The 41875-nt window shown below is 43.1% G+C and carries 31 protein-coding genes, 1 tRNA gene and 2 pseudogenes (1 of these 34 only partly in view); 24 read left to right on the forward strand and 10 right to left on the reverse strand.

The window, feature by feature from the left end:
- The 12 genes and pseudogenes from MMG03_RS06500 to MMG03_RS06555 form a co-directional block, all read left to right on the forward strand.
- Positions 1 to 196 carry the final stretch of a restriction endonuclease gene (locus MMG03_RS06500; RefSeq protein ID WP_249505920.1) on the forward strand. It extends 677 nt beyond the left edge of the window, so 196 of the gene's 873 nt are visible here — the last part of the coding sequence; the start codon falls outside the window, past its left edge; it ends in the stop codon at positions 194 to 196.
- 24 nt (positions 197 to 220) lie between these two features.
- Positions 221 to 1525: a DNA cytosine methyltransferase gene (locus tag MMG03_RS06505; protein WP_249505921.1), complete on the forward strand. Its 1305-nt coding sequence runs from the start codon at positions 221 to 223 to the stop codon at positions 1523 to 1525.
- Positions 1525 to 3570, forward strand: a complete 2046-nt coding sequence (locus MMG03_RS06510) for an AAA family ATPase (protein WP_249505922.1) — start codon at positions 1525 to 1527, stop codon at positions 3568 to 3570. The genes MMG03_RS06505 and MMG03_RS06510 overlap by 1 nt, the downstream gene beginning before the upstream one ends.
- Position 3571: 1 nt before the next feature.
- Positions 3572 to 5770, forward strand: a complete 2199-nt coding sequence (locus tag MMG03_RS06515; RefSeq protein WP_249505923.1) for a hypothetical protein — start codon at positions 3572 to 3574, stop codon at positions 5768 to 5770.
- A 173-nt stretch (positions 5771 to 5943) separates the two neighbouring features.
- Positions 5944 to 7983, forward strand: a complete 2040-nt coding sequence (locus MMG03_RS06520; RefSeq protein WP_073285947.1) for a hypothetical protein — start codon at positions 5944 to 5946, stop codon at positions 7981 to 7983.
- Between the two features lie 291 nt (positions 7984 to 8274).
- Entirely contained in the window at positions 8275 to 9624 is a 1350-nt protein-coding gene (locus tag MMG03_RS06525) for a hypothetical protein (RefSeq protein WP_073285941.1), read from the forward strand.
- Positions 9625 to 9886: 262 nt separating this feature from the next.
- Positions 9887 to 10429 carry a hypothetical protein gene (locus tag MMG03_RS06530; protein WP_073285938.1) on the forward strand — a complete coding sequence of 181 codons (543 nt, stop codon included), beginning with the start codon at positions 9887 to 9889 and terminating at the stop codon, positions 10427 to 10429.
- Positions 10426 to 11031 (forward strand): hypothetical protein, encoded by a 606-nt coding sequence (locus MMG03_RS06535; protein ID WP_073285935.1) that lies wholly within the window; start codon positions 10426 to 10428, stop codon positions 11029 to 11031. The genes MMG03_RS06530 and MMG03_RS06535 overlap by 4 nt, the downstream gene beginning before the upstream one ends.
- The gene (locus tag MMG03_RS06540) at positions 11013 to 11396 is read left to right on the forward strand and encodes a hypothetical protein (RefSeq protein ID WP_073285932.1); all 384 of its coding nucleotides are present in this window, start codon (positions 11013 to 11015) and stop codon (positions 11394 to 11396) included. Before MMG03_RS06535 ends, MMG03_RS06540 begins: the two co-directional genes overlap by 19 nt.
- 265 nt (positions 11397 to 11661) lie before the next feature.
- Positions 11662 to 12033: pseudogene (locus MMG03_RS06545) on the forward strand (DUF1016 N-terminal domain-containing protein); the annotation flags it as partial.
- 57 nt (positions 12034 to 12090) lie between these two features.
- Positions 12091 to 12636, forward strand: a complete 546-nt coding sequence (locus tag MMG03_RS06550) for a DUF1016 domain-containing protein (RefSeq protein ID WP_263859286.1) — start codon at positions 12091 to 12093, stop codon at positions 12634 to 12636.
- 12 nt (positions 12637 to 12648) lie between these two features.
- Positions 12649 to 14589, forward strand: a complete 1941-nt coding sequence (locus tag MMG03_RS06555) for an LlaJI family restriction endonuclease (RefSeq protein ID WP_083539757.1) — start codon at positions 12649 to 12651, stop codon at positions 14587 to 14589.
- Between the two features lie 156 nt (positions 14590 to 14745).
- Here MMG03_RS06555 and MMG03_RS06560 read toward each other — a convergent pair whose 3' ends face one another.
- Positions 14746 to 14892, reverse strand: coding sequence for a hypothetical protein (locus tag MMG03_RS06560; RefSeq protein WP_170932357.1), 147 nt, complete (start codon positions 14890 to 14892; stop codon positions 14746 to 14748).
- 155 nt (positions 14893 to 15047) lie between these two features.
- The gene (locus MMG03_RS06565; RefSeq protein ID WP_073285924.1) at positions 15048 to 16472 is read right to left on the reverse strand and encodes a hypothetical protein; all 1425 of its coding nucleotides are present in this window, start codon (positions 16470 to 16472) and stop codon (positions 15048 to 15050) included.
- A gap of 219 nt (positions 16473 to 16691) precedes the next feature.
- Here MMG03_RS06565 and MMG03_RS06570 point away from each other — a divergent pair, with 219 nt between their 5' ends.
- Positions 16692 to 18290, forward strand: coding sequence for an ATP-binding protein (locus MMG03_RS06570; protein ID WP_073285921.1), 1599 nt, complete (start codon positions 16692 to 16694; stop codon positions 18288 to 18290).
- A gap of 113 nt (positions 18291 to 18403) precedes the next feature.
- Complete coding sequence (locus MMG03_RS06575; protein WP_073285917.1) at positions 18404 to 19432, forward strand: exonuclease domain-containing protein; 1029 nt, start codon at positions 18404 to 18406, stop codon at positions 19430 to 19432.
- Positions 19433 to 19542: 110 nt separating this feature from the next.
- On the opposite strand, the gene MMG03_RS06580 is transcribed toward MMG03_RS06575, so the two are convergent.
- Complete coding sequence (locus MMG03_RS06580) at positions 19543 to 19863, reverse strand: helix-turn-helix domain-containing protein (protein ID WP_073285914.1); 321 nt, start codon at positions 19861 to 19863, stop codon at positions 19543 to 19545.
- Between the two features lie 876 nt (positions 19864 to 20739).
- Here MMG03_RS06580 and MMG03_RS06585 point away from each other — a divergent pair.
- Together MMG03_RS06585 and MMG03_RS06590 are read left to right on the forward strand one after the other, a co-directional pair.
- The gene (locus MMG03_RS06585) at positions 20740 to 21777 is read left to right on the forward strand and encodes a YhcG family protein (RefSeq protein WP_249505924.1); all 1038 of its coding nucleotides are present in this window, start codon (positions 20740 to 20742) and stop codon (positions 21775 to 21777) included.
- 144 nt (positions 21778 to 21921) lie between these two features.
- Positions 21922 to 22930 (forward strand): annotated as a pseudogene (locus MMG03_RS06590) (virulence RhuM family protein).
- Between the two features lie 108 nt (positions 22931 to 23038).
- On the opposite strand, the gene MMG03_RS06595 reads toward MMG03_RS06590, so the two are convergent.
- Complete coding sequence (locus MMG03_RS06595) at positions 23039 to 23446, reverse strand: hypothetical protein (RefSeq protein ID WP_249505925.1); 408 nt, start codon at positions 23444 to 23446, stop codon at positions 23039 to 23041.
- Complete coding sequence (locus MMG03_RS06600) at positions 23439 to 23618, reverse strand: hypothetical protein (protein ID WP_073159481.1); 180 nt, start codon at positions 23616 to 23618, stop codon at positions 23439 to 23441. The genes MMG03_RS06595 and MMG03_RS06600 overlap by 8 nt, the downstream gene beginning before the upstream one ends.
- A 207-nt stretch (positions 23619 to 23825) precedes the next feature.
- Between MMG03_RS06600 and MMG03_RS06605 the strand changes: the two genes are divergently transcribed.
- Positions 23826 to 24962 (forward strand): YhcG family protein, encoded by a 1137-nt coding sequence (locus tag MMG03_RS06605; protein WP_249505926.1) that lies wholly within the window; start codon positions 23826 to 23828, stop codon positions 24960 to 24962.
- Between the two features lie 504 nt (positions 24963 to 25466).
- On the opposite strand, the gene MMG03_RS06610 is transcribed toward MMG03_RS06605, so the two are convergent.
- Positions 25467 to 25539 (reverse strand) — tRNA-Gly (locus tag MMG03_RS06610).
- A 58-nt stretch (positions 25540 to 25597) separates the two neighbouring features.
- Between MMG03_RS06610 and MMG03_RS06615 the strand changes: the two genes are divergently transcribed.
- The 4 genes from MMG03_RS06615 to MMG03_RS06630 all read left to right on the forward strand — a co-directional run bounded on the left by MMG03_RS06615 (position 25598) and on the right by MMG03_RS06630 (position 30139).
- Positions 25598 to 26098 (forward strand): hypothetical protein, encoded by a 501-nt coding sequence (locus tag MMG03_RS06615; RefSeq protein ID WP_249505927.1) that lies wholly within the window; start codon positions 25598 to 25600, stop codon positions 26096 to 26098.
- Between the two features lie 14 nt (positions 26099 to 26112).
- Positions 26113 to 26820, forward strand: coding sequence for a DNA/RNA nuclease SfsA (sfsA, locus tag MMG03_RS06620; protein WP_073286091.1), 708 nt, complete (start codon positions 26113 to 26115; stop codon positions 26818 to 26820).
- 10 nt (positions 26821 to 26830) lie between these two features.
- On the forward strand, positions 26831 to 27268 hold the full coding sequence (locus MMG03_RS06625; protein ID WP_073159491.1) for a nucleoside deaminase: 438 nt from the start codon (positions 26831 to 26833) through the stop codon (positions 27266 to 27268).
- Between the two features lie 72 nt (positions 27269 to 27340).
- Positions 27341 to 30139 (forward strand): ATP-binding protein, encoded by a 2799-nt coding sequence (locus MMG03_RS06630; protein ID WP_249505928.1) that lies wholly within the window; start codon positions 27341 to 27343, stop codon positions 30137 to 30139.
- Positions 30140 to 30204: 65 nt separating this feature from the next.
- On the opposite strand, the gene nudC is transcribed toward MMG03_RS06630, so the two are convergent.
- The 4 genes from nudC to MMG03_RS06650 form a co-directional block, all read right to left on the reverse strand.
- Positions 30205 to 31020 carry an NAD(+) diphosphatase gene (gene nudC, locus MMG03_RS06635; RefSeq protein WP_073159495.1) on the reverse strand — a complete coding sequence of 272 codons (816 nt, stop codon included), beginning with the start codon at positions 31018 to 31020 and terminating at the stop codon, positions 30205 to 30207.
- A gap of 1 nt (position 31021) precedes the next feature.
- Positions 31022 to 32095 (reverse strand): GGDEF domain-containing protein, encoded by a 1074-nt coding sequence (locus tag MMG03_RS06640; protein WP_073286096.1) that lies wholly within the window; start codon positions 32093 to 32095, stop codon positions 31022 to 31024.
- A 96-nt stretch (positions 32096 to 32191) separates the two neighbouring features.
- Positions 32192 to 34090: a biosynthetic arginine decarboxylase gene (gene speA, locus MMG03_RS06645; protein WP_073159499.1), complete on the reverse strand. Its 1899-nt coding sequence runs from the start codon at positions 34088 to 34090 to the stop codon at positions 32192 to 32194.
- Positions 34091 to 34254: 164 nt separating this feature from the next.
- Positions 34255 to 35529, reverse strand: coding sequence for a saccharopine dehydrogenase family protein (locus tag MMG03_RS06650; protein ID WP_073159501.1), 1275 nt, complete (start codon positions 35527 to 35529; stop codon positions 34255 to 34257).
- Between the two features lie 257 nt (positions 35530 to 35786).
- Here MMG03_RS06650 and MMG03_RS06655 point away from each other — a divergent pair, with 257 nt between their 5' ends.
- From MMG03_RS06655 to cas12a, 3 genes are all read left to right on the forward strand, one after another.
- The gene (locus tag MMG03_RS06655; protein WP_088665897.1) at positions 35787 to 37085 is read left to right on the forward strand and encodes an ATP-binding protein; all 1299 of its coding nucleotides are present in this window, start codon (positions 35787 to 35789) and stop codon (positions 37083 to 37085) included.
- A 291-nt stretch (positions 37086 to 37376) separates the two neighbouring features.
- The gene (locus MMG03_RS06660) at positions 37377 to 38309 is read left to right on the forward strand and encodes an Rpn family recombination-promoting nuclease/putative transposase (protein WP_112132722.1); all 933 of its coding nucleotides are present in this window, start codon (positions 37377 to 37379) and stop codon (positions 38307 to 38309) included.
- Between the two features lie 158 nt (positions 38310 to 38467).
- A complete protein-coding gene (gene cas12a, locus MMG03_RS06665; RefSeq protein ID WP_249505929.1) occupies positions 38468 to 41734 on the forward strand; it encodes a type V CRISPR-associated protein Cas12a/Cpf1 in 3267 nt (1088 codons plus the stop codon).
- Positions 41735 to 41875 lie beyond the last annotated feature (141 nt).

The raw sequence follows: 41875 nt of genomic DNA on the forward strand, positions 1-41875 counted from the left end.
AGCTTCCAAGGGTGTTTTTATCACGACTAGCAATTATAGCAAGGATGCTCGTGAATATGTGGACAAGCTCAGTAAGAAGATTGTCCTTATCAATGGTCGTGAACTGTCCCGTTACATGATTGACTGTAATGTTGGTGTGAGCGTAAAGAAAGTGTACGAAGTCAAGAGAATTGACTCCGATTATTTTGAAGAGTAGAAAATAGGTGGTGGATTATTTTATATGACAGTGGTTCAAAAAGACATTCAAGCAACAAATAAAAAAATTTCAACCGTAAAGAAATTGATAAAAAAACGTGTTGCTTCTTTGGAAGATAAAGATATTCTTCAAACTCCTCTTTCCACTGGAACTAGTTGGAAAAATCTTGAATTCTCAAATCCTGAAAATACGATTCGTATTGGAACAATGTTTAGTGGCATTGGTGCCATTGAGCATGCTTTTCAGCGTCTTGGATTAAAGCATAAGATCGCTTTTGCCGGTGATATTGAACCAAAGTGCAAGACAAGTTATTTTGCCAATTACGAAATTGCCGAAGAAGATTGGTTTACCGATATTCGTGATTTTGATGCAAAGCCTTATGCTGGAAAGGTTGATTTCATTATAGGCGGCGCTCCGTGCCAAGCATTTTCCATGGTTGGTAAAAGGCTTGGCTTTGAAGATGCTCGTGGAACTTTGTTCTATGAATTTGCTCGAGTTGTAAAAGAAACGTCCCCAAAAGTTTTTCTTTTTGAAAATGTCAAAGGTTTGCTTAGTCATGATAATGGCAGGACTTGGCATGTCATGCATGATATCTTTGAAGAACTTGGCTATACCGTTTATTTTAGGGTGTTGAATAGTAAGGACTATGGGATTCCTCAGCATCGTGAACGAGTATATTGTTTGGGCTTTAAAAACAAAAAGACGAAGTTCGAGTTTCCTGCACCGATTTCTCTTGAATATACGATGTACGATTTTTTGGAAGACTACATTGACTCTAAGTATTTCTTGAAGGAAAAGGGAATTAAGTTTGTCACTAGCCATAAAAACCGTGAAAAGTCATACACTCAAATAAATGGTGATGTGGCTTTATGCCAAAAGAGAAATCAACAGTTTAATTGGCATGGAGATTTTGTTTACCATCCTGATTCTGAAAGCACTCCGACGGATGAAGCTTTTGATGAATTTATCTTCGATGTGAAAGATGTTGAAGAGAAGTATTATCTTTCTGAAAAGGTTGCTAAGTATGTTTTAGCCGGAGGCACCAAAAACTTCAAAACTTCAACAAAAACAGATTTAGAGGTGGCTCGTCCTCTATTACATTCAATGCACAAAATGCATCGTGCCGGTGTGGACAATTATGTTACGCATAAAGGTCGCATACGAAAATTAACCCCGCGAGAATGTTTGCGATTAATGGGTTTTAAAGATTCTTTTAAGATTGTTGTTTCTGATACTGCGGCATATCAGCAGGCTGGCAACAGCATCGTTGTTGATGTTTTGATAGCGTTGTTGAAGCAAATGGATGTTACAAAATATGGGGTAAAATAATGGATCCTTTTTGCAGAGTTGTTACACCTAGTATATCCGAAATATGCAAAATAAATTGCATTTTCCCTCAAAAGATCACTGTAGCGGCTGACGCTGTTTCGAAAATAAATGAAATGTGGAACTCAAAATCCTGGAATCCACGATTTTCAAACTATAAAAATTTTTTTGAGTCGAGTTATCAACCGTACGCACAATTAGCGTTGTATTGGATGGACGAAGAGAAATTCTATCCTCGTTTTGGAAAACGTCTTGAATATCATGAAATCTCAGACTATTTGAAAAAATGGTTTACTAAATATTATTCGCCGAATCCGTATTCTAAAGCGCCGGCTGGTTTTGTCGGAACACCATATATTTTGAATAATTACATAAATAATTTTATTATTACAGAGAACGGAAATGGTAATGTGGCATCTTTTCAAACATGTTTTCATAATATGTTTGGGGATGATATTGGCAATCTTGATATTTTGAAAAATATAATAAATGAATTTTCCGATTACCTTGTTGAAGATAATGGTGTCATACGCTTTAAAGACGAAGCGAATGCCCATGAATTGATTGATGATTCGCTTGTTAGATTGCCGGAAAATGTTGATTGTAATGACAAATCTTTTTTCTTCCATAACTTTGATACATGTTATCAACCCGTTGATTTTAATGATTTCACTAGTGGGCATATGAAATTTTCAAGGCAACAAATCTTCTTCGGTGCCCCTGGCACTGGTAAGTCTCATGAAATAAAGAAGCAAACTGCTGACCAAAGTGTTGTTCGTACTACTTTCCATCCAGATAGTGACTACTCTACTTTTGTTGGGGCTTACAAGCCGACTACAATCGATGTGCCTTTGCGAGATGTTTCTGGTCATGTTGTAGTTGAAAATGGCAATCCGGTTATTGAATCCAAGATTGTTTATGAGTTTGTGGAGCAGGCTTTCTTGAAGGCTTATGTAAATGCTTGGACTTTGCTTGCCGAAAATAAGCCGCAGTTCTTGATTGTAGAAGAAATCAATCGCGGTAACTGTGCCCAAATTTTTGGAGACCTGTTCCAGCTTTTGGATCGAAATGATTTTGGTTTCTCTGATTACCCGATTACCGCAGATAAGGATCTGCAAAAACATTTGAAAAAGGCTTTTGAAAACCTAAATATTTCGGGTACAGACATTGAGGGCGAATACGAAGAATCGAATGATTCTATTGCCACCAAGGTAAAGTCTGGCGAAGTTTTGTTGTTGCCAAAGAATCTTTATATCTGGGCAACAATGAATACCAGCGACCAGTCTCTGTTCCCCATTGATTCTGCATTTAAGCGCCGTTGGGATTGGAAGTATATTCCCATTGACACCAAGAAAGAGAATTGGTCCATTAAGGTTAATGGTTCCGCTTATAGCTGGAGCGATTTCCTTGAAAAGGTCAATGAAAAGATTGGCTCAACAACAAGTAGCGAAGATAAAAAACTAGGTTTCTATTTCTGCAAGGCTTGTAAAAATGAAATCTCTGCAGACCGTTTTGTAAGCAAGGTTCTATTCTACATCTATAACGATGTTTTCAAGGATTACGGCTACGAAGATCCAATGTTCAAGAACGAAGGTAAGGTTATGCCTTTCCAGAGTTTCTATAACACGGATGGTTCTGTAAACGAAACCGTTGTAAAAATCATTCTTGATAATCTAGATGTTGTCCGTGATTTAGAGGTTGATTTACCAGAGGATGATTTCCAAAAAATGGACTCATCTAAGTTTAATGAGGTTGTTTTTTCAGATGGGACCATTATAAAAGGCAAAACCCAGTTTGAAACTTATCAAAATACCTTAGAGAAAATAGGAATTGAAAAAGTTGCGGAAATTGTTGCTGAAAAGGGCTGGCATCGAAAGTCATCGTTGGTTGTAGATTCTGTACAACATGATGACATTGTGAATAGTAAGGATTTCTCGTATGTTCAGATAGACCATTATTATGTTATTAAGGGCGTTAACACTAAAAGTATGATGGGCTATCTAAAGGTTATAAATGAAAAACTGGGCCTAGGATTGAAAGTTCAGTAATATGCGCATCCTTATCGAAGAATATCAGTATCCAGCGGATTCTGTCAAGAACATTCTTGACGGAATTTCTACGCTGCGTGATGTTAAGGATAAGGTGAGCGTAAATTACGTCGGCTACTACTACAATCCTTCTTTAAAGGATTGCGTGTTTATTTTGCCAAAGGTCCTCATCGATGCAAACGAGATGGTCTTTGGACATTGTAAGCCTGAAGATATAATCCATTTGGAAAGTTCTGGCAATTTGCTTTCTCAAGAAGAGCGAGATTTCATTTATGAACTGGCGGTTTGGATTTATAGGGCGATTGTTGTTTTTAACGATACAGTTGAAAACACGATAGTTCGTCGTCAGTATGTTTCGCAAATGAGCAAGGGGAGGTTGCGCCAAAGTAATACATTCCTTGATATTCTGCTTGCTCTCCAAAAGTTTAATCGCGACAATCAGCAGTTCTTCTTCTTTATTTTAAAGAATATTCATTCTGGTTTTAATAAAATCAATTGGAATAAGACTATCAGTAAAAACGACGCCATTGTGCAAAATGGTACGCCCATTTACACTCAGGTAGTAAATAAAAAACGCCAGATAAATTTTGACGAAGAACTTTTGATTATCTTCTTCTCGATCCTGAATTATATGCATGAGGAATATGGTTTCCCCGTGCAGATTACATTGGGATTTGAGCTGATAAAAGGAAATAAGTTCCGCCAATACATGAATGGACTTGGCTTGGTTCGCTTGCATCAAATCAAATACAAGTATTTTAGTGATAAGGCCCTGTACCTGTGGGAACTTTGCTATGCGTTCTTTGACCAGAGCAAAAAAATCAATGTGGAAACTACGGAACAGGAATATCTCCTGGTTACGAATTTTAACATTGTTTTTGAGTCCATTATCGATGAACTTATTGGCGACCCTCGCGACAAGATTCCAAGTGGTTTGAAGGATCAAGATGACGGAAAACGAGTTGACCATTTATTCCGTTATAAGAACTTGACCAATGATGATCGAGAAGACTCTGTTTATTACATTGGCGACTCGAAGTACTACAAGCAAAAAACGCCTCTGGGTGCGGAATCGGTTTATAAGCAGTTCACCTATGCTCGGAATTTGATTCAGTGGAATCTTGACCTATTTAATAATTCGGGGGATGCTCAGGGACTCTTGAAATTGCGCGATGATGTTACGGAAGGGTACAATGTGGTGCCGAACTTCTTTATCAGTGCGCAGCAGAATGATTTGAAACAAGTCGATGATATTAGCTCTGCTAAAGTTGAACCTTATGTTAACAAGCAGTTTGAAAATCGTCTTTTTGATCGCGATACCTTAATTGTTGCACATTACAATGTCAACTTCTTGTTCATCATCGCACTTTACGGTCGAAATAATCCTGCACAAAAAGATGGATGGAAAAATAAAGTTCGCGAAATGTTCCGAAAGGAAATCCGGAAGGTTCTGGAAGACAAATTCCAGTTCTATGTAATGACGGCTCATGCTGATGTTGTTGCAGATGAATATTTGCGCGAAAATTTCCAGATGGTTTTGGGCAAGGTATTTACACCTTTCAAGGATAAGGATTATTACTCCGTTGCCTTAGACCGTGATGAAAAATTCCGTGAAGAAAATGAAGCCTTGCTTGACTTGCTGAAGCAGAATTTTGAGGTAAAGGAATGTTCTATTGGAGTAGATCCAAGTTCTGTTTTGGAAAAGATTCCTCGCAAGTTGCATGTGGCTCCTGCTGCTCGATTCCTTACGCAGCATTGGCTTGAAAACTACATGGATGCCAACATTGTTGTCGGCTGTTATAAGAGTCAAGAACATCTTGATTGGATTCTTGGAAATAACGATAAGGGAACGTTGCTGTACAACGTCCGCTTAGACAAGAATCGTGCGGGTGCGCAGTTGATTACGCAAACCCGCGAAAGAAAAGTCTCGTTTGTAGTCTTGTATGACATTGAGGATGTGGCAAAGGAACCGCAAGTATTTAGAGTTCATCACACAGCTGTTATGGATGAAGCTAGAATGCGCTTGGCTCAATATCCGAATCCACAAGGCCGTTATTTCTGCTACGTCTTTGACGAAGAAGTTTCCTTAGGAAAGTTGGATGTGGCCAAATTCATAGAAGAGCGAAGTACAAAAGAAGACTACATCAAAGGTGCGCCGATTTATGTGAAAGGCGCAGAAATGATAAAGTATAGAGGATAAAACCTATTTTATATAGTCCTCATAACTTATTATATTTTGTTTTCCCACGATTTCTTCTAGATATTTTTTAAAAGCTAGGCTTAAAGGTATTGTTATAAAAATAATCAAATTTCTTTTTGCTCTAGAACAACAAACGTAAAACAGAAAAATGGGTGTCCTATAGGAATTTTTTTATGAAATCCTTCCTCGGTATCTTTAATACAGACCTCGTCAATAAATACAAGCAAAGAATTCCTTTAAGGGAGTTGGCAAGTTCTTTTATTGACTGTCCATCCGGTTTGCCGCAGTGCTTGGGGCATGACATGCATCGCCCTGCAGGTTGGGCCGAATTGTTAGGATTGCATTTTGAGAAAAATATATGCTCGCTTATAGGCGTGTCCAATGCTTATGAAAATGATGACGAAGCCAAGTTGATTTGCCAAAAACATAAAATTGCTCTTCAAGAATATGTAGATGAAATGACCCGAGATTCAAGAAAACCTTTCCTTGAATCTTTAAAAAATCTTGGGGCCGATTCTCCTAAAATTACGTATGCGGAATGTTGTATCGCTTTAGAGGAAAATATTGCGGTAAATGCCTTTCCTGAACTATTTGAAAAATGTGATAAGGATGGGTTGATATCTATTTCTGATATATTGACAGATTTTACTTATAACGGTGATGGTATCTTTTGTTCAAAAAACAGCGATTACGCAGTTCTCGCCCATCAATTTTTCCGCAAAAGACTTTCGATACACAATAGTTGCTGCAACCTTTTTTTAAATGAGCTGATTCAATCCAATAACCCTGATTGGAATGCAAAAATCCGGATTGATAAAAACATGTTAGGGTGGAAACATGGCGTAAAAAGGTCTATTGAACTTGAATATTGGTATGGGCCTAAATTTAATGGTGATGTCTCTAAAATACAAAAAGGAGTTGCCAGACATAAATCATCCGAGGATGAAGCTCTCTATAGCTTGATAGATTCAACAGATTTTTCGTGGTATTACGATAATCAATCGCATACGTTTGAATGCGAAGAGATTACAACGCAGCCGTCCGTCGGTGTGTCAGATGAACATTATGGGTTCCGTTATATTCATTCAATATACGAACATGGTAAGCAAGCAATTGTGCATTTTGATGCAGCCATAAAATTGTATAATGAGGAAGAATATGTAAAACGTTTGGATCAGTCCCTAGATAAAGTGGATAAAAATATTCCATATACTAAACTTTTTAGAATAGACGGGCAACTTGCGGTTTCAGACTGGAAAAGGCTATGCGTTCTCTTTATGCAGGGCAATCCACTGATATCAGAGTATTTCGGAGTTAAGCAATTTCCTGAAAAAAATGATGAAGTAAAAAAAGTCGCTTATGGGGAAAGGTTGTCGAACAGCCTTTATAAAAATGAGTATGGTGTCAGAGCCTTTTTGTCCTGTGTGGACGGAACCATTGAATCAGATTCTATTGCTGAGTTTGATGTCCTTAACGATGGAGAAAATCAATATTCTGTAGTTGATTCCGATGTTATTGAGTTTGTCAAGGAGTCAAAAAAGAATGGATTGGATTTGCATATACCAGAATCGGTTATGCGAATGGACATTAATGATTCCTATATAAACATCCCGACGATAAAAATTTCTAGTAATGAAAACTTTGAAAAGAAGGTGCATTTAGTTATCCAGTCTTTGAGTTCAACTTTGAAACTGTACAATGAACACTATTCCCAAAAGAATATTGTTTTTACGTTGGCTTGGCCTTTTTTGAAACGGATTGCAAAACTTTCTTTTATAGGCGGAATCCAGGATGTTATAGATTGTATTGCGGAAATTAATAGGCTTCCAAAAACAAAGGAAGAATTTCTGGACTTTGTCGAAGAATTGCAAAAGAATATCAACCTGCACATTGCAACAGAAAATACCTTCGATAAGCTCAGCCCAATAGGTTTGAATGGCAACATGAGATTGCATAGAAGACCAATTCAATACGCTTCATGCAAAATCAACCATGAGGATGGCAAACTTTTCATTGAATTGTCTAAAGACGCTTCTGAAATTGTCCAAGGGTATAGGATTTGCCCCGTCATTGCGTTTAATGCAAAGTCTTCATCATGCTCAATTTGTGGGAAAGAGTATTGGGATTGCAAACACCAGAAATTTGTAGATGAAAAATGCTATGAAAAAATAGAAGATGTCAATATAATAGGATGCTTTTGGTCGGTAGAGTAGTGAAATATTTTCGCATTTAGTGAAAAAAATAGAGCAGTCCGCACTGCTCCGCGAACTTTTTTATCTGGTAGAGGTAATCGTAGTTGTTTTCATTTTCGGCGGGCAGTATTTCGGCAAGCCTTGGGGCGGAGACTTGCGGGCGGTTTTGTCTGCGGTTACTTCGAGCAAGGCTCCGTTTCATGAGGGGCGGGGCGAGGCAGCGAAGGATCCGGCCCCATGAAATAGAGCGCGACGGCACGGTCGTGCCGGGCCGCCCGTATAAAGCGAGGGGGCATCGATTGGCGGCGCACGATGCGCAAACTGCCGATTCTGCAGGGGGATTCCGGTTCGGGGGCGGGGTTGGCGATTGGCGGGCCCGGGATGCAAACTCCCGTCTATATGGAGCTGGTGAACAAGAAGAAGGTTTTCGATCTGGACGACCGTCTGATTGTGCTGTATTTCTCGGCGATGAACTACATAGGCGAAGTTTTCGGCTTCAGGATGCCGAGGTCGGAATTCTATGCGCCCATGCGCGTGAACGATTTCCGGCGTTTGCTCGGGCACCGCGGTTTGGTGGAGCTGCGCCGCATCAAGCACAAGTACTTTGCGGACAAGTTCCTGCGCCTCTACAACATCATGAAGGCGTTCTTCGAATGGGGCGGCAAGTTCAGCGCATGCAGTTTCGAAAGCGAGTATTTGCTCACGAGCAAGTACAACAACGTTTTCGAGGCGATGATCGACAAACTGGTCGGCGACGATCTCCCGGCAAATATGGAATATCTCAAGAGCCAAAAAGACGGCAAGGAGGTCGACCATCTTTACGAGGACCGTCAATTGATTTTTGCCGACGACGCGCAAAAGATTTGGTTCATTGGCGACAGCAAGTACTACAGCGACAAGAACGATATTGTGGGCGAATCGGTGTACAAGCAGTTCACCTACGCCAGGAATATCATCCAGTACAACATCAACGATTTGCTCGATTTCTCGAAGGGCGGGAATTCCGAGAATTATGACGGGTTCCGCTACCGCGACCCTCTCACGGAAGGCTATTCCGTGACGCCGAACTTCTTTGTCCGCGGCGAAGTCCCCGACCGGAGTCCGTGCGATATTCCGGATGTCGAAAATTCCATCCGCAAGGACGATGCCGACATGTGGCAACACCGCAACCGTCATTTCGAGAACCGCCTGTTCGACCGCGACACGCTTTTGCTGCAAGTTTACGACGTGAACTTCTTGTATGTGCTCAAGGCATTCACCGCCAAAAGCTCCGGCATGCGCGAAGAATTCAAGCGCACCGCCCGCGAAACGTTCAGGAAGAATTTCATTGATCTGTTGAACAAGCGCTTTTATTTCTGGATTCTCTGGGTCAGGGAGCCGCAATCGTGCGCACCATACACCAATAAAATTGAATGGTTCGCAAACAAGTATTATCGCGCCCTGCAGGGCAAAATGTTCCGCCAAAGGGCGGATGCCGATTACCTGATTTTGGCGCTTGAACAAGATTTTGTGGAAAGTTCCGCCACCGAAAAGGAATTTTTCAAAATCCGCGACGAAATCAAAGGCGATTGCGAAGTGTTCCTCACCGATGCAAAAGACATCTTCGACGAAGGTGAATTCCAGGACGAAAGCAAACGCGAAAAGGAACTTGGTCGGCCGTAATGATTTGTCTAGAAGAGAAACCAATAGCAAAGAGCTATCTTGAGTAAAAGAGGAATGGATGACAGAAAAGGACTTGCGTAATCTTGAAAAGAGAGGAAGAGTACAATAAATAAAACCCTTGTAGTTATGGCAATCCATAAATGCTGAAAAGTATTTTTCCCTTCAAAAGCATGATTTGTAAGGCAAATATGGTAAAATTTGGTATAATACGGATGATAAGCCTATTGTTTATGTTTTAATATTTAGATATATTGTTATCGTAATGAATGAACAAGAACTCAATGAAGCGATTGAAAAATTTCCTAGCGTCTTGAAGAAAGCCTTACAAGACAAAATTGTTAGTTTTGACACTTTTGATCCTCAAAAAGCGTTTGCTCCAAAACAGTTATATAGGGGACTTCGTTGTAAACCTAAAGACGGAAACATTGAATTGTATGATTCAGACTTTCTGTCTCAAGCAGAACTTTTTCATTGGGTTAAAAAATTAGAATCTGCGGGGAATGAGGATGTTGTAAAGGCTGAAATGCCACCTGACTTGCTCGCGCAAGTAAATTTTTTTCGTTCAAGTAACGGGCGAAAGAATTTTAAAAATGATGATATGGGATTATACAGTTGTTCTTTTTCTGTTTCCCGCGAGAAATTGGAAAGTCTTTTTGCAAAACCGTCTAAGGGTAAATACATTGCACAGGGAATTGTAGAAGATTCACAAGGAATAATAAGTGATAAAAATGGAAATCCGTGGCACGTTCATTGCTTTTTATATAATGGTATAAACATAAAAGAGAAATTTCAGGTTTGTAAATGATTTTCCCTAACTTCATAATTGATGAAAAACATCTGACACCAAAGCAGGTATTGTTCTTTTATGAAATACCCGTTCTTTTTGTGTGTAACAATGATATAGGTGAGTTCTTTTTGGCGTATTGTGCTGACATTGATGAATTGCAATATTCCATTGCAAAAGTTGAAAAACAATCGTTAATTCAAATGTTGGACAATGAAATATCTATGGATTCGTTGTTCAAAAAAGCTTCAAAAAAATGGAATGCAAACGTTATTTTATTTGATCAAGCTTGCACTGCAGAGTCAATTGAATGTTTTGAAGAGGATAATTTGCCCAAGAAAGGGGCTATATATGGATCCCTTGATCCTGAGGTGGAGAAATTTTTGCATCAAATAAAATTCAACAATTCTTTTGAAGTGAAACACATTTTGAATGCACAATTTATTTTGAACGCCACATGCCAAAGAATTCAAAGAAAAAATTTTCGTTTCAATAATGATAGTGATATTGTCGAGTATTCTATTTACTATCGTAAGGAAAATATTCGAAGTAAAGAGAAATCAACGATGACTACAAAACTATCCTATAAAAAGGAGGATCTCATATGTGCGGCGTTGTGCTAAAAAAATGGCGAATCAATAGTCTGCATTTAGATGTAGAGAATATTGACAAGGGCGAAAATGAATTGCAATTGAGTCTTTCCTTTTCTAGCATTGTCTCAAAAGATGATAAAGTAAAAGACGGACGTGTTCAAGTTGAGTTTAACGCAAAATCAAAAGATGATAAAGTTTTTGTAAAGGTTATTCTTGATGCTGTTTTTGATTTTTCTTCTGATGAGCTGACAATAGAAAAAAAAGAATCTTTATTGCGTGATGAGGGAAGTCCTATTGCGTATGAAAAATTACGTCTTTTTATAAAAGATTTTATGGAACAGTCTCGGATTAAACCACTTGTTTTGCCTGATTTTTCGGAATTTGGCAATCTTTAAATGTAAATTTCATTCCCATAAGTAATGTACTATTACATACTGATTGAAAGATTGAACTAGTGATTCTGATTCAACCTTTTAAAAATTAGTTTATTTACACTTTTCTGCACGAGTGTTCTGACACGGTTTCTCTTTTTTACTCGTCGATTCAAAAAATTTCGTGTCGTTTTATCTTTGAAATTCATCAATTTTTGAAAAAAAATGTTAGCATCCAAAGTTCGGCTTTAGTGAATGAGATTGAAAATGAGCGCCGCGATGCGCTTGAATGTATGCCCGCGCCGGGTATGGCAAGCATGTCATTCAGTTGGCATCGGAGTCGTTGACAGAAAAATTTGGGAAGGGATTTTCGGTTGCGACAATAAAAAGCTTTCGGAAATTTTACCTTAATTTCAAAAGTCTCCAGATTCTTCGCGCCTTACCAGCGAATTTTAGGAACACACTTGCCCCAAAAGGGCAACCATTGGTTGCCCTTTTTAACGAGTCGGATAACGGATCCCCCATGCTTCCTTAGCTATCCTGGATGCACTATGAGAACTTAATGCGAGTCGCCGACGAAAAGGCCCGCCTGTGGTACATGCAGGAAGCCGCGTCGGAACAATGGGATTACCGCACCTTGAAGCGCAATATCGCTTCGCAGTATTATTATCGATTGGTGCAGACTCCTAAGAATAAGAAAGCCGCTGTAATTAAAGAAATGAAAGCCCTTACTGCGGATTACCAAAAGGAAAAATCTCAGTTTATCAAGAACCCCATGATTGTCGAGTTTCTTGGCTTGAATCAGGAGGCCGCATTTACGGAATCGACTCTTGAAAACGCCATTCTAAACCACCTGCAAAAATTTCTCATGGAAATGGGCAAGGGCTACGCTCTTGTAAATCGTCAGCAACACATCCACACCGAAGACGATGACTATTATATCGATCTCGTTTTCTACAACTATATGCTCAAGTGCTTTGTGCTTGTGGATCTTAAGACCCGTAAAATTTCGTACGAGGATGTGGGCCAAATGGATATGTACTTGAAACTGTACGACTCCTACAAACGTACCGAAGGGGACAATCCTACAATCGGCATAATCCTTTGCTCTGATACGAATGCAGACGTAGCGAAATTTTCAACGCTCGCCACGAACAAAAGAATGTACGCAGCCAAATACTTGACTTACATGCCGTCCAAAGAGGTGCTTGCCCGCGAAATAGAAATGCAAAAGGAAATCTTTGAAAAGAAGGCAAAGTCCTAGAATTAAACTGATATGCCAAAGATACCGAAATCAGCCTATTTCAGAGAAATGCACCCCTACTCCCTGGAGGAGTTTAAGGATATTCTTGGCTTGGATATAGATTCTGGCAAGAAGGTGATATTTGCTCTTAAGCGTTCCGGTGTTGCTAAGGCTGTTAATAGAAAAAATTTTGATCTGGACCGACTTACTGAAGAAAGCGAAGTCATTGCCGAAGAAATTTCTGAAAATTCCGATATCGCCTATGTAATGAATTATGTGGGTGTGGTCTATACAGAAAATTGTGTTCTGAAATGCTACCCCAAGTATATTGATAATTTTCCCGACGATCCGAAGGATGAATCAGGGTTAGTAAAAGAATTAAGGTCTGTCCTTAAGGCAATCCAAAAGCATAATGATAAAGTGCAGTCCATCCATTTGTATAATGGCGAGGAACGTAGCACCTTCAATATGCTTGGCTTGGTTCTCCATATTCTCCATGATTATTACGAGAATGGAATTTACACCAACTATCAGGAAGTTATAGAGACTAATGGCGAAGGCGAGATTGATTGGGACAGAACCATCAATGAAACTTTTGCATACCTCAAGAATAATCGTCCGTATTATTTGGAACTGAAGACGATTGCAAACCAAACGGATGATTTCGACTATTTCAAGCGACTCCATGAATGCATTGTTACGGAATGTTCCAAGTATCTAGAAGATCTTGGCTTGACGGAATTGTTTGATGATGTTCCGTTTGTTCAGTTGACCGAAGCGGCTCTTAATGATTTTGGAGATACAGACTACATCAAGTATCGTCTAGAACGAGAAATTGCCTCGCAGTTCGTGACTCGCAAGCAAATGCTTCTCAAGACTCTCTACACTTATGTGGCCGAAAAGAAAACGGACGAACAGGAAGATTCCTTCAGCCTCTGGGGAACGAATTCCCTGAACCTCGTCTGGGAATATGCATGCGGGGAAGTGTTTAAGAACGAATACGAGTCCTTTAAAAAGTATATCGATTGCCTTGAATGGAAATTTGAAGATAATGAAGATCCTATTTCCAAGGAAACATTGATTCCCGATATTGTTTGCAAGGCTTCGGATAATACATTCTGTATTCTTGATGGAAAATACTATTTGCCTAAATGGACAAAGAAAGTTCTTTCAAATAATCCCGGTGTACAAGATGTTGTAAAACAGTTTGTTTATCACAAGGCGTTTCTTGAGTATTTGATAAAGAATGGAATTCAAAATGTGTTTAACGCATTTTTATTCCCGATGCAGTCATCAAAGAAAACAACTGACTTTATCAAGGCTTTTGGAACGGTGGATATGAAACCCCTTATGGAATGGGGCTTGAATCGTTTGCCGCCTATTCATTTGGCTTATGTGAATCCAGATGAATTGTGGAAATCTTACGTAGGTGGTAGAAATCGTAAGACTGAATTAGAACTATGTGTGGCTGAAATTCAGAAGTCAAAAGACTATAGCTATGATGCCATAATTCCTAGTTTGTTGCAGGTTGCTGAAGTTAGGGCAGGTTACTCCGCACAGCAATTAACCATGGTCGGTTACTTGAAACCTGATTATGTGGAGTTTTTGCATCGCGGCTATTCTAAAATGATATTCTATTTCTACCATACAAGAAACGGATTTGTGTATCCGGTACATCCGCATTTGATCAATTGCAAAACCTTTGCCGGCTACACGGATGGCGAAGGCGTTATTGTTGGCAACGTAGTTGGGAAACTGCAGATTTGCAATGCAAGTGCTCTTGCTGAAAAGCTTGCTGGATGCGGCATTGAAAAGAGCAATTTTTCTGCACAGTCTTATTATGTGATTGAAATTGAAGATGTAAGAACTATTGCCGGAAGAAATAAATCCTATTACCAAGATGCCATAAATGCATATCCGGGTAATGACATTACCCATGAATATTCACCGAAAGTGGTGAATGATATAAAGTAAAACGGTTGTGTAAAATAGGACGAAGCCTATGAAAGGCTCCGCCCCATCATTGAGGGATGCTGCGAGATTTTTTATTTACCTCCACCAGGCGGGTTGTTTCCGCGACCGCCACCTGATTTTTTGCCTGTTGTAGAAGGTCCGTTTTCGAGATTCATATTACTTTCCTCCCTTAGGCGGCTGGTAACGCCAATTATTGGGATTCAACTGATTGGAATGATTGTTCATGCGGTCCTGATAAGCTTGGTTATTAGGATTCATCTGGTTTGCATGATGGTCGAGATTTGCTTGAGTTTTGTTAGGCATGTTTTACTCCTATAAAGCATGTTGTATGTTTTAATTGCCAAAGCTTTGCGCAAGGAGTAATGTAGATTAAGAAAACCCCATCTTCTAGGGAAGATGGGTTTCAAATCAGAACCAATTTTGTGGTCGTTAACAAAATAGCAAAGATTTTGTGGTCGTTACTTTTTTAGCGCCCAATTGATGAATTCCGGAACATCCAGGTTGATTTTTGATACTTCTACAAAATCACCATAAGTTAGGAATCTAAAATACATGAGTCTGTCCATTAACGTAGGGAACATCCATCTTTCCGAATTCATATTAGTGAACTTTGCCTTGTTCGTTTGCAGAAATTCCCTTACGTCTTGGAAATTTTCTGTAAGGGTGTTATACAAAAAATTATACACTTCCTCACGATTTGCATTTTCTAATGAAATCTGATTTTCTATAAAGGAACGTTGCTCAGAGATGTAGCTCAAAAATTGTAAGATTTTGGGCATCTTTACAAGTGACAAAATATTTTTTTCCTCATCATTCTGGTCGTTTTTTAGGGGAGTTCCTTTTAAACGCATGGAATACGTTGATCTAGATCTCTTGATGAACTTATTTGTATCGAGGAGGGAATTATTGCGGTAGCTCAAATGGGACAATTCCAGCTTTGCCATGACTGCGTCAGGATAAGAGGACTCGTCATCCACCAAGTCAATGTAGGGTGTCGCAATTATTCCGTAAAAACGTGCTCTAAATAATAGTTCCTTAAACAGCGTAGATAGTTTTGTCTTAAAGCCCTTTCGCTCGTGAAATATTTTCTTCTTCTGGTTCCAGGCTGGCAAGAACACCTTTGCTATACATTCTTGGAAAATATGGCTTCGCTCGCATTTCGTAAAGTTGCTTGCCAACTTACGAGTAAATAATAAATTTAACTGGGCATCTATTCCGAGATGGTCAAAAGATTTTTCCTGTATTATGGGGAAGAAAAAATCAATAATCAGTGGAGTGTTTGCTTCATTCACTGCAAATGGTACATTCTTGAACCGATTGGACGATTGCTCGGGATCCTTTGAAAAGCTGATGCTTCCAAGAAGGTCAAAATCGATGCGAGATTCGTCGCAATACCGAATAAAAACAGATGCTGCATAAATGAACTGAAATATCCTTTTGAATATGTTGTCGGACTCCGCGTCGCCAAAAATGTCTAGGGGATTTTTGATATCCGGCCATTCCCCTTTTCGAAACTCCTGCACATATTCTCTACGGCGACGATCCGTCATTTGTTCTGTATTGAACTCAGGAATGCAGCCTTCAAAACCCATATACAGGCTTCTGCGATTTACTTCGTCAGCAGCTTTCTCTTTGAATTTTTGATAATAAAATGGGAAGACGAATACCTTTTGGTAACGCTTTAGGCTCGGCAAGACATCTGGTGATTGTAAGTATTCAAAAAAGTCATTGAAAAATACAGGAATTTCCAATTCCGGAAAAACGGAAACCTTATCGAAAGTCCAAAAGAATTTCTTGGCTTTTACCTTGAATTCTTCCGGCAAATCACGTGTCTTATCGGCAGAGCAATCAAACAGTCCGCTAAAATCGTATGATAATCGCATTACAACCCTTTCACCTACATAATCAAATACACTTAAAAGTTACACTTTTTTACGAGTGTTTACGCCCCATTTGTGTTGGATTACATAAAAAAGTGTTATCTTTTCTCCCAAGTTAGGAAACATTTTTGGGGGATTTTAAATTCAATTAAAATTTCTGAATTTGTTTTGAAACGGATTGAACGATCCGGTGTTTGGGATATGTAAAAAAAGGAGACTAAAATGAGGTTGAAAACTGTCTACATTGAAAATTTTCGAGGCTATAAAAACAGGGTCTCCATTGATGTTTCAGATTTGACAGCGCTTGTTGGTAAAAATGACATTGGTAAATCAACAATTATGGAAGCCTTGGACATATTTTTTAATGATGGCAAAGGCGTGATAAAGATTGATAAAACGGATGTGAATGTTGAAAATTTACAAAACGGCGATACAGATGTTAAAATAGGGGCGATCTTTACTGAATTGCCGGAAACAGTTGTTTTGGACGGAACCTTTGAAACAAAACTTAGTGAAGAATATTTATTGGACGAAGATGGTAATTTAGATGTATTGAAAGTGTTCAAGAATGGGGATTCAAAGGCGACTTCAATCAAAGTCTTTATAAATGCGAATCATCCAAGTAATCCAGAATGCCGTGACTTATTACAACGAAAAAATGAGGGTTTAAAGAAAATAATTGAAAAATTGGGTATTGAATGCAATAAGTCTATAAATGCGGAAATGCGTGCCGCTATTTGGACCTATTATGCAAATGATTTAAGATGTCAATATACTCCAATTGATGTTTCGTCTAAAGATGGTGATATAAAGGGTGTCTGGGACAGATTGCATGATTATTTGCCTTTATACTCTTTGTTCCAATCAGATAGAAAAAATAGTGACAGTGACGATGAAGTTCAGGATCCATTAAAAGCTGCAATTCGTGAAATTTTTAGAGAACCTTCTATTCAAAATGCGTTAGCTGAAATTGACGAAAGAGTCCGTGCTAAAGTACAGAGTGTCGCAAATTTGACGTTGGCTAAACTGAGAGAAATGTCAGAAGAAATTTCTGAAAGCTTGCATCCTAAAATACCATCTGTAGATAGTTTGAAATGGACTGATGTGTATAAGGGATTGTCTATTTCTGGAGATAACGATATTTCTATTAATAAACGAGGAAGTGGGGTTAAAAGGTTAGTTCTTCTTAATTTCTTCAGAGCTGAAGCGGAACGAAGAAAAGTTGAGAATCATTATACTGATGTTATCTATGCAATAGAAGAACCAGAAACGTCTCAGCACAAAGAGCATCAAGTAATGCTTGTACAAGCTTTAAAACAGCTTGCGAATGAATCAAGGACTCAGGTGCTAATTACCACGCATAGTTCAGAAATTGTCAAAAACCTAGATTTTTCGAATTTAAGAATGATAGCGAAGGTTGAGGGAAATTTAGATGTTATTCCTTTTGTTTCCAATTGTCTTCCGACACCATCTTTGAATGAGGCGAACTATAACGCTTTTGGGGATATATCAACGGAATTTCATAATGAACTTTATGGATATCTGCAGGCGCAGGCAATGACGGAGGATGCTAAATATGAACAGGAGAAAAATTTTGAAGCGTGGTTAGAGAATAAAGGTTGCATCAAAAATAAGAATTGGATTCGAATTTATAGGGGTAATGTTCAACCTGCTTGTCCTGTGACATTGCAGACGTATGTTAGAAATTGCATACATCATCCAGAAAATAATTATAACATCCCTTTCACCAAAGAAGAACTTAAACAATCTTTGGATAAACTCGTTTCCATTGCTCGTGGTTTAGTAGTGACAACGATCTAGCGCCTCTGTAATGAATAATAAAAAGTAACTCTCATATAAGAGTTGCTTTTTATTTGAAATAATTGCAAACGATTCGCAATATCTATTTTTTGTACAGTTTAGGTTCTTTCCCCATGGCTCTTGAAAAACTTGTTTTCTTTGATATTGAATGTGCCAAGCGCACGCGCGATTATAGCGCCATTTGTTCTTTTGGTTATGTCATTACGGACTTAAAGTTCAATGTGTTGGAATCTAGGGACATTTTGATTAATCCAGAGGCCGGATTCAATAAAAAACTTTTTTGGGAAGATTCTGACTGCAGGTTGGGTTATTCGAAGAATGAGTTTAAAAGACAGCCTAATTTCCCCAAGCAGTACGAAATTATTAAGAAAATCCTTTTGACACCCAAAGCCCTGGTGGTTGGCTTTGCTGTAGCCCATGATATTGATTATCTGCTAAACACGTGTAAACGATATGATCTTGCTTCAATAAGGTTTGAAACTTTTGATATTCGTAGTTTTTTAAAAACTTATATGGGGATTTCTGCAAGCTTGGAAGGATCCCTATCTCAAATGGGTGTAGATGTTTCTGATCTCACATGGCATAAGAGCTGCGATGATGCCATGGCCACCATGCGACTGTTCAAGGCCTGTTTCGAAAAAACGCAGAAAAAGGCCAATTCTGCAGCAGGAATGCATGATTGTATTGAATCCGTAAAAACAGCCTGTTTTGAAAGAAGACTTCGAGTTTATCGGAAGCACGTGTTAGTTAAGATGTTGGATTATTATGGTAAAATCTGTGAACGCCCTAAATCCAATAAACTAGAGGGGTCCTTTCGTTTCATAATCAGTGCTGAATATGATATTGATCGGTGTTTTGCCTTGACAAAGCTATTCTACGAGAACGGAGCAAAACTTTGTTTGGAGAATGGTTCGGATGTAATCGTTGTTTATCCCGATGGCGAAACTTTTATTAATCCAGATGACGGTGCGCCACAACGAAAGAATGTTCATTTAAATGAGTTGTTGAAGGATCGGGGTTTAGACTCTTTCTCGCTGGAAAAACAAGGCCGCAATATTCCTGATATTGATACGAAAAAATTTATTGAGCCGAAATCATCTTCTTTAAGAGGAATAAAGGCTGAATTGGCTGCTCGTCATTAGGATTTCATCAGCCAAGGAATAAGCCTCGTAAAACTGTTTGCAAGCCCACCACGCGATCTTAGCGATAAGAGCGGACCACGGTGGGTCTTTTTTTCAACACTGTCGACATACTATCCGGCCATGGTTTTTAGGAGTTCTTTCTTGCTGGAACCCATTGAAAACAGCACACGTATCATCAGCTCTAGGGAGACGCTGGCGTTCGCTTTTTCCATTTTTGCCAAGCGCGATTGGCTTGTTCCTGATATCCTTGCCACTTCTTCTTGAGATAGACCGTTCTTCTTCCGTTTTTCTACCAGGGCCTTAGCAAGTGCAACTTTCATTTCGATAATGGCCATTTCAGCTTCGTTTAGGTCTAGAATTTCATCTATATCACCGACCTTCCAGCCTTTTTTTTCAAGTCTTTCTTTTTTCGCCTTTTCATATAGCCTCACTTTGCGTCGTATGCAGCAAGCCTCTTCTTGCAGAGATTTATCACGTCCTGTGGAGTTTTATTCGTTTTCTTGTAATTCTCGCCTTTTGTGACAATGGTGGAGATTTTGGCTGAACAATCAGCCATGCCAAAGGTTTATGTTTGGAACTCATTAAATATATGTCATTTTTGACATAATATCAAGTGCCCTACGTTGATCGCCAGGTCATGAACTAAGGCGACGACGTCAAGCAGAGAGTTTTACCTGCCCCACGCATGGGGATTACTCATTCACCCTAAAAGATACACAAAACTTTTTATCTGTGCAAGGTGTGTGTGTTTTTCTCTCAAAGAATTCATTTTCCATGTTGTTGCGTTCTCTTCCCGCATCGCGGCAACGATCGTGACCCCTTGGGGCGGAGACTCATCCGCCTTTTTTGCATTACTGGTATGCGGTAGGCGGGGAGGCTCCGTTTTATGAGGGCTATGTAATAGCCCCATAAAATAGAGCGTGACGGCGCTTTCTGCGCCGGGCCGCCCGAAGAAAGTTTTTTGACACTTTACTGTCAAAATCTTTAATTATATTTATTCCATGATTCATCACTCCTTGCGACAGTCGACATAGACTTGCAAAAGTCCGTACGTGCATTCGCGGCAAGGTTCATTAACCATCTGGTTGATGTTGTTGGATAGCTGGCAGGAGACGCAGCCTGCTCAAGAGCGTGAGATCGCCGAAATGTGCATCGCGCCAGGTAACGCCGGAGAATACCTCCGCCAACAATGTGGCTAGAACCTCCAATCTCTACGCAATGTAGGGAACATCTTTATAATCAAAAAGAATGCTATCGACCATTTTCCCGGCGTGGGGAAATGGTGGTTTAAACGTACGGAGAATATTATGACAAAAAAGATTGTTTTGCAGGTAGAATCTGAATATGGTGAAATTCTGCAACAGGCTGTTGCAGTAATTAAACAGGCTCGTGTAAACGTTGCTCGTCAACTAAATATTGGCGAAAATGCCGCTTATTGGGAAATCGGGAAAGTGCTGCATGAACGCAAACTCGATAGTAAACATGGAAATTCTGTTGTTCGTCGCCTTTCTGTAGATTTAAAGGGACATTTCCCGGATATGGGGGTGGCCCCGAGAAACCTTTGGAATATGAAAAAATTTTACGAACGTTTTTCTAAAAGCAATTCAAAAGTGCAACAGGCTGTTGCACTTTTGCCATGGGGACATATTTTGCAATTGATGCGGACTACAGATGACGACAACCAAATCCTTTTTTACGCCTCGGAGTGCGTTGCCAAGGGATGGACGCGTGATTTGCTGATAAACGCCGTGAAAATGCAAATGTATGAACGTGCTGCTCTTAACCGCCCTCAAAACAACTTCAAGGACACGTTGCCCGAAGGTCAGGCGGAATTTGCGAACGAAGCATTTCGCAGCACTTATAACCTGGGTTTCCTTGGAATTACAGAGCCGGTAATGGAGTTGGAACTGGAACGAAAACTTGTTGAAAAGGTTAGACAGTTCCTTTTGGAACTTGGAAAGGGCTTTGCCTTTATTGGAAATCAGCATGAGCTGGAATTCAACGGGAAAGCAAGCAGGGTAGATATGCTTTTCTTCCATAGGCAACTGAAATGTTTGGTGGCAATTGATTTGAAAGTGGGTGAATTTAAGCCGGAATATGTAGGTAAGATGAACTATTATCTTTCGTTGCTTGACCGCCTGGAGCGCGGGGAAGGTGAAAATCGTTCGGTCGGTATTATTCTTTGTGCAACAAAAGATAATGTTGAAGTTGAACTTTCGCTTGATGGTGTTGGCAAGCCTATTGGAGTTGCTGATTATCAATTACTGTTGCCCAAGGAAGAACTGCAGAAAGTTCTGGCTGACGAAATCAAGTCTTTCAAAGAAGTTAAACATTTAACGCATTAAGACCTTAGTTTTTTGATGGAGAGTAGATTCCCGGCAATCGTACCCACCACGCGATCTTAGCAATAAGAGCGGACCACGGTGGGTCTTTTTTATTTGTGCAGTAAACGTCCGTAGTTATACGCTTGTCTACGGAAAGGAGAAATGATGGCTAATAGTATTCAAAAACAGTTGCAGTTCCTTATGTACAGCACACCTGACGAAGATGTCAAGGTGAACGCCTTGGTGAAGGATGAAACTATTTGGCTTACGCAAAAGGCCATGGGGGAACTGTTCAACGTTAATGTTCCGGCAATTTCAAAGCATTTGAAAAACATCTTTGACGAAGGTGAACTTCAGGAAAATACAGTTATTTCCATTTTGGAAATAACTGCCGCAGATGGTAAAAACTATAATACCAAATTCTACAACCTCGATGCCATCATTTCTGTAGGTTATCGCATCAGTTCCGCCCGCGCAACGCAGTTCCGTATTTGGACGACGGGCGTTCTCAAGGAATATATCCGCAAGGGCTTTGTCTTGGATGATGAACGCCTGAAGCAGGGTGAAAACGCTTTTGGTGCAGACTATTTCCGTGAATTGCTGGAGCGGGTACGCTCGATCCGTGCAAGCGAACGTAGGATTTGGCAGCAGATTACCGATATTTTTGCTGAATGCAGTTTTGATTACAATAAGGATTCCGAGGTTACCCAGGAATTCTATGCGACTGTACAGAACAAGTTCCACTTTGCGATTACTGGGCAGACCGCTGCAGAAATTGTCGCTGCAAACGCCGATGCATCCAAGGAACATATGGGACTCCAGACATGGAAAAACTCACCTGACGGTCGCGTGTTGAAAAGCGATGTCGCTATAGCCAAGAACTATCTGACCGAAAAGGAGATCAGAAGGTTTGGAGCGTCTTGTGAGCGGCTTTTTTGATTATGTGGAAGATTTGATTGAAAGAGAAATCCCGTTTACCATGCAACAGTTTGCTGGTGCTGTAAATGAGTTCCTGGAGTTCCGTAAGTATCAGGTTCTCGAAGGTAAGGGAAAATTTTCTCTCGAGCAGGCGGAACACAAGGCCTTTGCTGAATATGATGTTTTCAACAAGACGCAAAAGATTGAATCGGACTTTGACAAACTCGTGAAGAAGACGAATAAAAGACTGCGATAAGAGCGGACCACGGTGGGTATTTTCCCAATTGCCTCCCTTTAAATAAGTCTGAAGGAAAATTGTCGAAAAAGATTTTGCTCGTAAAAACTCATTAATTTCGGATGATTTTCACATTCCAGAAATCTGCAGTTCCTTCGCAATACGAAAGTTCTTTCCCAGCTGCGCAGTGAGATACCCGCTGGCGCTATACTCCTTTGTATTTGCATTGTACTTGCTGACACGTTCAACCACCTTTCGAGCGGTTTTGCTAAGAACCTCGCTACGGAATGTGACTGGCTTTACGGCAAGAGCGAAATAGCCGACAAGATGTTTGTCGCCATCATAAACGCAATAGCTCACAGACAGTTTCTTTCGTGAAAAAGAAATGGAATTATTGAGCAAAAAGCGCTCTACATCTGCATTGGGACCACACGAAAATGAACCAAAATCCTTGTAGATTTGGTCATCCGGTAGAAGATTTTTGCCTTTTGCGTCTAGATATTGTTTGAGATTGATGACGGTGTAATTATTACCCATTATTTCCTTGCTTTGACATAAAAGCAAGGATTTCCTTGGGGTCCGTCACAAATCTTGCGATTTGGGGAATGGGTTTCTGAGCGTCGCGTTCGGCGGCTTCGAGCTGGTCAGCGAACCGCTGAGTGCTTTCTGCGTCAAACACGAAATTGTGCGTAATGCTAGAGGTTGCCATAATTACGTCATAAAAGATACACAAAATTTTTTGCCTGTGCAAGGGGTGGGCAATGATGATTGCGGCGGATCTTGATATTTTACGTATAAATTACAAAACGACCCTTGCCAGCGTTTTATAAATAGCTGACATTCTGCCTGACGTACGAAAAGTATCTCTATGACATCTGTGAAAAACAGGTGTTTTTTTTTATCCAAAGGAGATACTATGCCCAGAGAGAACTCGGCTTTGAAAAAGTTTGACGACAAGTTGTTCGTCAAGGATTTAGGAACCATCGTTTCCACCGCTCGCGACATGAGTTTCCGTGCGGCGAACCTTATGCAGGTGGCGTGCAACTGGCTTATCGGCTGGCGCATTGTGGAGCAGGAGCAGCAGGGAAAGGCCCGCGCGGGTTACGGCAAGCATGTGATTCAGTTGGCGTCGGAGTCGCTGACCGAAAAATTCGGGAAGGGGTATTCGGAAACCGTTATTCGCAATTTCAGGAAATTTTACCTGATGTTTCCGAATTTGCAAGTCCTTCAGATTCTGCCGAACAAATTTGTGGAAGTGGTGGACCAAATTCAGCAACCAATGGTTGCTAAATTGAACGACGAGGGAAGTGCTATACTCCCTCAATTATCGTGGATGCATTATGAAAACTTAATGCGTGTCGCCGACGAAAAGGCTCGTCACTGGTATATGCAGGAAGCAGCCTCAGAGCAGTGGGATTACCGCACTTTGAAACGAAATATCGCCTCGCAGTATTATTATCGTTTGGTGCAGACTCCTAAGAACAAAAAAGCCGTTGTGGTTAGGGAAATGAAATCCCTTACAGCGGATTACCAAAAAGAAAAATCTCAGTTCATTAAAAATCCCATGATCGTGGAATTTCTTGGTTTGAATCAAGATGCTGCATTTACAGAGACAACACTTGAGAATGCCATTTTGAACCATCTGCAAAAATTCCTCATGGAAATGGGCAAGGGCTACGCGCTGGTAAGTCGCCAGCAGCATATTCATACAGAAGAAGACGACTATTATATAGATCTGGTGTTTTATAACTACATGCTCAAATGCTTTGTGCTTGTAGATCTCAAGACCCGCAAGATTTGTTACGAAGATGTTGGGCAGATGGATATGTACTTGAAACTTTATGACACCCACAAGCGTTCCGAAGGTGACAACCCTACCATTGGCGTTATTCTTTGTTCCGAAACGAACGGGGATGTGGCGAAATTCTCCACATTGGCGACGAATAAAAGAATGTATGCCGCCAAGTACTTGACCTACATGCCGTCTAAAGAGGTCCTTGCCCGCGAAATAGAAATGCAAAAGGATATCTTTGAAAAATCGCAAAGATCCTAAAATAGAACTGATATGCCAAAGACGCCGAAATCAGCCTTCGGCTCTTAAGCGTTCCGGTGTTGCCTAGGCTGTCAATAGGAAAACTTTCGACTTGGATCAACTCACTGAAGAAAGCGAAGTTATTTCCGAAGATATTACCGAAAATTCCGATATAGCCTACGTAATAAAGTACGTGGGTGTGGTGTATACGAAAAATTGCGTTCTGAAATGCTATCCCAAGTATATCAACAATTGTTCCCTATTACGAGAATGGAATCTACACCAACTACCAAGAAGTTATAGAGACCAATGGTGAAGGCGAAATTGACTGGGACCGAACTATCAACGAGACTTTTGCATACCTCAAGGAAACGTTGATTCCTGATATTGTTTGCAAGGCTTCGGATAATACATTCTGTATTCTTGATGGGAAATACTATTTGAAGACTTATTGACGTTCTTAATACCAAATTCTACAACCATAAATCAAAAAGACCAGGAAAAATCCTGGTCCTTTTGATTTAGAGCGGAAAAAGGGTCTCGAACCCTCGACATCGACCTTGGGAAGGTCGCGCTCTACCAACTGAGCTACTTCCGCGTTGTTTTGTAATGTAGTAATTTTCTATCATTGTGTCATCTCGTATTGGGGATTATTTATGTCAAATCGTATTGTTGTCGGCGTTTTTGCGGGTGTTTTGTTCGTTGTGGGTTCTGCTTTCGCAGAAAAGTCCATGTGGGACAAGTTTAAGGATTTCTTTAGCCCTACGGAGTCTTTTGACTGCCAGGGGCCCATTTGCGACGAGATTCATGGTCTGGAGTCCAAGATCAGCAAGGTGGAGGGGAAGTATTCCCGCGAACGCCGTCCGGCGAACAGGGAACGGTACAAGAAGGAGCTGGTGGCCCTGAGCGCCTCCCGCGATTCCCTGATTGCGGTGTACAAGAGCCAGCCTGCGGCAAGCCCGAGTTCGTCTGCGGCGATTCCGACGCAGCTTGCGGCAACTCCGAAATCATCGGCGGCAGTTTTGAGTTCTTCTTCTGCGGATCAGGCCTGCAGGGCCGATACGGTCTATGTGCGCGACACGGTGGTGGTCCACGATACCTTGTATGTGGTGGTGACGAACAAGCCTGCGGTACCTGTTGCAGAACCCAATCCTTAGGTTGTATATAAAGTATGCGTTATTCCACCGTCGTCCCCGCCAAATTTATTAGCCGTCCTAACCGGTTTATTGCCCATGTAGAGTTGGGTGGGGTCGATACGGTTGTCCATGTCAAGAACACGGGGCGTTGCAAGGAGCTTCTGGTTCCCGGTTGCACCGTTTATCTTGAGAAGTCGGAGAATCCGGCCCGCAAGACTCCCTACGACTTGATCGCTGTCGAAAAGGGGGACCTGCTGATCAATATGGATAGCCAGGCGCCCAACAAGGTGGCTGCCGAGTGGATCCGCGCCCACGGAGAGATTTTCCCGGGTATCACCTTGCTCCGGCCGGAATTTACTTATGGCAAGTCCCGTTTCGATTTTTATGTGGAGTTCAGCGGCCGAAAGATGTTCGTGGAGGTGAAGGGCTGCACCCTGGAATCCGGGGGCCACGCCAAGTTCCCCGACGCCCCTACGGAACGGGGGGTAAAGCACTTGACGGAGCTGGCGGATATTCTTCGCCATGGGCATCGTGCCGAAGATGGTACCCCTTACGAATGTGGCATCCTGTTCTTGATTCAGATGAAGGGTTGCCGCAAGTTTTCGCCTAACGTAGAGACTCACCCTCAATTTGGAATAGCCTTGAAGGCCGCCCGGGATGCCGGCGTCAAGATTTTTGTGTATGATTGTAAGGTAACGCCGGATACTCTCGTACACGACGCTCCTGTGCCACTGGAAATCTAGGAGGTTCTCCATGAATCCGTTTATGAAAATCGCCATCGACGAGGCCCGCGTGGGTATCGAGCATAAGCATGGCGGCCCTTTCGGGGCTGTTGTTGTCAAGGATGGCAAGGTGGTGGGTGCCGGCCACAATCAGGTGCTCAAGAATGCCGACCCTACTTGCCATGGCGAGATGATGGCCATTCGCGACGCCTGCAAGAACCTGGGGACTTTCGACCTGACGGGTTGCGAGATTTATACCACGGGGTACCCTTGCCCTATGTGCATGGGGGCCATTCAGTGGTCTAACATGACCAAGTGCTATTATGCCTGCAACCTGGAAGATACCGAAAAGATCGGGTTCCGCGACGACCAATTCTACAATAATCCCCTGAAGCCCGAGGAGTGCGACCGCGCCGAGGGTCTGGTGCTTTACGAGGAATATGTCAAGAGTACGGATGTCCGTTACTAGGCTAAATTGGGGGCTTTTGTAGGCGGGGCGGTTTGACACCGCCTTTTTTTTTGACTATTGTTTTTTGATGTAATGAAAAAGTATGTTTTCTGTTTGGTTTTGTTGAGTTTCTGCCTTTCTGCGTTTGCAGAGAAGGTGGTGCGCGTGGGGTGTTTCGACTCCCGTTTTTGCCACAGGGATGAATTCGGGCGACTTTCCGGCTATGCGTATGAATTCCAGCGGGATATCGCCACTTACACGGGCTGGCGTTATGAGTATGTAGAGGATAGCTGGCCCAACTTGTTCCAGATGCTCAAGGAGGGCAAGATTGACCTTCTGTCGGATGTGTCCTTTACGGAGGACCGCACCCGCAGCATTCTTTTTTCGTCTTATGCCATGGGTGTAGAAAAGTACCTGCTTTATGCACCTCTGGCGGCGGGGGCCTCCTTTGCCGATGTAAGGAATCTTGAGGGCAAGATGGTGGGGGTCAACAAGGGGAGCGTGCAGGTCGGGATTTTCAAGAAGTGGGAATCCCAGATGGGAATCAAGGCAAAGATTGTGGAACTGGTCGATGACGAGTCGGTGCAGGCGGCCATGCTCAATAGCGGCAAGCTGGATGCCATTGTCAGTGGCGATGCCTATGAGACGGTTGAGCAGATGGTACCTCAGACGGAAATTGGTTCATCTGATATTTTCTTTGGCGTCAACAAGAAACGCCCTGACCTTTTAGAAGAACTGAACCGTGCCATGGCGGCGGTGTTCAGGACCAACGGCTATTACACCCAGGATCTTTACAAGAAGTATGTTGACAATCTCAGGAACAACAAGTTCCTGGACGCAAACGAGCTGGAATGGCTCAAGAAGCGTAGGACCATCAAGGTGGGCTACCGCGACAACTACATGGCCTTTTGCGCCAAGGATGAAAAGACGGGGGAGCTTAAGGGGGCGCTCAGCGATTATCTGAAGATGATGTCTTCGGTGTTCAAGAATGCCTCTATAAAGTTCGAACCGGTGGCTTTTGCTTCGACCCAGGCTTCGCTGGATGCCTTGAAGCGCGGCGACGTGGATTGCGTGTTCCCCATCAACCTGGATCCGTACGATTCCGAAAAGGCGGGGGTCCTTTCTACGAAGTCTTTTGCCGGTACCGACATGTATGCGATTGTCCACAAGGATAACTACAAGAATTTCTCTGTGGTGAACGAGAATGTGGTGGCGGTCAACAGGGATAATCCCAATTACGAAAGTTTCTTGCAGGTACACTTCCCCAAGTGGAAGCCGGTCATTGTGGCGACTACTGACGATGCCTTGAGGTATGTTTCCCAGAAGAAGGCCACGACGCTTCTGGTCAGCAACTTCCGCATCAAGCATCTTGAGCGCAAGCTGGACGAACTCAACTTGTTCGGGATCGCCACCAGCCATATCATGAAGCTTTCTTTTGCGGTTAGGAACGACGACCTGATCCTCTACTCTATTTTGAACCGCTGCATTTCGCTGATTCCCAGGGAGGAACTGGATGCGGCCCTTACCAGCAGCGCCCTGCAGGATTACAACACTTCGTTCCTCGACGTGATCAAGCAGAACTATCTGACTTTCATGATTGTGGGTGGTTCTGTTCTGTTTGTGATCGTGGTTCTTTTGGTTCGTACTTTCAGGTCTGAGATGAAGTACAAGAAGGCTAACCGTCAGCTAGAAAGTAGTTATGACCATCTGAAGATTGCGTTGGCCGCAGCCCAGGAAGCAAGCCGCGCGAAGACCACCTTCTTGAACAGCATGAGCCATGATATCCGTACGCCCATGAACGGCATTATCGGTATGACGGCCATTGCGACGGCCCACCTGGATGACCCTGAAAAGCTGAAGGATTGCCTCAAGAAGATTTCGGGGGCCAGCGACCACCTGCTTTCGCTGATCAACGACGTGCTGGATGTTTCTCGAATCGAGTCGGGCAGAACCACCTTGAACAGGGAAGAATTCGCTATCGACAAGATGTTCATCGACATTACCAATATGGCCCAGTCCCTGGCTAGCCAGAAGCATCACAACTTCGTGGTGGACTACAGCGGCCTGCGGAACATGAATGCCGTGGGCGATCCCCTTCGCCTGCGCCAGGTGATTCTGAATATTCTTTCTAATGCAATCAAGTATACACCCGAGGGCGGAACCATCAAGGCCACGCTTTCGGAACTCCCGTCTTCGACGATCGGCTTTGCAGATTACTTGTTTGTCTGTGAAGACAACGGCCTGGGCATGGATCCGAAGTATCTGGAAAAGATTTTCGAACCTTTCTCCCGCGACGAGCTCGACGAAAACAAGAGGGCTATCCAGGGGACCGGCCTGGGGATGTCTATTGCCCGAAGCCTTGCCCGCATGATGGATGGCGATATCAGGGTCGATAGCGTTCTGGGCAAGGGCTCCAGGATCGAAGTTCCCTTCAAGCTGATGGTCGGAAAGGAACAGTCCGCCGGCTCTGTCGACGACGTTTCGCTGGATCAGCTCCTGCAGAAGGATTTCTCGGACAAGCGAATTCTTATTGTAGAAGACAACGAACTGAACATGGAAATCGCCAAGGAATTCTTTGCGACGACGAAGATCAACTTCGAGACCGCCTGGAACGGCAAGGAAGCCTTCTCGATGTACGAGGAGCACGACGCGGGATATTACGACATGATCTTCATGGATATCCAGATGCCTATGATGGATGGACATCAGGCCACACGCGCTATCCGTAGTTCCGGAAAGCCTGATGCGACCACGATTCCTATTGTGGCCATGAGTGCCAATGCCTTTACCGAAGATATGGAAACTTCCAAGCGTTCGGGCATGAACGACCATATTGCAAAGCCCATCAACGTGTCCAGGTTGGTGATGCTGATGGAAAAGTACCTACGATAAAACCCCGATTTTCTCGGGGCTTTAGGTTTAAGCTTTTTAGGGCTGCGGCTCTAGGGGTTGTTGCTCTAGGGGTTGTTGCGGAAATCTTCGATGAGGCAACAGCTGATGCTTACGTCTGTCTCGTAAGGGGGGATGTCTTCTCTCTTGACCCACATGGCTTCTGAAAGTTCTTCGGCCTGCATGTGGATGGTATCGTCGCCATCTAGTTCTGCGGTCCAGCCGGCGATCAGCGAATCGCTGAAGGGCCAGGGCTGACTTCCAAAGTACTTCAGGTTCTTGATTTTGACGCCTGCCTCTTCCATGACTTCGCGGTGGGCGGCCTGCTCCAGGGATTCGCCGATTTCTACAAAGCCAGAGATCAGGAACAGTCTGGGGTTGGGATTGTCGATGTTGTGGGCCATCAACAGCTTGTCGCCGTTACGGACCGCAACGATAACCACCGGCGAGATTCGCGGGTAAACCGTGTTGCCGCACTTGGGGCAGATAATGCTGCGTTCCCTGTCGCCGCGGATGGTGACGTTGCCGCACTTGCCGCAGAACTTGTTCAGGGATTCCCAGTGGGCGATGTGGGCTGCCGTGGCGCCACCCATGCGTTCCAGGGGGCTCATGGTTCTAAAGCTGCGGTTGCCCATGAACTCGAAGCCTTCGGGGGCTTCGTAGTCTTCGGCCACCTGCTGCGTAAAGTAGGCGCGACCGTCGATGTTCAGCAGGTAATGTCCCTCGAAATCGGGAATCTCGCTGACGGTGGGAATGGCGTAGCCCGAGGCGGTCTTTTTCAGAAGGCTCTTGCTTCCGTTATAAAGTATGCAGTAATCGTCTGCTTTCGGATCCTGGATCTTAAACTGGTTGTCGAGAACGTGGGGGGCGATTTCGTGGATCATTCTAGTATTTACCGATAATCTGATTGCGTCCGTTAGACTTTGCCGTGTAGAGTCGTTCGTCTACGACGGTCAGTATCTTGTCGTAGTTGGTAAAGTTCGGGTTATAGCAGTCGATAAAGCCGCCGCTGATATTGATGCTTACGTTGGGCTGGTCTTCGAACTTTATGGCCGATACCCTCTTGCGGAAATCTTCGGCCTTGGCCATGGCGCTGGTGTAGTTGTCTTCGCAAATCAGCAAGATGAATTCTTCGCCGCCGTAGCGCACTGCCATTTCGCCTTCTCTGTTGCAAATGTTCTTGGCCAGCTGGCCGATGCTTTCGAGAACCTGGTCGCCGAACAGGTGGCCGTAAGTGTCGTTGATCTGCTTGAAGTAATCGATGTCGAACATGAGCAGATAATATCCGGCAGGGCTAGAGAGCACCTGGTTGCGGATGCGCTCGATAAAGATGCGTCGGTTGTAAAGCCCGGTAAGGGGGTCGTGGGTCGAAAGGTAATCCAGCTTGGCGATGACTTCGTCTTTCTTCTGGCGTTCCAGGTGGTACGCCTTCAGCAGGTAAGACACCGTGGTAAAAATCAGCAGGGCCATGAAAACGAAGGAGACCACCTGATCCAGGATGGTGTCGAAGGGTTCCAGGGGCGGCGAAAGTTCAGGATTGTACCAGTCGTAGAACAGTATGGACGTGTAGAGAATCAGGGAATAAATGGCCATGATTACACGGGTCCTGAAATTTGAAATCAGCGACGTGATCAGCAGACTGGTAATACAGTAAAAGGGCATGCCGCTGTTCAGGCCGCCGCAGATAAAGAACATGGGCGGCAGAATCAGGGTGTTCAGGGCGAAGCACATGGCCGAATAGCAGGCCTGGTGTTTCTTGGTCATCTGGGCCACGATGGCCAGGATCACGAAGTAGAAGGTGATGAAGGCTGTGTAGATGGCGGCGACTTTACCCAGGTCTTCCATGGCCGTAAAGATGGCTGAAGCGATGGAGGCCATAAAACAAAAAAACAGCACGCCCCAGAAGGTCACGCTTTCGAATGTCTCGTGGATAAAAGTCTTTTTGATGAACTGAAGCATCTACCCAAATATAAAAGTTTGGGACCCGAAAAAAAAGAAAGCCTCGTCACAAGACGGGGCTTCTTATAGTCTAACGTGGAACTATTTAACGGTTCACTATTCCAGGTAGGTGTAGCCGTAAAGGCCGGAACGGTAGATGTTCAGGAATTCCTTGCCTTCCTTCACAGAGATCTTGCCTTCCTTCACGGAACCGGTCACCCAGTTTTCCATGGTCTTCACCAGGGCCTTGTCGCTGAAGTTCACGTAGTCCAGCACATCTTCAACAGATTCGCCGTCGATGATCTTGTCGATCTCGTAGCCGCCCTTGTTGTCGCAGACAATGTGGACGGCGTTGGTGTCGCCGAAGAGGTTGTGCATGTCGCCGAGAATTTCCTGGTAGGCACCGACGAGGTAAACGGCGATGTAATAGGGATCGTCCTTCTTCAGCTTATGCAGGGGAAGAGTGCGGGCCACGTCACCACCGCGAACGAACATGCCGATCTTACCATCAGAGTCGCAAGTCACGTCCTGGATGGTGGTTTCGACAGTAGGTTCTTCGTTCAGGCGCTGGATGGGCATCACCGGGAAAATCTGGTCGATAGCCCAGCTGTCGGGCAGGCTCTGGAACAAGCTGAAGTTGCCGAAGTACTTTTCGGCCAGCAGGCGGGGGAGTTCTGCCAGTTCGTACGGAGCATGGCGCAGTTCGCTTGCGATCTGGTTCACTTCGCGGGCGATGCTCCAGAACAGTCGTTCGCTCATGGCGCGGGTAGGCAAGTCGTAGTCGCCCACCTTGAAGCCGTTCAGAACGTCATCGTTCAGCTGCATGGCGTCGTGCCAGCTTTCCAGCAGGTTCTTGGGAGTAAGACCCTTATAGATGCTGTACAGGTCCTTCAGTGCGTCGGGAGCGTCGTCACCGATTTCATGTTCTTCTTCGTTGAAGAAGGCCTGACCTGCAGTTTCCAGAATGTTGAACACCAGAATGGAGTGGTGTGCTGTAAGGGCTCGGCCAGATTCTGCAATCACGTTGGGGTGAGGCAGCTTTGCTTCCTGGCAGGCTTCGTACAGGGCGTACACCACGTCGTTGGCGTATTCCTGGATGGAGTAGTTCACGGAGCTGGCGTTGGAACTGCGAGTGCCATCGTAGTCTACGCCGAGACCGCCACCAACGTCCACGAATTCAAGGCCCATACCCATCTTGCGAATCTGCACGTAGAACTGGGAGACTTCACGCAGGCCGCTCTTGATGTGGCGAATGTTGGTAATCTGGCTACCCAGGTGGAAATGGATCAGCTTCAGGCAGTCTTCCATTCCTTCTTCCTTGATGTAGTCCAAGGCTTCCAGGAGTTCAGAACTGTTGAGACCAAACTTGCTGTGGTAACCACCGGATTCTTCCCACTTGCCGCTGCCGGAGCTTGCCAGCTTGATGCGGACACCGATGTTGGGGCGGATGCCGATGCGACGGGACAGTTCCACCACCAGGTGGAGCTCGTTCATCTTTTCGACCACGATAAAGATCTTCTTGCCCATCTTCTGCGCAAGGAGAGCCAGTTCGATAAAGTCTTCGTCCTTGTAACCGTTACAGATAATCAGTGCGTCCGGATTATCCATATTGGCAAGCACGGCGTGGAGTTCTGGCTTGGAACCTGCTTCAAGACCGATGTTGTACTTCTTGCCATGACGAACAACTTCTTCCAGCACGGCGCGCTGCTGGTTCACCTTGATGGGGAACATGCCGTAGTAGGTGCCTTCGAAGCCGTATTCCTTGCGGGCGTTGTTGAAGCATTCGTTCAGCTTTTCGATACGGCTGTCCAGAATGTCGGGGAAACGCAGGAGCATGGGAGTGGAAACGTCACGGATGGACAGTTCCTGTACCAGCTCGTAAAGGTCAATTTCGCAGCCCTTGTCCTTCATGGGAGAAACAGTTGCGTGGCCCTTGTCGTTGATGTCAAAATAGTTGACGCCCCAACCGCGAACGTTGTACAAATCGCGTGAGTCGTCGATACGCCATTTCTTCATGATCAAAATCCTTTGGATTTTGAGGTTTGAGGTTTGAGGTCGTTCGCTTCGCTCTCTTTGAGGTCGGGAGCTTCGCTCCCTTTCAGTTAGATAATCGCGCCTTTGGCGCCTAATTATACCTCATACCTGAGAGCGGGCGTCGCCCGCGTCCTCATACCTCATACCTAATCAACGAGAACCGGGTTGAAGTCTTCCTGCCAGGGGAGGCCGTACTTGTTCAGTGCGTCCATGTACGGATCCGGATCGAATTCTTCAACAGTATGAACACCCGGGGTAGTCCACTTGCCGGTGAGCATCATGAGTGCGCCGCACATAGCGGGAACGCCGGTGGTGTAGGCGATTGCCTGGCTGCCCAGTTCCTTGTAGCATTCCTGGTGGTCGCAAACGTTGAACAGGTAGTAAGTCTTGGGCTTGCCGTCCTTGGTGCCCTTGAAAATACAGCCGATGTTGGTCTTGCCCACAGTGCGGGGGCCGAGGCTTGCCGGATCCGGAAGGAGTGCCTTCAGGAACTGGATAGGAACGATTTCCTGACCGTTGAACATGATAGGATCGGTACGCAGCATGCCCACGTCTTCCAGGCAGCGCATGTGGTCCAGGTAGCTCTGGCCGAAAGTCATGAAGAAGCGGATGCGCTTCACGCCCGGAATGTTCTTTGCCAGAGATTCAATTTCTTCGTGGTGCAGGAGGTACATGTCCTTCTGGCCCACTTCCTTGAAGTTGTATTCGCGCTTGATGCTCATGGCCGGAATTTCAACCCAGTGGCCCTTGCCGTTAGCGTCGGTGTCCCAGTAGCTGCCCGGAGCGGAAACTTCGCGGAGGTTGATTTCCGGGTTGAAGTTGGTGGCGAACTTGTAGCCGTGATCACCGCCGTTGCAATCCAGGATATCGATTTCTTCGATAGTGTCGAACTGGTGCTTCAGGGCGTAGGCGCAGTAAGCCTGGGTAACACCCGGGTCAAAGCCAGAACCGAGAAGTGCGGTAAGGCCCTTTTCTTCAAACTTCTTGGCGTATGCCCACTGCCAGCTGTAATCGAAGTAGGCGCTAAAGCCTGCTTCCTTGCAGCGCTTGTCGTAAACCTTGCGCCATTCCGGATCGTCGATGTTTTCCGGTTCGTAGTTGGCGGTATCCATGTAGTTCACGCCGCATTCAAGACATGCGTCCATGATGGCAAGATCCTGGTAGGGGAGTGCGATGTTCATCACCAGATCAGGCTTGTATTCCTTGATCAGCTTCACCACGTTTTCGGCCTTGTCGGCGTCAACGGCAGCGGTGGTAATCACCGTCTTGGAGTTCGGACGAATCTGTTCGGCCAGCTTTTCGCAGTTTTCGCGATGGCGGCTTGCAATGCAGATTTCAGAGAAAACTTCGCTGACGGTGCAGCACTTCTTGATAGCGACGGTGGCAACGGCGCCACAACCGATAATCAGAGCTCTTGCCATTTTTTTGTTTTTCCTTTTTGAAAAAATGAACGTGCAGGGGCGGCGACCCCTGAAGAAAAATAAGTGCTAGTAAATATAGAAAGCGGGGGAGGAGTCTTTAGAAATGGGAGTAAAGATGGGGTAAAAATTGCCTGAATTTAGGAGATGAAATTACTGGTTTTAAAATTGGCTTATTTTTTAGGCCAATATTGCTTAAAATTGGCCTGTTATTTGAGCCAATTTTGCAACGTAATTGAAAATTATGTATATTGCAAGCTATGAAGAATGCAATTGCCGAAATTATGCGTGAATTTTACGAGGAAGGCCTTCCCGAAAAAATTCACCCCCGTGTTGTTGAATACTACGAAAAGGCGCGTAATGCGACCTCCATTATCGGCATGCGTCGTGTGGGCAAGACCTATGTGGCGTTTCATCGAATACAGGAATTGCTTAGCGATGGTATTCCATTAGAACGGATTGTTTATATCAACTTTGACGATGAGCGCTTGCGAGGTGTTTCGGCAAACGACTTGAAGCTCGTTGGGGAAATTCATGCAGCCATGTACCCCGAGGCCGCAAAGGAAAAATGTTGGTATTTTCTGGATGAACTCCAGGATGTTGAAGGCTGGGAATTGTTTGCCCGTCGGTTGGTAGATTCCAATCGCGTTCAGCTTTGCCTGACAGGGTCTTCTGCGAAACTTCTTTCATCAGAAGTTGCCACGCAGTTGCGAGGCCGTTCTCTCGATGTTGAGATTTTCCCGCTTTCTTTTTCGGAATTTCTGACTTTTAATGGTCTTGTAAAGACTGTACCGCAGGCACCGTTTTCTCCGAGAACGGCGGGCTTGCTGCGAAACGCCATGATCCGTTATCTTGAAGAAGGCGGCTTCCCCGATATTCAAGGCGAAGATTTGCGAATCCGCAACAAACTGCTTCAGGAATATGTGAATGCCGTAGTTTATCGCGATGTGATTGAACGCCATGAAATTTCAAGCACTCAGGCTTTGCGCGATACTTTGGATTACATCATCCACAACTACGCCCGCAAAATTTCTACACGAGCCATCTCCGGTGCGCTCCGTGCCATAGGCGCTTCCGACAATCGCGAACGCATTTCTGAATACCTGCAATATTTTGTCAATGCATACTTGATTTATCCGGTTTCTATAAGGACTGATTCTCTGGCTGTTCGCCGCACGAATCCAGACAAGTTCTACATCGTCGATACCGGACTCATTCGCGCCATGACCCCAAAGAATGATGCGGAACGAGGCTGGCTGCTTGAAAACCTGGTGTTTATGCACCTGCGTCGCGGCAACAATAAAATCGAGTATTACATCAACAAATCTGGCGGCGAAGTTGACTTTTTGGTGACTGACCAAAATTCAAAATCACGGCAGCTAATCCAAGTCGCCTGGAACATGGAAAAATCCGAAACATCGGATCGCGGACTGTCGGCCTTGTGCCTTGCCCGCGATGAAATAAAAGTCAAGGACTGCCTAATCGTTACCTGGGATTCCGAAACCGTTCTGGATGACGGAATTAAAGTCGTTCCCGTTTGGAAGTGGTGCTTGGGGTAAGGCTTTGATAAATGATTCCTGGCCCTTGCTTTGTTAAAACAGTTTGTTTAAATTTATGTCATTCTCATCCGGCTTACGAGCCGGTCGTATAATTCTCTGCTTGCTGTTCGCGGCACAGTTTCTTAAACTGCACAAAGCCGCAGGGTACCTGGATAAGCGCTATCTGGACACGTAACGTAGGGCACCAAAAGGAATCCTTAAAACTTTACATGTTTCTGGCCTTGCCTCATTGGGCAAAGCCTCCTTTTACTACACAAAATTTAACGCGCCCTTTAGGACGCAGAGGATATAATGAACATTTCATTGTTGCATGATCCCTTTTGTAGGGATGTTTTATCTGACGTATCTACATTTCTTGAATTTGTGGAATACTTGACTTCTCGTGATGAAGATTTGAAGTCTGTTGTGGATTTACTGGACCGAGAATCGTTTGAACGAATTCCTGGCGACTATAGTGATACGAAAAGTCACGGCTATGCGGACTTAGCGTTTCTGGCCAAGGTAAAGAAGGAATGTCTGTCAAAAAAGAAGATTCCTGTCCAGGTTTGTGTGGGATTCTTGCTGGAACACAAGTCGTGGCCTGATGATGGTGTCGTAGATCAGTTGATTAGGTATCACTATCATTTGATGGTAGAAAAGCTGAAAAAGAATGCGGACAAAGGCATTCCCTCGGTGGCAATTATTTTGTACAACGGAACGGAATCTTGGAATCCTCTTGACGAAACATATTCTGATTATCCCAAGGCGTTGCAGAGTATTCTGCTTCCCTTCAAGTGTGTCTTTCTGGATGTTTCGACAGTTCCCGATGACAAGTGTCTGAATGATTTCAGTCCCCGGCTGGGGGCGTTCATTGGTGCTCTGAAATACGCACGTAATCCAGAGAACCATAGCGATTTCCTGGCGCAGATGGTAAAAAAGGTTAAAACGTCATTGACTGGAAACGAGGCCCTTGACTTACTTACGTCTATGGATGTATATTTTCGCTACTGGATTTCGGAAAACTTCAAGGAGGCATTCAACATGGATTTCGTAAGACCGCCATACAGGACGATTCATGACGCTGAAGTCGAAGAAGCCGTTGAAAAGGCTGTGGAAAAGACGGAAGACCGTGTTGCTGTCCAGACGGCACTCAAGATGCTGTCTGATAGTAAACCTATGGACGAAATTGTTCGTTATTCAGGCTTGTCCGAAGAACGAATCCGCTCGTTGCGACAACCGAAATAATCAGTTTTAAGAACTGCAAACGGTTTCATTAAAATTCCCGAAGGTTCTGCATGAATCTTCGTTTTTTTTTTGCTTTTTTACAATTTTTTTGAAAAATATTTAACATTGTCATAATATGACATTTGAATGGTGTTATATTATGGATAAGGATATTTTATATGCAAGCTATACATCAATTCTGTGGTCAGAAAAATGGATATTCTCGTTCCATTACGCTTAGAAATCGCTTGATTCCTATTGGAAAAACAGAAGAGAATATCCAAAAATTCTTGGAATCCGATAAAAATAGGGCGGATAAGTATCCCGGCGCCAAACAGTTGATTGATAATTTGCACAGAGATTTTATTGCTGAAGTCCTTTCAACACACTCTTTTGACTGGCAACCTCTTGCTGACTCCATTGAAAAATTTCAGAAAACTAAGGATGCCAGGGATAAGAAAAATCTGCAAACTCAGCAGACTAATCTAAGAAAGCAGATTGCTAAGGCTTTCTCTTCCAGTGAAAAGGGCAAAAAGCTGTTTTCCAAAGAATTGTTCACAGAACTTCTGCCAGAATACATTAAGGGCAAAGTTGACGAAAAAGCGAACGAAGAAATCGTTAAAGAATTTGATCGTTTTACCACATATTTTACAGGATTTTATGATAACCGAAAAAATATGTATAGCGACGAGGAACAAGCTACAGCAATTTCCTTTAGGTTGGTGAATGAAAATTTCCCGAAGTTCTTGACTAATGCAAAATTGTTTCAGGAAATAAAAGGGAAATACCCCGAAATTATCAATGATGCATTGAAATCTCTGAAGAACGAGAAAATTGATTCTTACTTCGAAGTCAATGGATTCAATGCTTGCTTGACCCAGCAGGGAATCGACGCTTATAACCAAGTTCTTGGAGGAACAGCAGCTGAAGCTGGACAAGAAAAGTCTAAGGGATTGAACGAATGTATTAATTTGTATAAGCAGCAGCATTCCGATGTCAAAATTGGGAAAATGTCCATGCTTTATAAGCAAATCTTGAGTGATAGAGACGGCTCTTTCATTGATGCTTTTGAAAAAGACGAGGACGTGTTTAAAGCCGTACAATCATACCATGAAATATTGATTTCTCAACTTTCTGAAATTGAAAAGCTGTTTGTAGATGCTGAATATGATTTAGACAAGATTATCGTTCCTGTAAAAAAGCTGACGGAATACTCCCAAGTTTGCACAGGTCGTTGGAATGTGGTTGAAGAATCAATTCGTCAAAACTTTATAGCAAAACATGGCGAACCGAAAAAGAAGAAAGATGAAGATGCTCTTGATAAGGAACTCAAAAAAGATCAATCTTTACTGGAACTGAAAAATATTCTTGCCAGCGCACCTTCTATGGAAGGAATCAACATTGTTGATTATTTGAACAACGATAATCTTGTAAAACAGACTTTCAGTAGCGTAGAATTAGAAGTAAAAAATTTAGAAGAAGGCTTTGTAACCTTAATTCAGAAAATTTCATATAAAGATGGGTCTGACCTGAAACAAAAGGATGATGATGTCGAACATATCAAGATTTATCTTGATTGTGCCCTGAATCTTTATCATTATTTGGAATTGGTGGATTATCGCGGAGAAGCAGAAAAGGATGGCGATTTCTATTCTACATACGAGAAGGTGATTGAACGACTTTCTGGAATTCTTTTCTTGTACAATAAAGTTCGAAACTATGTGACAAAGAAAATTGATACGGAAAAGAAGTTTAAGCTTAACTTTGATAGCCCAACACTGGCGAATGGTTGGGATGCCAATAAGGAATCTGCAAATAATGCGATTATCTTAAGAAAAAATGGGAAATATTACCTAGGCATATTTAATCCGAATGATAAACCGAAGATTGACAACGAGGCTACATGTGATGCTTCCGATTGTTATGAAAAAATGGTTTATAAGCTTTTGCCTGGTCCTAACAAGATGTTGCCCAAGGTTTTCTTCTCAAAGAAAGGGCTAGAAACATTTAACCCTCCAAAGGAGATATTGGAAGGGTATACGAAGGAACAGTACAAAAAAGGTGATACTTTTGACATCATTTTTTGTCATAAGCTGATTGATTGGTTTAAAGATGCAATCAATCAACATCCTGATTGGAAAAAATTTAACTTCAAGTTCTCCAAGACTGAGTCGTATGCAGATATAAGTGAGTTTTATAGAGAAATCACAGAACAAGGGTATAAGATTTCTTTCACAAAGATTGCCGAATCAGAAATACAGAACCTTGTTGATTGTGGTAAGCTTTTCCTATTCCAAATTTATAACAAAGACTATGCGGAAAATAGTTGCGGTTCTAAAAATCTTCATACTCTTTACTGGGAAAATCTTTTCAGTGAAGAAAATTTGAAGAATACTGTTTTAAAATTAAATGGAGAAGCAGAACTTTTCTTCCGTCCTCAAGTGATAAAGGAAGATAAGATTATCGCTCACAAGAAAGATTCCTATTTGGTAAACAGAATCGGTAAAGATGGCAAAAGAATTCCCGAATCATTCTATCAAGAAATTTACAAGAAAGCAAATGGGATAATAGACAAAATTTCTGACGAAGCAAAGGAATTTGAAAAGAATGCTGTCGTTAAAAAGGCAACCCATGATATTGTCAAGGATCGTCGCTTTACCCAAAATGTTTACCAATTCCATTGTCCTATTACAATGAACTTTAAGGCCGCAGAACTTACTGGCAAAAAATTCAATGAACGCGTTCAAGAGCTTTTGGCTAAAGATCCTACAGTAAAGGTTATCGGCATTGACCGAGGTGAACGTCACTTGCTGTATTTATCTTTGATTAACCAGAAGGGTGAAATTGAACTGCAAAAAACTTTGAATTTGGTTGAGTTAAATCGAAATGGCCAAACCGTCCAGGTTGATTATCAGCAAAAGCTTACTCTGAAGGAAAAGGAAAGAGATAACGCTCGAAAGAACTGGAAAACGATTAACAACATCAAGGAAATCAAGGAAGGTTATCTTTCTGCAGTTGTACACGAAATCGCCAAAATGATGGTAGAACATAACGCTATCGTTGTTATGGAAGAATTGAATTACGGCTTTAAACGTGGTCGATTCCCTGTTGAAAGGCAGGTTTACCAGAAGTTTGAACTGGCTTTGATTGAAAAGTTGAATTTCCTTGTCTTTAAAAACAAAAATGTTTCTGAAGCCGGTGGTGTATTAAACGCTTTCCAGTTAACTCAAAAGCCAGATTCTTTAACAGATTTTGGAAAACAAAACGGATGGATTTTCTATATCCCTGCGGCATACACTTCTAAAATTGATCCTAAGACAGGTTTTATTGATTTCTTTAAGCTTTCGAAGGTGGCTACAAAGAATTTGACAAATATGGATGCGAAAAAGTCTTTCTTTAAAGAGGCATCATCAACATGTGTGGAAGCATTTAGGCAGCCTTGCTAGATGATTCTCTCGATTCCGATTCCCATTCGTAGGCTATCTTTACATCTACATAGGAACAGCTCAACATTATCAGCGACAGCATGTTGTTCATGTTCCTGAAGCCATAGGCAGTCCGTATCAGTAGCTTTATCTTGTTGTTCG

This window comes from Fibrobacter sp. HC4, assembly GCF_023373925.1.
GTDB lineage: Bacteria > Fibrobacterota > Fibrobacteria > Fibrobacterales > Fibrobacteraceae > Fibrobacter.

Coding starts and splice junctions, on each gene's coding strand:
- MMG03_RS06600 (WP_073159481.1), bottom strand. CDS start 23,618: ATGGCAACCTCTAGCATTACGCACAATTTCGTGTTTGACGCAGAAAGC.
- MMG03_RS06525 (WP_073285941.1), top strand. CDS start 8,275: ATGCGCAAACTGCCGATTCTGCAGGGGGATTCCGGTTCGGGGGCGGGG.
- nudC (WP_073159495.1), bottom strand. CDS start 31,020: ATGATCCACGAAATCGCCCCCCACGTTCTCGACAACCAGTTTAAGATC.
- cas12a (WP_249505929.1), top strand. CDS start 38,468: ATGCAAGCTATACATCAATTCTGTGGTCAGAAAAATGGATATTCTCGT.
- MMG03_RS06565 (WP_073285924.1), bottom strand. CDS start 16,472: ATGCGATTATCATACGATTTTAGCGGACTGTTTGATTGCTCTGCCGAT.
- MMG03_RS06655 (WP_088665897.1), top strand. CDS start 35,787: ATGAAGAATGCAATTGCCGAAATTATGCGTGAATTTTACGAGGAAGGC.
- MMG03_RS06585 (WP_249505924.1), top strand. CDS start 20,740: ATGACAAAAAAGATTGTTTTGCAGGTAGAATCTGAATATGGTGAAATT.
- MMG03_RS06570 (WP_073285921.1), top strand. CDS start 16,692: ATGAGGTTGAAAACTGTCTACATTGAAAATTTTCGAGGCTATAAAAAC.
- MMG03_RS06510 (WP_249505922.1), top strand. CDS start 1,525: ATGGATCCTTTTTGCAGAGTTGTTACACCTAGTATATCCGAAATATGC.
- MMG03_RS06650 (WP_073159501.1), bottom strand. CDS start 35,529: ATGGCAAGAGCTCTGATTATCGGTTGTGGCGCCGTTGCCACCGTCGCT.
- MMG03_RS06630 (WP_249505928.1), top strand. CDS start 27,341: ATGAAAAAGTATGTTTTCTGTTTGGTTTTGTTGAGTTTCTGCCTTTCT.
- MMG03_RS06540 (WP_073285932.1), top strand. CDS start 11,013: ATGTGCGGCGTTGTGCTAAAAAAATGGCGAATCAATAGTCTGCATTTA.
- sfsA (WP_073286091.1), top strand. CDS start 26,113: ATGCGTTATTCCACCGTCGTCCCCGCCAAATTTATTAGCCGTCCTAAC.
- speA (WP_073159499.1), bottom strand. CDS start 34,090: ATGAAGAAATGGCGTATCGACGACTCACGCGATTTGTACAACGTTCGC.
- MMG03_RS06615 (WP_249505927.1), top strand. CDS start 25,598: ATGTCAAATCGTATTGTTGTCGGCGTTTTTGCGGGTGTTTTGTTCGTT.
- MMG03_RS06535 (WP_073285935.1), top strand. CDS start 10,426: ATGATTTTCCCTAACTTCATAATTGATGAAAAACATCTGACACCAAAG.
- MMG03_RS06660 (WP_112132722.1), top strand. CDS start 37,377: ATGAACATTTCATTGTTGCATGATCCCTTTTGTAGGGATGTTTTATCT.
- MMG03_RS06505 (WP_249505921.1), top strand. CDS start 221: ATGACAGTGGTTCAAAAAGACATTCAAGCAACAAATAAAAAAATTTCA.
- MMG03_RS06515 (WP_249505923.1), top strand. CDS start 3,572: ATGCGCATCCTTATCGAAGAATATCAGTATCCAGCGGATTCTGTCAAG.
- MMG03_RS06560 (WP_170932357.1), bottom strand. CDS start 14,892: ATGCCTAACAAAACTCAAGCAAATCTCGACCATCATGCAAACCAGATG.
- MMG03_RS06640 (WP_073286096.1), bottom strand. CDS start 32,095: ATGCTTCAGTTCATCAAAAAGACTTTTATCCACGAGACATTCGAAAGC.
- MMG03_RS06625 (WP_073159491.1), top strand. CDS start 26,831: ATGAATCCGTTTATGAAAATCGCCATCGACGAGGCCCGCGTGGGTATC.
- MMG03_RS06605 (WP_249505926.1), top strand. CDS start 23,826: ATGCCCAGAGAGAACTCGGCTTTGAAAAAGTTTGACGACAAGTTGTTC.
- MMG03_RS06530 (WP_073285938.1), top strand. CDS start 9,887: ATGAATGAACAAGAACTCAATGAAGCGATTGAAAAATTTCCTAGCGTC.
- MMG03_RS06595 (WP_249505925.1), bottom strand. CDS start 23,446: ATGGGTAATAATTACACCGTCATCAATCTCAAACAATATCTAGACGCA.
- MMG03_RS06575 (WP_073285917.1), top strand. CDS start 18,404: ATGGCTCTTGAAAAACTTGTTTTCTTTGATATTGAATGTGCCAAGCGC.
- MMG03_RS06520 (WP_073285947.1), top strand. CDS start 5,944: ATGAAATCCTTCCTCGGTATCTTTAATACAGACCTCGTCAATAAATAC.
- MMG03_RS06550 (WP_263859286.1), top strand. CDS start 12,091: ATGAAAGCCCTTACTGCGGATTACCAAAAGGAAAAATCTCAGTTTATC.
- MMG03_RS06555 (WP_083539757.1), top strand. CDS start 12,649: ATGCCAAAGATACCGAAATCAGCCTATTTCAGAGAAATGCACCCCTAC.